The following is a 54,677-nucleotide window of genomic DNA, read 5'->3' on the forward strand; positions in this document are numbered from 1 at the left end:
CCTGTGGTACGATCTCGTGCCCGTCGACGCGGTCAACCGGATCGAGAACCAGCCGCTCTGGCCGGATCGAGACACTGTCGGACCGGGCGACGAGACGACCGTCGAGATGAGCGACCGTCCAGACGCCGACGGCGTCGACGTGCGCTGGGGGCCGAAAGACGACCCCGGAATGCGACTGTTCAGCTACGTGCCCCAACGTACCGAGTGATTCTGGGGCGCTGTCTGCCCGTCATGCATCTCGTTGTCGCTGATGACACACTTCGTGATGGCCGTCTCGGCGAGTGACTGATCGATTCTGTATATAAATCCTTCGTCGATGTTTGCCAGTACGCGGTCGACGACCCGATATAAAGGTGACTGGCTGTCATCGAGGACATGCCACAATGGTTCCACCAGATGACGCCTCCCGGCCGACACGTCGCTCGTTTCTCAACGGCGGCGCGACGGCCGTCGCGATCGGTGTGTCTACTGCTCTGAGTGGTTGCACTGGCAACTTACCACCGCTCAGCAGCAAGCTCCGGTACGGAAACGTCGATGTTCCCGACGCCGGTCCACCGAAGTACCGTCGCTGGGTCCCAGCAGATCGGGGTAGCGAAACCGACGAGGGCTGGATCGTCACCTACGCCGAACCCGGTCCATTCGACGGCCCCGTTCCAGAGGAGTTCGTCGCCAGACGAGGGTTCCTCAAGATGGAACTGGACCACTTCGGGATCGGCTACGAGAACTACGACAGCCTCACGACTACGAACCTCGCCACGGTGATCGAGGCGGATTTCACGGCCGACGACGTGGCGTCGACGCTCGCGGACACCGGCTACGAGCCGGACGGCTCGTATCGCGGCTACGACGTGTACTCCCGTTCGGACGTGCGCAGACGGGCTGCGGTGCGGGACGGTGTCATCGTGTGGGCGAGTGCGTACAGACACGACGACCCCGACATCGAGGCGACGATCGACGCCGGACACGGCCACAGTCGCCAGTACCACGAAGCGAGTGAGGCGTTCGCGGCGGTCACCGACGCGGTCGGCGCGAGCCGACTGCTGTACATCGGCGGCTCCCATCCGGGACTCAACTCCGGCATTGCCGAACTCGGTGCCGACGCGTTTCGGATCGACGACGGTGTCGCCTACCAGCTGTTGATCGAATGGTACGAAAACGCCAGCGCAGGCTCCGAAGATCAGATGCAGCGTGCCCTCGAACAGCAGCAACACGAACTCACGAAGGAGGCAAAAACTATCGACATCAAGGACGACGGCCACTTCGCGACGGTCACTGCTCGGGTACCGACCCGGCCGGGTCGCGAGCGTGATCCGATGGACGACCTGCCTCAGATCACGTGGGGTGGACGCTTCGATGCCGCGACTCGAACCGTCTCCCTTCGTCACGAGGCCGGTGAGTCGGCCGATTCGGATCTGATCTGCTACGACATCGACACGCCCGAGGACAGGGGAGAGGTCGAGAAGAAACCGCTCTGGCCGGACCAGCACACCGTGAGTGCCGGTGACGAGACGACCGTCGACCTGAGCGACGAGCCCACCGCAGAGGGAATCAGCGTGGTGTACGGTCCGCAAGACGACGTTAGCTTCCGAATGCTATTCACGCTGCCACTGGAGGCCGACCGATGAGCGCCACGATCGCGCCTCGTCTCACACCCTCGCAAGCGGCACGCCCTCGGACAGCCGAGGACAAAATACTTGTTCCACGTATGTCAGACGATCCTGTGGACGAGGACCCAGACGTTGCCGATATCGTCGCCTTGCTCGACGACGAGCACGTTCGGTCGATCCTCGTCGCGACGAGTGGGGAACCGCTGTCGGCCAAGGAACTCGGCGAGCGCTGCGATCTCTCGGTGTCGTCGATCTATCGACGGGTCGACGAACTCTGTGACTGTGATCTGCTTATCGAGCGAACGCGACCGCGCCGCGACAGCCACCACGAGACGGTGTACGTCTCGACGCTCGATCGGTTCGAGCTGACGATCCGCGACGGCGAACTGGACTGGACGATCGACCGGGCAGAGAGCGATCCGGCCGACGAGCTCTCGCGTATGTGGGGGAAACTCTGAGATGGACCTCTTCAGCGCGCTCACCGACCTCTTCGGTATTGTCGGCCTCGCTGCCGGGGTGGCAGCGACCGGCTCTGCCCTCGTTGGCCTCTACATCGGCGGCCAGGCCTATCGCGGGCTCCGACGCAACGACGACCCCTCCATGCGGTACCTCTCGATCGGGATGATCCTGCTCTTCGGCGTGACGTACGTCCTGGCGGTGGCTGGACAGGGACTCTTCATGTTCCGCATCGCTCCGATCCGCTACCAGAACGTGTTCCGACTGATCGTCCGCCTCCTCCAGTTTGGCGGACTCCTCTTGATCGCCTACTCCCTGCGTATCGCGACCGACGATCGGTCGACGCCCCCATAGCCGCCCACAACCGCTGACGCCCCCCTCCACCACGTTCCGACCGATCCCTCCTCTGGGCCGCCGCTAACTCTCTGACTCGCTCGTCTTCGCAGGCCGCGACGAGAGTGGGACACTCCCGACGGTCGCGTGCTGTGCTAGTCGCTCGCGTCGGCCGCGGCGATTGCCTCGATCGCGATCTCGCATCCACCTTTTTCCGCTTCGGGTTCGCTCGCTCTGCTCCCGAACCACTCGCGCAAAAACGTGGGCGAAAAAGCAGCACGCTCCCGGTGGTCGCGTGCTGTGCTAGTCGCCCGCGTCGGCCGCGGCGATTGCCTCGATCGCGATTTCCATCTCGACGCCTTCGACGTCCCAGGTCTTGCGGTGGCCGTCGTCGACGGTCGCGAACTCGTCGGCACGAACCTCCTCGGCGATGAGCGTCTCGTGTTCCCGGACGAGGTCGTCGATGCGGTCGTCGGCCACCGCCAGATCCAGCCGGATCCGCTCTTCGAGGTCCAGTTCCAGGTCCTTGCGCATCTCCTGGACGCGGCGGATGACCTCGCGGGCGTACCCCTCGCTCTCGATGTCCTCGGTCAGCGTGGTGTCGACGTAGACGACGCCGTGGCCGCCCAGTGCCTCGAAGTCGGTGCTCGCGACGCCTTCCGGAGTCTCGCGGCGGAACGACACCATCTCGTCGGTGAGCTCGATCGACTCGCCGAGCGCGTCCGAGACGGCCGCTTCCAGCGTTTCGAGGCTGGCCTCGTCGACACGGGCCTCGTTGAGTGCGTTCATCACGCGGCCGGCGTCGTCGCCGAACGCCGGGCCGAGTTCGCTCATGTCGGCTTCCGCGGAGTAGGCCAGTTCGCCCCAGGCGTCGCCGCCGCCGACGATCTCGACGGTGCGGGCGTTGAGCCGGTCGGCGACGAGGTCGGTGTGGGCCTCGATGGCATCGGTAACGTCGTCGCTGTCGGTGTCGATCACGACGCGCGTGACCGGCCAGCGGAGCTTGCGTTCGGCCTGTTGGCGGGCGTTCGAGCCGGCCTCCTCGACGGCGCGGGCGACGGCGACCTCGTCTTCGAGGGTGGGATCTCGCAGGTCGTCGTCGGCCGTCGGCCAGTCGCACATGTGGACCGTCGGATGTTCCGTTTCGCCGGTGAGCGTGCCGTAGATCTCCTCGGCGACGAACGGCGTGAACGGTGCCAGCAGCGCGACGACCTCGCGGAGCACGCGGTACAGCGTCGCGTAGGCGGCTCGCTTGGACTCGCTGTCGTCCTCTTCCCACATGCGCTCGCGGACCAGCTGGACGTAGTAGCGGGACACGTCTTCGACGACGAACTCGAGGACGCCCTCGATGGCGTCGTCTTGCCGGAACTCCTCCATCGCCTCCGTCGCTTCGGCCTCGACCGTCTGGAGCCGCGAGAGCACCCACTCGTCGGCCAGGTCCAGCGTCACGTCGTCGACGGTCGTCGCTTCCGGGTCGAACCCGTCCATCCGCATGTACGGCAGCGGGAAGCGAAAGACGTTCCAGAGGATGTTGAGCCGTCGCTGCATCTCCTGGGTCCCGTCGTACGAGAAGTTCATGTCCTCTCCGCGGGCCGCGAGCGACAGGAGGAATGCTCGCATCGGGTCCGCGCCGTAGTCGTCGATGACCTCGCCGGGATCGACGCGGATGTCCTTGGACTTGCTCATCGCGCGCCCGTCGGGCATCAGCGCGTGGCCGTGCATCACGACGCGCTCGTAGGGACTCGCGCCGACCGCCGCCGTCCCCATCCCAAGCTGGGACCAGAACCACCCGCGGGTCTGGTCGTGGGCCTCGATGATGAGGTCGGCGGGCCACAGCTCGTCGAAGGCCTCGCTCTCGGAGGGGTAGTCGATCGTCCCCCACGTCGCGACGGCGGAGTCGAGCCACACGTCGAACACGTCCGGCACCCGCTCGTAGGTGATTCCCTCCTCGGTGATCGTCAGGTCGTCGACGGTGTCCTTGTGGAGGTCGACGGTCTCGGGGTCGATCTCCTGGTCGACGCGCTCGGCCAGCTGCTCGCGGTCGCCGACGACGATGGCGTCGTCCATGTCGCCGCTCCACTCGACGGGCTCGCCGTCGGCGTCCTCGCTGGGCAGCCAGATCGGGACGGGCGTCCCCCAGTAGCGCTGGCGGGAGACGTTCCAGTCGGGGGCCTCCTCGACGAAGTTCCGGAACCGGTTCTCGCGGGCCTCGTGGGGGTACCACTCCGAGTCGTCGATGTTGTCCAGCAGGTCGTCTTTGATGTCCGTGATCGTGATGAACCACTGGTCGGTGACGATCTGGACGATGCCCGTGTCACAGCGCCAGCAGTGGCCGTAGCTGTGTGTCGTCGTCTCGGCGGCCAGCATCCGATCGCGGGCTTCGAGGTCGTCGATGATCTGCTCGTCGGCGTCTTTGACGAACTGACCTTCGTACCTGCCGGCAGCCTCGTCGTAGACGCCGTCGGGACCGACCGGACAGAAGATCTCCAGCCCGAGTTCGCGCCCGCGCTCGAAGTCCTCCTCGCCGTGGCCAGGTGCGGAGTGGACCAGCCCGGTCCCCTCGCCCTCGGTGTCGACGTACGGGGCTTCGTACACCTGTCCCGCACCCTCGCCGTCGGGTGCGTCGGGCACTTCCTCGCGAAGCGGGTGGTCGTACTCCCAGCCGAGCAGGTCCTCGCCGCTCAGCTCCTCGACGATCTCGTAGTCGTCGTACCGACCCGCCCGGAGCACCTCGTCGACTTTCGGCTCGGCGACGTACAGCAGTTCGGTCTCGCCGTTCTGTGTCGCCTCGACGCCGACGTAGCTCCCCTCGCCGTCGACCGCGACGAAGGTGTTGGCCGGGATCGTCCACGGCGTCGTCGTCCAGACGACCAGGTTTCCCTCCCGGTCGGCGAGGTCGAACTTCACGTAGATCGACGGGTCCTCCACGTCCTCGTACTCGACCTCGTTGTTGGCGATGGCGGTCTCACAGCGGGGACACTGGGTGATCGAGCGCTGGCCCTGCTCGACGAGATCGCGCTCGTGGGCGCTGGCGAAGCCCCACCAGGCGGCTTCCATGTACTCGGGTTCGACTGTCCGGTATGGATCGTCCCAGTCCATCCAGACGCCGAACGACTTGAAGTCCTCTTGCAGGCCTTCGAGGCTGTTCTCGGCGAACTCCCGGCAGGCGTCGACGAAGTTCTCGACGCCGAACGCCTCGATGTCCTTCTTGTTCCGGAAGTCTTTCTCCTCCTCGACTTTGGTCTCGATGGGCAGGCCGTGCATGTCGTAGCCCGGCCGGTCGGTCACGTCGTAGCCACACATCCGCTTGTAGCGGATGTACACGTCCTTGAGGCTCTTGTTCCAGGCGTGGCCCATGTGGGCCGAGCCCGAGGTGTAGGGCGGTCCGTCGACGAAGAAGAAGTCCTCGCCGTCGGCCCGGTGCTCCACTGTCTTCTCGTAGGCGTCGACGTCGTCCCAGTACTCGAAGACCCGCTCCTCGACCGCGGCGGGGTCGTACTGGTCGTCGACGGGGGCGAAGCGTTCCATACCCGAGTACTGCGACGCCGGGACTAAAGGACAATCGGTTGTGTGTGACTCCTTTGGCGGGACACGCCGAGACGCCCGGCCGACCCGCTACACCTCGCGCTGGAGCAGGAGACTGACTGTCTCGCCGGTCTTGTCGGTGATCGGGGCGGCAACGTCCCACCCCTCCGCACCGAGTTCGTTCAGCTCTTCCATCGGCGGGCTGACGTCGCCGCCCAGGCCCGCGATCATCACCTCGCTGTTCACCTCGATCGTTCGGTACTCGTAGGAGGGCATACACCGACCAGCGGGGCCACCAGCGGCAAACCTCTTGTGGTCGGTCCGCCACCGCTTTGGCACCCAGGCCCCTGGCTCGTCGTGTGACCGCGTTCCCCGACGACGAGGACCGCCACGCACTCGCGTCCGACTGCCGGCGCTGTCCGGCGCTGATCGAGAGCCGGGAGTGCATCTCGTGGGGCAACGGCCCGCTGGACGCCGATCTGGTCGTCGTCGGTGAGGCACCCGGTGAGGGCGATCCCGACGCCGAGCGGTGGCGCGGCGGCAACTACACCGGGATGGCCTTGTGCTCATGATGACCATGACCACGTGGTGTTCGGTCCCCATTTGACTCGTGAATGATGCTCCGAGCGCTCTCGTTCACGGCGAGATTCTAACGAGGTCCATATGATGTCTGGAGATCCCAATATGCCCTCTCAGGGAGTGTCAGCGACTATGACGGCCTGTCCATCGTCGTCCCAGTAGTGAGACTTGACGTTTGTTGATATTGCGCCCAGCAGTCGCTGAATCAACCGGTTGCGGGTGGTCTGGTCATAATGAGCAACAGCGACCGAATTAGATGAGAAAGCCAGTAAAGACGGTCATCATACCGAGTAAAATGACTATTATCCCTTTGCCTTGCTGTACAAATCTTCCTCGGTCAGATAATTCAGAATCTGCAAATGAGTGGCCTGCCCCGAAATCAACCAGTTTCTGCGGATGTACGACGCTGTAACCTCCAGCCATGGATAACCCAAGCCCGAGGAGGACCACCGGAAGATTCACTATTATAACAGATGTGCTCAATCCAAATAAATACATGTATTATAAACGTGCTTTATAATGTAGCGGCCTTCCAATGATGGATTGACCACTTCACTCCACTTTTTCTTAGTCGGGGATCCTCGCCTCGCTCACGCTCACGCTCACTCCTCATACCCACTGGGTAGCTGTTCCAATCTGAGGGGGCTGAATGAAACCGTTGTCGTCCACATCATATGCCACCTCTCTGCGTACGGGTGCGAGGAGCCGACGACGCCGACACACGAGTCGTGCGCCGAGGAGGCGGAGGTGTCCGAACACGCCGTCTCGCCCGTCTTGTCGGTGATCGGAGCGGCCACGTCCCACCCCTCCGCACCGAGTTCGTTTAGCTCAAAATAAGAATAAGTAGATTATGTGACATTATTCCAAAACCTCCAGTGAATATCATTGCTTGACTAACGGCAAACTGGTCATCGTCCCCGAATTGATAGAGAATCACACCAAAGATAACCGCAGCTATCCCAATCGTTTTGAGATCGAAAAGAAATGCTCGGCGGATGATCCCAAGGGCCAGTCCCAAAAGGAGACCAACCTGAAGCGGCGGTTTAATTGACCCTCCGCCGAACGATCTGGATTCAGTCTTGCTCATGTTTTTCATGTAATTTCACAGTTGAATGAGCTTTTTGGCACTGTCTAGTTGAGGGATTGAGGGACGAGCAGGCCGTAGCGAGAACTGATCATGGAACTCGCAGACCTGCGCAGAGAAACGTTAGAAACGGACGATCAAGACGTTTGGAGAACGAGCGCGGTAGTGTTTAGTTTGGAGCATTGTGCCAGTTGACGAAGGCCCGGATCCAATTTTCGGCTGTTTCTGGTTTAAGTGGCTGAAGCAGTTCGAAAAGGACGAGATACGTCGCTTCAGTTCTCGGAAGATTCGTTCGTCAGCGTTCCGATTTTCGTGACGAGATCTCTGGAAATCGGGGTCCTGATCGTTGGAGTGGGGTTTGGAGGTGTTGAGCCTCGTCGACGAGGAAGATGGCAGCTTCGATGTCGTGTTTTTGCTGCAGTTCACGGAGAAAGATATCGGTGAGAACGGTGGTCGTCGTCGCAAAGAGGCGGACGTGAAGCAGTTCATTCGCTGCGGGATCGCCAGCGGCGTACAGCCAGAATTGCTGGTTGTTGATCCGAATCACTGTTTCGGCCAGCGCGACCTGATTCGGAGACCGACCAGAATCTGGCTGTCGATCGGCCTTCTGAACCCAGTCATAGATGACTTTCCGACTCCGTTGGACTCCCGGGGCGACGAGCAGATCGACGGTATTCGATAGTGGAGATCCTGCTCAGTGCAATTGAATACCCAGCGCCGTCGCCGGTTCAGGTGTCATCGCGCCCCACAAAACCCAAATCGATCTAGCCTTTACCACCGCTGAAGCGGCTGATTTCTGGCGTGGACACCAAGAAATCCGTCCGCCCCACTTTCCACGCTTAACTAAACACAACCCGGCTACCAGCGGCAAACGTCTTGTGGTGGTCCGTCACCGCGTTGTCGCCGACGGCTCCGTCCGCTGTGTGCTGCCCTTCCCGGAGACACGAGGACTACCTCGTCGCCATCGACGGGTAGCTCCGATCCTCGAACGGGAAAAATACGCGCCCGATACTGCCGGTTTGGTATCGCCTACTTAAGTCAGCCGGACGACACTGATACACACATGCCAGCAACCACCACCCTCTTGCAGGCCACACAGTCGGAGGCGGTCACGGCGATCGAGAACGACGTACTGTTGAGTTCGTCGCTGTGGGCGAACGTCGCCCTCGCCGGACTGGCGATCCTGCTGTTCGTGTACATGGGACGCAACGTCGAGGCCCCGCGGGCGAAGCTCATCTGGGGGGCGACGCTGCTGATCCCGCTGGTGTCGATCTCCAGTTACCTCGGCCTGCTCTCCGGGCTCACCGTCGGCTTCATCGAGATGCCGGCGGGACACGCACTGGCCGGCGAGGAGGTCATGAGCCAGTGGGGCAGATACCTCACGTGGGCGCTGTCGACGCCGATGATCCTGCTGGCGCTGGGGCTCCTGGCGGACGTCGACATCGGTGACCTGTTCGTCGTGATCGCGGCCGACATCGGTATGTGCGTGACCGGGCTGGCCGCGGCGCTGATCACGTCCTCGTACGGGCTCCGGTGGGCGTTCTACCTCGTCAGCTGTGCCTTCTTCCTCGTCGTGCTGTACGCCATCCTGGTCGAGTGGCCACAGAGCGCGACGGCGGCGGGCACCGACGAGATCTTCGGAACGCTGCGGGCGCTGACGGTGGTCCTGTGGCTCGGCTACCCGATCATCTGGGCCGTCGGTATCGAAGGGCTGGCGCTGGTCCAGTCGGTCGGGCTCACGTCGTGGGGGTACTCCGCGCTGGACATCGGCGCGAAGTACCTCTTCGCCTTCCTGCTGTTGCGCTGGGTCGCTGCGAACCAGGACGTCGTCGGACAGCCGACCCTCGGCACCCACTCCGAGGAGACGGCCCCGGCCGACGACTAACCTGTCGGCCGGCACCGCTACAACTATTCGTCACGGACAGACAGCCGACGCGAGACGGCCCGTCGCGACCGTCTCGCGCACTCGCGACTACTCGGCGAAGTAGCTGGTGAAAAAGCCCGAGAGGAACGACGAGATGGCGACTGCCAGCGCCATGTCGCCCAGTCCCCACGGTCCGTCGTCGTCGTCGGCCAATGCGACCGTGACGCCGACGCTGACGACCAGTGAGACGATTCCGTTGACGAGGTGCTTTCCGAAACCCATACGCCTCCTTCGTCGGCCAGTGTCTCCACTCTTTCGCCGCTCGTCGGGAACCGTTCGCGGCTCCGAGTACGCGACACTCGTGCCAGACGACGGCCAGGGGGCTCCCACGCCACGGTCGGCGGTCGTCTCGCTGTCGTCTCTTGCGAGGAGTGGACCGGAGATTTAAACCCGATCAGGGACCAACCTCGCGCCGATGGGACCAGTTCCCAACCTCGACGACGCTGCGACCGCGTGCGCCCAGCGCCTCTGTCGCGCGGACCGCGTACTATTGGCGTCACACATCGACGCCGACGGCCTGACCAGTGCCGCCGTCGCCTCGCTGGCACTGGAGCGGGCGGGGATCCCCTTCGAGGTCGTGTTCAAGAAGCAACTCGACGAGACCGAAATCGCCTCGATCGCCGCCCGCGAGTACGACACCGTCCTCTTTACCGACTTCGGCAGCGGGCAACTCGACGTGATCAGCGAGCACGAGCGAGCGGGCGACTTCGAGCCCGTGATCGCCGACCACCACCAGCCGGCCGTCGTCGACCGGCAAAGCCCGTCTGCCAGTGGGACGGAGTCCCGCGCTGCCGAGACGGAGTTTCACCTGAACCCGCTGCTCGTCGGCCTCGACGGGGCCTCGGAGCTGTCGGGTGCGGGCGCGAGCTACGTCCTCGCGCGGGCGCTGGCCGAGGTCGGCGAGACCGAGCCACCCGACGGGAACCGGGATCTGGCCGGTCTGGCCGTCGTCGGCGCTGTCGGCGACATGCAGGCCGTCGACGGCGAACTCGTCGGCGCGAACACCGGCATCGTCGAGGAGGGCGTCGCGGCCGGCGTCCTCGAAGAGGGGACCGATCTGACGCTGTACGGCAAGCAGACCCGGCCGCTGCCGAAGCTACTGGAGTACGCCACGGAGGTCCCGATCCCCGGCATCTCCAACGACGAGGCCGGCGCGATCCGGTTTCTCGAATCGCTCGGGCTCGACCTGAAGCGGTCCGGCGAGTGGCGCACGTGGGCGGACCTCACCGACGACGAACGCCAGACCGTCGCCAGCGCGCTGGTCCAGCGGGCCGTCGAGCGGGGCGTGCCCGCCGACGACATCCAGACGCTGATCGGGACGACGTACACGCTGACCGAGGAGCCGACGGGGACGGAGCTGCGCGACGCCAGCGAGTTCTCGACGCTGCTGAACGCGACCGCCCGCTACGAGCGTGCCGACGTGGGCCTGGCGGTGTGTCGTGGCGACCGCGAGGCCGCGCTCGACCGCGCCCAGACGCTGCTCTCGAACCACCGGCGGAATCTCTCGGAGGGACTGACGCTGATCCAGGAGCGGGGCGTGACCCACGAGGACAACGTCCAGTGGTTCGACGCGGGCTCGGCGATCCGCGAGACGATCGTCGGTATCGTCGCCGGCATGGCGCTTGGGACGGCCGACGTGGACGCCGACAAGCCGATCCTCGCGTTCGCCAGCAAGGACGACGACGAGACGAAAGTCTCCTCGCGCGGCACCGGCCCGCTCGTAGGTCGCGGCCTGGACCTCTCTGCGGTGATGCGCGAGGCGGCCCGTTCGGTCGGCGGCGACGGCGGCGGCCACGACATCGCGGCCGGTGCGACCGTCCCGGCGGGCAAAGAGCAGGCTTTCGTCGACGCCGCCGACGAGATCGTGGCCGACCAGCTCGGCAACAAGAGCTAACTACCTGCCTCACCGAATGCGGGTGATGGACGAACGGGACGTCTTCGACCTGCTACTCGTCGTCGGGGTGTCGCTGGCCGCGTACGTCCACGTCTACGGGCTCGCCGATCCGCTCGCGACCGCCGACGAGATCGCGGCCCTGCTGCTCGCGCTGGACGTACGGATCTACCTCGTGCTCGGCAGTGTCACGGGCGTGTTCTTCGTCGCCTACCTCGTGGTGTATCTCCCACAGAAAGACACCAACCGTTCGGTCCGGCGCTCCTAAGAGCGTCAGCGATCGAGAAAGTCCGGCAGATCGAGCGCCTCGGTGCTGTCGACGTCTTGCCGATCGAGGAGTTCGGTCGGATCGAGCGCCGAGGGGAGCCCGTCGCGACCGCCGGTCGGGCGCTCGTCGGGGTCGACGAGGATCGTCTCGCCCTTGACGAGGTCGGCCCAGACCGCGTCGCCGTCGGCGTCCGTCGACTCGGCGGCCGCACGGGCCTCCTGGCGGCCCTCTCGGTAGGCGAGTTCGACCATGCTCCGGTTGTAGTTGGTCCCCATCTCGTCGTAGATGGCCTCCAGTTCCTCGCGGTTGTACTCGCCGAGTCGCTCTGCGACGCCGATCGCGTAGGCCCGCTCGGTGGCCTCGTCCTTGTCGAGGGCGTCCCACTCGTCGTACTCGGCGTGGTACAGGCTCATGATTCCACTTTCTCGCTCGGGTGGACCCGGAGACCGGTGTCGGAGAAGCTGATCCGGCGGATGTCACAGTCGATGGCGGTGCCTCGCATCTTGATGACCTGGAGCCCGCGGGTCATGCTCCCGCCGTCGAGGAAGTTGTGGAAGAAGACGACGCCGTGAGCGAGGTAGTGCTCGTCGGAGTACGACGTGGGGTCGGTCATCTCGGAGATGAGCAAGACGGTCGCGTCGGTCTGTTTCAGCGCCGAGAGAAAGCCAGTGATCTCCTCGGAGACGTCCGTCAGAAAGTGCTGGAGCAACATCGTCGAGTCGACGACGACCCGTTCGACGTTGTTCTGCTCGATGAAGGCGACGAGGCGGCTCGTCAGTCCGCCCTCGGAACCGAACTGGGTGATCGTCCGCTTGCCGCTCTCGGTGACGAGGTTGAGAAACTGGATCGCGTCGGACTGCATCGCCCGGTCGAAGCCGAAGTCGTAGCCGGCCATGTCCTGCATCAACTCTTCTTTGGTCTCGTGCATCGTCACGTAGAGGCAGTCCTCGCCCCGCTTGGCTCCCTGTGTGATGAACTGTGCGCTGAACGTCGTCTTGCCGCTCCCGGGCGGACCGCTGATCACGTAGAGCCGGTTCTCCAGCAACCCACCTTCCACGAGTTCGTCGAATCCCGGCACACCACTCTCGAGTCGCATACCGCTAGTCACAGCGAATCACGTAATAGGTGTTTTCGCTCCGTTTTCACGCCTGATAACTCACAGACGTGAACCGAACGAAGGCGCGGGCGTCGACGGTCACGTCGGCCGGAGCGACGGTGGCCGACCTCGTCGGTCACTGGAGACGGGCCCCACACTGCCGGCAGTAGACGAACGCCGAGTCGTCCTCGTTGTGCGTGCCACACTCGCGACAGCGACCGCCGCCGGCAGCGGGGTCGACAGACGCCGGGGCGGCGGTGTCCACTCGGCTCGGCGTCGTGTCGGGCGCGGGATCGTCACGCTGGAAGTACCGGTAGAGCAGCAACTGCACCAGCCCGAACCCGAGGACGTACGCGACGAGCCAGAACACCACGTCCATACCGTGTGATTCGGTACCGAGGAACTTGGCTGTTTCGCCGGGTTCTCGGGAGTGATATTTCGACGGATCCCGTCGAACGGATTCCTCACCGATCGGGCGGGGACAGATCGCGACCGAACTCGTCGAACTGCGTGACGTCGTCGGGGACCGTCGTGTCGAGTTTGCGCTGGTCGCGCCGATCGACGTTGGCACCGTCGAGCGAGTCGGCGACGGACTCCCAGCCGTCCTTGATGGCGACGCTCTCCGCGGGGGTGCCGGCCGCGATGTGGTGGGCGGGCACGTCGCGACTGACCGACGACTTGGCCGCGAGAATCGAGTTCTCGCCCAGTCGGACGCCGGCCCGGACCATCGAGTCGTAGGTGACCCGAGCGTCGTCTTCGACGATCGTGTGGTAGTTGTCGACGTGGGTTTGGTCGACCGAATCGTGGTCGTGGGTGTAGACGTGGGCGTCGTCGGAGATGGAGACGCGGTCACCGATCGTCAACTTTCCGCGGTCGTCCAGGTGTACGTCGTCGTGGATCACGACGTTGTCACCGACGGTGATGTTGTGGCCGTAGGTGAACGTGATCCCCTTGAAAAATCGACAGCCGTCGCCGACTTCCTCGAAGAGGTGCTCAGCGATCATCCGGCGAAAGCGTAGCGCGAACTCGACGTTGTCGGCCATCGGCGTCGCGTCGAACTGCCGCCAGAGCCACTGGAGGTACTTCGACTCGGTGAACGCGTCCTCGTCTTTCTCCGCGTAGTACTCGCTCTCCAGGGTCGCGTTACAGGGGTCGTACCCCTGGAGACGGACCCGCTCGGCTGGCGACACGTCCTCGCCTGACTGCCATCGCTCGTAGGCCTCCCGGTCGCCGTGGAGGTCGATGAGCACGTCCTCGACGACGTCGCAGGTGTCCTCGTCGCTCGCGAGGCGCTCGTCGACCTCGGAGATGAACGCGCGCAGGCCCTCCTCGGCCAGCGGCGGCAGCGAGACGTGGCGCTTCGTCATACTGCGAGGATGGCGATGCCCGCTGATATGGGTTTCCGTTGCGTCGCCGTTACCGCCGAGTAACCCGGCGACGTAGCCGTAACGTGGCGATTGGGCCCTACAAATGTGGGGTTCCGAGAAGGGGAGCTACTTTGCCCTCGCCGCCCGCACCGTCGGCCAATGGCGCGATCGGATCTCATCATGGACGTACGCCGCGTGCTCGTGAACCCGCAGGAACGACGCCTGCGAGCGGGGTGGCGATTGCTCGTCGGACTACCGGTGCTCCTGTTCGTGCTGGCGGTCGCGGGCGTCGGTCAGCGGGCGTTACAGGCCGCACCGCTCACGGTGCCAGTGCTCGCGGGCGGGGCCGTCCTGGCGGGGGCGCTGTTGTCCTACGGTGCCGGGACGGGCACGCTGATCGGGCTCTCGTGGTGGCTCGGCGGGCGGACCCTCGCGGGACTGGGACTGGGCGGCGACGGCTGGTGGCGCAACCTCGGGTTCGGACTCCTCGTCGGGGTCGCGATGACGACGACGATCTTCCTCGTCGAGTTGAGCCTGGGGCTGATCGCCGTCGACGGCGTGCTCGTCGCGAGACAACCGAACCAGCTCGGCGTCGCCCTGCCGGCGCTGGTCGCCGTTCCCGTCACGCTCCTCTTTTTCGTCGGCGTCGGCGTCTTCGAGGAGGTGCTGACGCGTGGCTACCTGCTGCACAACGTCGCCGAGGGGCTGAGCGGTGTCGGACCGATCGGCAAGCGGGGCGCGATCGCGGCCGCGGCAGCCCTGACCAGCGCCGTCTTCGGCCTGTTGCACCTGACAAACCCCAGCACGACGCTGTTCTCGACGCTCAACATCACCGTCGTCGGCCTGTTTTTCGCCGCGACCTACGTCGTCACCGACGATCTGGGCATCCCGATCGGGATCCACATCACGTGGAACTTCTCGCTGTCCTCGCTGTATGGCTTTCCCGTCAGCGGACTCGCGATGCCGGGGACCGTCCTCTCGGTCCGTCAGACCGGCCCGACGCTGGTGACCGGCGGCACGTTCGGCCCGGAGGGCGGTCTGGTCTTCTATCTCGGGCTCGCGGTCGGGATCGCGCTCACCTGGTGGTGGGTCCGCCGAGTTGACGGCCCGGTGCGTTTCCGGACCGACATCGCCGACCCCGATCTGCGCGATCCGCCCCGGCCCGAGTGATACTGCCGGCTGTCACTGTTTCACGAGATTCGCGACCACGGGGTCGCAACATTCGTGACAGACGTACCGTCGGCAGTATGAGACCCGAGCAGCGCCGGTGTCCTCGGGTGTGCCGGGACCAAGAGGGCTAAGTACGCGCATCCGTAACGTCGGAACATGAACGAGCGGGAACTCGGAACGTCGGGCGTCGAAGTTTCGGAGATCGGTTTCGGGGCCTGGGTCGTCGGCACCGACTGGTGGGGCGACCGCAGCCGCGACCAGGCCATCGAGATGGTCCAGCACGCCATCGACCAGGGCGTCACTTACTTCGACACCGGCGACGTGTACGGCCACGGGGCGAGTGAGGAACTGATCGGCGAGGCGCTGTCCCAGCACCGCGAGGACGTGACGGTCTCGACGAAGGTCGGCTACGACTTCTACAACAACCCACAGGCCGGCCACGGCGAACTCCCCAAACGGATCGACGGCGAGTGGATCCGCGAGGCACTGGACAACTCTCTGGAGCGACTCGACATGGACTACGTCGACGTGCTCATGTTGCACAACGCCAACGCCGACGAGGTCGACGCGGACGTGCTGGCGACGCTCGACGAACTCCGAGAGGAGGGCAAAGTCGAGGCGATCGGCTGGGCGCTGGGCCCCTCGATCGGCTGGCTGGCCGACGGCGACGCCGCCGTGCACGAGGAGTTCGACGCCCTCCAGACGGTCTTCAACATGTTCGAGCAGGTGCCGGGCCAGCACTTCCTCGACACCATCCGGGAACTGGACGCCGACACCTCCGTCATCGCCCGCGTGCCCCACTCCTCGGGACTGCTCAACGAGCAGGTCACGCCCGACACCGAACTCGGCGAGGGCGACCACCGCTCTCACCGCCCGACCGAGTGGTACGAGACCGGCTGGGAGAAGGTCGACAGCGTCCGGTTCCTCGAAGCGCCGGACCACGCCGACGGCCAGCGAACGATGGCCCAGGCCGCCCTCCAGTGGCTGCTGTACCACGACGAAGTCGCGAGCGTCACGCCGACGTTCCGGACCGCCGCCGACATCGACGAGTGGGCTGGCGCGCCGGCCACCCCGGCGCTGTCCGACGCGGAGTACGAGCGCGTCCAGGACCTGTACGCCGACAACTTCGGCATCGACCGCGACGACGGGATGGACCAGCTTCGCTCCTCCGTCGGCGGCGAGGACTTGGACGAGACGGGAACGGCTCCGGCCGACGACTGATCGGCGGCACTTCTCCCCCGCGATTCGGACCCACGGGACGTTTCGAAATTCGACACGCGTTTATCCACGCTCACCCAGAACCAGAGCATGCGCGTGACGTTTCTCGGGACGAGCGGAGCGGTGCCGACGACGGAGCGCAACCCCAGCGCGCTCTTCGTCAACAGAGACGGCGACAGGCTCCTGTTCGACTGCGGCGAGGGGACCCAGCGCCAGATGATGCGCTTCGGGACCGGCTTCGCCGTCGACCACGTCTTCGTCACGCACACCCACGGCGACCACGTGCTGGGGATCCCCGGCCTCCTCCAGACGTTCGACTTCAACGACCGCGAGGAGCCCCTGGCGATCCACGCACCGTCCGGAACGCGAGGCACCATCGAAGACCTCGTCTCGGTCACCGGCGACACGCCCTCGTTCCCGGTCCGGATCACGCAGGTCTCGGCGGGCGACACCGTGCTCGACGGCGACGGCTACGACGTGCGGGCGATCCGCACCCAGCACCGCTGTCAGTCGGTCGGCTACGCCGTCGTCGAAGCGGACCGCAAGGGCCGGTTCGACCGCGAGAAAGCCGAGGAGCAACTCGGGATCGAGCCCGGCCCGAAGTACTCGAAGCTCCACCGCGGCGAGCCGGTCGAACACGAGGGCCGGACCGTCCAGCCCGAGGAGGTCGTCGGTCCGGACCGACCCGGCCGGACGCTGGTCTACACCGGTGACACTCGCCCCACCGACGCCGTCGTCGAAGCCAGCGAGGACGCCGACCTGCTGGTCCACGACGCCACCTTCGCCGACGACTGGGCGGAGCGAGCGCGCACGACGGCACACGCGACCGGCCGCGAGGCCGGCGAGGTCGCACAGGAGGCCGGCGCGAAGCGACTCGCGCTCACCCACATCTCGACGCGCTACGGCGGCAACCCCCGGCCGATCCTCGACGACGCCCGCGAGGCCTTCGACGGCGAGGTCTTCGTCCCCGACGACGGCCGCCGGATCGACGTGCCCTTCCCCGACGAGTGAGGGGGTGGGCCCAACAGTTACGGTAGCCTGGCACACAGTAGAACCATGCACGTTCTGGTCACCGGTGCGACCGGCTTCGTCGGCGGGAACCTCGTGCCCGCGTTGCTGGAGCGGGGCCACGAGGTCAGGGCACTCGTTCGTGATCCGACGGGGTACGACGGCCCCGACGGGGTCGAGGTCGCCGTCGGCGACCTGCTGGAACCGGGCAGTTTCGACGACGCGCTCGACGGGATCGACGCCGCGTACTACCTCGTCCACTCGATGCGGGCCGGCGAAGACTTCGAGGAGCGCGACCGGACCGCGGCGCGGAACTTCGCCGACGCGGCCAGCGAGGCGGGCGTCGACCGCGTCGTCTACCTCGGCGGCCTCGGCGAGGAGACGACGAAGCTGTCCTCACACCTCGAATCGCGACGGGAGGTCGAACGGCTGTTGCGAGACGGCGACTACGACCTGACGACGCTGCGGGCGGCGATCATCATCGGCGACGGCTCGGCGAGCTTCGAGATGGTGCGCCAGATGGACCGCCGGCTGCCGGTGATGACGACGCCACAGTGGGTCGAGACGCCCAGTCACCCCATCGCCATCGACGACGTGATCGCTTACCTCGTCGGGGTACTGGACGTGCTCGAGACCGCGGGCGAGACATACGACATTGGCGGGCCGGAGGTGCTTTCCTACGCGGAGATCCTCAAGCGGACCGGCAAGGTGATGGGCACCGGCGAGCCCTACATCATCCCGATTCCCGTCCTCTCGCCGCGGCTGTCCTCGTACTGGATCGGCTTCGTCACCGACGTGCCCACCAGCGTCGCACGGCCGCTGATCGAAGGGTTGAAAAATCCCGTCGTCGCCAACGACGAGCCGATCCGCGAACTGCTGCCCGTCGAGCTGACGCCGTTCGAGACCGCGGTCGAGCGGGCACTGGGCCAGCGCGAGGCCCGCCTGGCCGTCGAGCAGCTCCCGGCGGAGGTCCGGTCCCGGTGAGCGAGGACCCGCGACCGCTCCGGTACGGAGAGACGTGGGTCTACGAGAGCATCGTCGGGGCGCTACCGGGGATCAGCCTGCCAGCGTGGGCCGCCGTCGCCATCCAGTTGCTCGTCTTCGAACTCGGCGTGCTCGTCCTGGCGGCGTACTACGACCTCTGGGCGGCCGCGGTCGCCGGCACGGCCGCGGTCGTCGTCGCCGCGATCGGCAGCGTCGAGATGCTGCGGATCGGGACGCTGGTCCGCCGGATCGACGTTCCCGGCGACTACCGCGACCTCCTCTTTAGCTCGAACGTCGAGGTCGTCCTCTCGGTGCTCGCCTACATCGCGCTGGTGACCCACCTGTTCGTCTTCGATCCCCAGCAGGGCGGGGAGACGCTGGTCGGGCGACTGTTCGGCCCCGACCAGCCGATACTGGTCGTCTACCTGATGTTGCTGGTGCTGTGGGACGTGTGTTACCGGATCGGCACCGGCTGGTGGGCCGCGATCACGTCGCTGTGGCGGTCGGCACGCTACCGGTTCGACCCGGAGACCGCCACCGTGTTGCGCCGGGCGGACCTGGAGATCCTCGGGTTCGGACTGCTCCAGCTCGTGTTGGTCCCGTTCGTCCTGGAGTTTCGGGTGCTGCTCGCGGCCGTCGTGGCACACGTCGTCGCGGTGACGGTCGTGATGTCACTGTCGGTGTTTCTGCTCGGCCGACAGACGACGGCGTAGCTACGAGGACTTGATCTGCTCGAACTGATCGAGCAGTTCTTCGGTCGAATCGCTGGAGTCGTACTCGACTTCGCCGTGGTACGCTGTCCGGTCGTCGTCTTCGCTCAGATCGACGTCGCTGTTCTTGCGCTCGCGGCGTTCGTGTTCGTCTTCGTCATATGCGCCCATCGACATTGCTTACCACACTCAAAGTAACATGGTAGTAGTTATCAATGTAACGGTCGTATGAAATACGACTGACAGTTGCGCCCATGCAGAACCCTCAAACGGGCTGGGCGTGTACGGTGATCCGTGGCAGGCCCGATTCGATTCCGACACTCGTCCGAACGCTGGAACGCGGGACGAGTACACGACGCCCTCTACCAGCCCCTCGACGCGAAGTTCGGCGCGACCACGGCCGATCCGTGGTACCGCCCGCCCGACGGCTACGAAGCGCGCCGCATCGCGATGGACAACGGCGACCTCGCGCTGTTCTGTTGGTCCGACGCCGACGCCTACTGGCTGGGCAACACCGAGACGCCGAAGACGCTGTGGCGGACGAACAAGTGTACTTTCGAGGAAGCACCACACGGGGTCGCCCGCTGGGGGAAGCGCGAACTGCTCGCCCAGCTCGAACAGGAGGACCCGTGGCTGGCCGAATACGACCACCTGGCGTGGTTCTTCCTGCCGGTCTTCTTCTCGAAGGACGGCCGGGAGTCGACGCGAGCGTTCTTCCGGGACCACGCCGGTGGGTTCCCCGACGCCGACCGCGAGGCGGCGCTGTCTTTCTACGAGGAGCTGCTCTCGACGGGGTTGCTCGACGACCACCGCTACACGATGGCGAGCAAGCTCGGGACCAGCGATGGCGTCGACCTGACCAGAATGCAGGCGACGATGGGCGAGTTCAACGCCGCCAAACTGCTCGCCGACGCGGGCCACGACTTCGAGCCCGAGGTCGAACTGGGGTCGGGCCACGCGCTGGACTTCCAGGTCGACGACATCCTCGTCGAGGTGACCCGTCCCCAGCCGACGAACCGCCGCAAGATCGACTCGCCGATCCACGCGGTCAAGGCCAGCGGCGACGCCAAGACCCGCGACCAGATCGCGATCCACGGCAACGCCGCGCTGTTCGTCGACTGCTCGTCGTTCCCCGACGACGACTGGCGACGCATTCTCGGGGAACGCCCGGACGTGGGCCACGAACCCGCCGTCGTCTTCCGGATGCGTCCGGACGGCACGACCGAGGGGTACGCGAAGGGGACCTTGCACCTGGACGTGGCCGGCGAACTCGAACAGCCGGCCTAGCGGCGTCAGGACAGTCGCGACTGGAGCGTCGCCGCGGTCGCTTCGCCGACGCCCTCGACGGCCAGCAGTTCCGCCGTCGAAGCGGTTCTGACGTTGTCGACGCTCCCGAAACGCCTGAGCAGTCGCTTGCGCGTCTCGGGACCGACGCCGGGAACGTCGTCGAGCGCCGTCGCGACCTCGTCGCGGACCGTCTGGTGGTACTGGACGGCAAAGCGGTGGGCCTCGTCGCGCACTCGCTGACAGAGGTGGAGCGTCGGGTCGTCGTCGTCCCAGTCGTGGGTGCCGGTGGGAGTCACGACCAGCTCCTCGTCCTTGGCGAGTGCGACGGCCGGCACGTCCCAGCCGGTCTCGGCCAGCGCGTCCCGCGCCGCGCCGAGCTGGCCGTCGCCGCCGTCGATCAGGAGGAGGTCGGGATCGGAGCGGTCGTCCCGACCCTCGATCGCTCGCTCGGCCCGCCAGCGAACCAGCTCCCGCATGTTGGCGTAGTCGTCGTTGCGCTCCGTGAGCTTCTTGCGGCGGTAGTCGCGCTTGGCGGCGTCGCCGTCGACGAAGGTGACGTTCGACCCGACGACGGCCCGCCCCTGTGCGTGGCTCACGTCGAACCCCTCGATACGGTCGGCGGCGTCGATCGAGAGCGCGTCGGCCAGCGCGGCGGTGTCGTCGCGTGCCGGGCCGCCACGGCGGGCGTTCTTCAGCGCGAGGTCGACCAGCGTCGCCTCGCGTCCCGCACCGGGGACGCGCACGTCGACGCCCTCGCCAGCGAGCCACTCGACGACGTCCTCGCTGGGGCGCTCCGAACACAGCACCGCCTCCGGAAACTCGCGTTCGGCGTAGTACTGGGTGATAAACGCCGAGAGGACCTCGCCGACGCCGTCGCCGTCGGGCGCGTCGAGCCCGTGGCGCTCGCGATCGACCAGCTGGCCGTCGGCGGCGTGCAGGCGGGCGACGGTCGCGCGTTCGCCCTCGCGGACGGCTCCCAGCACGTCGACGGCCCGTTCGTCGCGGGTCGTCTGGACCGCGTCGTCGGCGTCGCCGTGGAACGCCTCGACGGCTTCGAGCTTGTCTCGACAGTTGGCCGCGCGCTCGAACTCCTGGGCCTCCGACGCGGCGGCCATCTCCCGGCGGAGCGGATCGGCCAGCACGCCGGTCTCGCCGCCGAAAAACCGCTCGACGCTCGCCACGTCTTCGGCGTAGTCGGCGGGACCGATCTCGCCGGTACAGGGCGCGGTACAGAGCCCCATCTCGTAGTCCAGACACGGCCGGTCGCGGCCCTCGTACTTGTGGTCGGAACACCCCCGCAGGCCGTAGGTCTCCCGCAGGGCCTTGACGACGGTCTCGACCCGGCCTTTGTCGGTGAACGGGCCGTAGACGGTCGCGCCCTCGTCGGGGTCGCGGGTAACCTCGATCCGGGGCACCGGGTGGTCGGTGAGCTGGACGAGCGGATACGACTTGTCGTCTTTGAGCCGGACGTTGTACGGCGGCTGGTGGCGCTTTATCAGGTTCGCCTCCAGCAAGAGCGCCTGCGTCTCCGTGTCGGTGACGCTGAACTCGATCGACTCGGCGCGCTCGACCATCTGTGCGATCCGTGCGGATCGCGGGTCGGCGTAGGAGCGGACCCGATCGCGCAGGTCGACGGCCTTGCCGACGTACAGCACGCGGTCGGCGACGAAGTGGTAGACGCCGGGCTCTCGGGGCAGGGTGTCGGCGGCCTCGCGGACCCCTGTCGCGTCCATCGCGCTGCTGTTGGCACTGAGCGGCTTTGAACGTCACGCACCGGGACCAGCTTTATCAGCCATCTGAGAGACAGTTCACGCATGGGCGAGTCTGGTCCCGGAGACGAGGCGAGCGGTGTGAACGTCGACGGGGAGTCACCGACGGCACCACCGGAGCGAGTGACCGACGAGACGACGGTCCACGACGACACCGAACTGGAGCGGACGATCGGGCTGGTCGGCGGACTCGCCATCGGGATCGGGACCATGATCGGGGCGGGGATCTTCGTCTTTCCCGGACTCGCCGCCCAGAACGCCGGGCTGGCGGCCACGCTCTCTTTCGCCATCGGCGGCGTCGTCGCGCTACTGGTGGCGTTGCCGACCTCGGAACTGGCCACGGCGATGCCCCGCAGCGGTGGGGGCTACTACTTCATCTCTCGGGGGCTGGGGACGGCCTACGGTTCGGTCGTCGGGCTGGGGCTGTGGCTCGGGCTGGTGTTTGCCTCGGCGTTTTACCTCGTCGGTCTGGGCCACTACGCGACCGCCGTGCTCGCTGAGGTCGGTGTCGTCCTCTCGGTGAACCCGGTCATCGCCGTCGGGCTGGTGTTCGGCGTCGCGCTGACTGCGCTGAGCATCGGCGGGACCGAGAACACGGCGACGCTGCAAAACGCCGTGGTCGGCATCTTGCTCGTCGTGTTGACCGTCTTTCTCACCTACGGCGTCCTCGACGCGGTCGGCGTCTTCGGCAGGGAGAGCGCCCCGGAGCAGTTCTTCTCACAGGGGATCTTCCCGGCGGTGTTCTCGACGGCCGCCCTCGTGTTTACGTCCTACCTCGGGTTCGCACAGGTCGCGACCGTCGCGGGCGAGATCAAGGACCCGGAGCGAAACCTCCCGCTCGCGATGGTCGGCTCGGTCGTGATCGTCACCGTCTTCTACGTGGTGACGATCTTCGTCGCGACGAGCGCGTTCGGAGCCGAGCAGCTCGGTCGGTTCGGCGAGACGGCGATGGTGGAGGTCGCTCGGGACTTCCTGGGCGTGCCCGGTGCGATCGCGATCCTCTTTGCCGGCCTGCTGGCGACGTTTTCGAGCGCGAACGCTTCGATCCTCAGTGCGTCACGGGCCGTGTACGCACTGAGCCGGGACGCCCTGTTGCCCCGCAAGGCCAGCGAGATCAACCTCCGGTACGGAACGCCCCACGTGGCGCTGCTGGCCGCCGGTGGCCCCATTCTCGTGCTCGTCGCCACCGGGCAGGTAGAGCTACTGGCGGAGGTCGCCTCGTTCCTCCATCTCGTCATGTACGCGTTGCTGTGTGTCGCGTTACTCGTGTTGCGACGGCGAGATCCTCCCTGGTACACGCCCAGCTACACGGTCCCCGGCTACCCGGTCGTGCCGGCACTGGGCGCGCTCGCGAGTGTCGCACTGATCGCGTTCATGCAACCGGCCTCGATCGTGATCGGGGTCGCGATCATGGTCGTCTCGTACGGCTGGTACCGGTACTACGCCGGTGACGTATCCCTCAAAGGAGCTGTCTAACATGACCAGACCACCGATACTCGTCCCGATCCGCGTACTGGAAGGCGAACCGATTCCCGACGGCGTGCCCGAACTGCTGGCGAACGCCCACGTCGTGTTGCTGGGGTATCACGTCGTGCCCGAACAGACCGCCCCCGGTCAGGCCCGGATGCAGTTCGAGGACCGGGCGACCGAGCGCCTCGACGAGTTCGAGTCGCTGTTCGAGAGCGTCGGCGCGACCACCGAGCGACGCCTCGTCTTCACCCACGACGGCCAGCAGACGATCGACCGAACGATCGAGGAACACGACTGTCTGGCCGTCCTCGTCCCGAACTCGACGCAGCCGCCCGACGATATCCTCGTGGCGGTCCGGGGCACGGTCGGCGTCGACCGCCTCGTCCGCGTCGTCGCCGGGCTGTTCGCGGAGAGCGAGGTCGGCGTGACGCTGTATCACGTCGCGGCCGACGGGGAGACCGACGAGGACAGCCAGACGCTTCTGGACGGACTCACCGACCGGCTGGCAGAGCAGGGCGTCGAGCCGTCGCGCCTCGAAACGGCGGTCGACCGCGACGTGTCGCCACTGGATGCGATCGTCGAGACGGCCGCCGAGTTCGACGCCGTCGTCATGGGCGAGTCCGACCCGTCGCTCTCGACGTTCGTCTTCGGGCTACCGACCGACCAGGTCGCCGAGCGATTCCTCGGCCCGGTCCTCGTCGTCCAGCGCAGCCCCGAGACGGACGACCAGTGACGCCCGCTCACGACTCGCCCTGCGGGAGGATCACGGACTCCAGTCGCGCGGCGACCGCGGCGGCGTCGTCCGGCGCTGGCAGCCGCAGGTCCTCCTCGTCGCCGGCCACGGAGACGACGAGTTCGGCTTCGCGCGACCAGGCGTAGACGCCCAGCACGATCGCCCCGAACAGCAGTGCCAGCGCACCGAAAAGCGTCAGCAACTCGTCTAGCTGGGCCATCAGCGAGAGGAACGTCTGGAGCAGTCCCAGCATCCCGCCCATCCCGACCTGTCCCGCGCTGACCCCGATCTCGATGCCCTCGACCATCGAGTCGAGGCTCACCGTCTGGCCCGCGACCAGCAACACGCCACCGGCGACCAGCGCCTTGATCGCCCGCTCCAGAAACGCCCACTCGCCGCTGGTCGCTGCGGCGACGCCGACGACGTTCGGGCGATCCACGTCCCGAAAGTTCGCCCCGTCGCCGCCGGGCGTAAACACCAGTACGCGGTGGGACGTGACCACGACGCCCCCCTCCCCGATCCGGACCCGCTCGATGGACTCTTCCCCGTCGTACAGGAGTTCGTCGGCCCGGTCGAGCCAGCCAGTCATTGTCGGCCGTTTGCGAGCGGCCGGTATGAATCTGCTGGCGGGAGTACCAGAATCGAGAACGGGCGTGGTGATCCATCGACCACTGTCACCGAACCCCACCTGTCCGTACAGGAGACAGGTCACCGTCTCGACTGGGCAGTCTTTAAATAGCTCGCCGCACAGATGCGTCGTATGATCAATCCGGACCGGCCTGTAGCCGACGCCGACAGCGCCGGAGCGTGCGAAACTACCGGATCAGCCGACGTGGGTACGTTCGAAAGCGAAGGACATATCAAACATAGCGCAATAGGTCAGGACAATGCTGAGTAGTGCCGGTGACGACACTCGCCCGTCGAAACGACAGGGGGACGACGGGAACGACGCGGTCGACGACGAGTTCGAGTCACAGTACGAAGCGATGGACGGCGACGAATTCTTCCAGTTTTTGACCGAAGAGACGGCCAAGAGCGCCGGAATCGAGGCCGAGGAACTCGCCGAGATGCCGATCCACGAGTTCGAGGAGCGATCCGACATCGAGATCACGAAACCACACCACCCCAACGGTGCCAGAGAGGGGTACAAGGACACCGACCGGCTTGACGTGGTCGACAAGTCCGAGTACCAGTCGCGTCGAGAGCGAATCAAGCAACGGCTGGGACTCTAGCTCCGTCAGCGCATGGAGGACCGCCAGTCACCACTCGACAGGAGCGATCTCGACGATCTGCGCAACAGCGTCGTCGACGACCCCGAGACTGAAGCGGAGATCCTGACCGAACTCGAACGCCTCCTCGGAGAGCCCTACGAGCGGGCAAAGCGGACACACATCTGGGCCGAAGAGGAGCGCGGCGAGCACAACTGGGTCGCGATGACGAACTTTCGGGACGCACTGGACCACATGAGCAAGATCTTCAACGATCTGGAACAGGACGACATCGACGGGGCCAGAGAGAACCTCGGCGAGATGGAAGCACACATCCAGCGTGCCGCGTTCGACAGCGCACAGTCCGTGCCCGACAAGAAGCTCGACCAGTACTTCAACGAGCGAGTGCCACCGACCCTGTACACGATCACCCGACTGGACGCCCCGAGCAAGGCAGAGAGCGAGCGACGCCTCCAGACCATCCGAGAGCAGATGGTCAAAGGGCGCGAGAAGAAGGCCAAGTCGATGGAAGAGAGCGTGAAAGCGTTCAAAGTCGCCGACGACCACATCTCGAAGCTACTGCAAGAACTCCCCTCGCGCCGCGAGGTGCAGTACCGGCTCATCATCCTCGGCGGCGTCTTCGTGTCGGTCGTCGCGTTGCTGTTGACGATCGCCTCGTTCAACGTCGGCGTCCTGTGAGGCCGCCGGACCCACAGGCCCTAAACCGTCGGCGGCGAAGGGGGAGTAATGACCGAGACCGTGCAGTGCTGGCTGGTCGAACGGGACTACTGGGACAAGAACCTCGTGACGCTGGTGTACGCGACGCCGGACGGCGAGCGAGCACAGACGAGCCAGCGGTCGACGACGATGTTGCGCCAGCAGCCACCGACCGCGGCCACGGAGGTCCCGGTCGAGGACCTAGAGCCCGTCGCGGACGACGACGAACGCGAGCGGTACGCTCGCGAGGTCGAGCGGGTTCGTGAGCAGTTCGCTCCCGACGACGAGATCTAGGGTCCCCGAGCGGCGCGACGAGTGCAGACGCCTGCCGGGACGCGACGAGTCAGTTCCACGAAGATTTTACGTCACCGGGGTAAATTCGGCGCGTATGGCTGCAATAGAACTGGACGGAGTAACGAAGCGGTTCGACGGCGTGACCGCGCTACAGGAGGTGGATCTCACCGTCGAAGAGGGTGAGATCTTCGGCTTCCTCGGCCCCAACGGCGCTGGGAAGTCGACGAGCATCAACATCCTGCTGGACTTCGTCCGGCCCACGGAGGGTCGTGCGGAGGTACTGGGATACGACTCCTACGAGGACTCCACGCGGATCCGCGAACGGACCGGCGTCCTGCCGGAGGGGTACGACGTGTACGACCGCCTGACCGGGCTCCAGCACCTGGAGTTCGCGATCGAGTCGAAAGACGCCGACGACGACCCGCACGCACTTCTGGATCGGGTCGGCCTCAGCGAGGAAGATGCAAAGCGCAAGGCGGGGGGGTACTCCAAGGGGATGTCCCAGCGGCTCGTGCTGGCGATGGCGCTGGTCGGCGAGCCCGACCTGTTGATCCTCGACGAGCCCTCCTCTGGACTCGACCCCAACGGCGCGCGGATGATGCAGGAGATCGTCCGCGAGGAGAACGAACGCGGCGCGACCGTCTTCTTCTCCTCGCACATCCTCGGGCAGGTCGAGGCCGTCTGTGACACCGTCGGGATCCTCAGAGAGGGCGAACTGGTCGCCAAAGACACCATCGAGGGGCTGCGCGAGGCCTACGACACCGGCCTCACGCTGACGGTCACCGTCGGCGGGACCGCGAGCCAGATCGACGACGGTGTGGCTGCCGTCCGGGCACTGGACGCCGTCTCCGACGTGCGTGCCGACAGCGACGCCATCACGGTCACCTGCGAGGGCGACCAGAAGATGGCGGTCCTGAACGCGCTGGAAGACGCCGAGGTCAGCGTCGAGGACTTCGAGACCGAGGAGGCGTCGCTCGACGACGTGTTCAGCTCCTACACCGAGCGCCAGGAGGCCGAAGCATGAGCTGGCAGGCCGTCGCGCGCAAGGACTTCCAGGACGCCTCCCGATCCTATCTCTTGTGGGGGCTGACGATCGGGTTCATCGCGCTGGTCTCGCTGGCTGCCGCGGTGCTCGGGTGGGTCCAGCGGGATCCCACCTCCACGGACATCCTGGGGCTCCTCCACATGCTGTTCCAGTACATCGTCCCGCTGATCGCGATCGCGATCTCGTTCGGGGCGATCGTCAACGAACGCGACTCCGGGTCGCTGAAGATTCTGTTGTCGCTGCCTCACTCCCGGACGGACGTGATCCTGGGGAAGGCGCTGGGCCGGACAGCCGCGTTCGTCGTCCCGCTCGTGCTGGGGATGCTCGTGCCAGCGGTGGCGCTGCTGGTCGTCGGCGTCGAGTTCGAGGCCGCGAAGTACTTCGGCTACCTCCTACTGGCGACGCTGTTCGGCGTCGCGTTCGTCTCCGTCGCGACGGGGATGTCCGCGACCTTCGAGTCTCGCTTCCGCATACTGCTCTCGGTCTTTGGCTTCTACTTCCTGTTCAACATCCTCTGGCGGGCGATCAACACTGCGTCGTTCGTCATCGTCCTCAGACTTAGCGGCCAGTGGCCCAGCTGGATGCCCCTGACAGTCCAGGAGACCCTGCGTGTGTTCCAGTTGCTCAGCCCGACCGGCGACTTCCAGATCCTCCGACAGGCACTGATGAACGACGTGCTGTTCGCCTCCGAGGTCGGCGAGGGGCTCCCGGACTTCCGGCTCCAGCTGGGCGCGATGGCGATGTTGCTCGTCTGGATCACGCTGCCGATCCTGATCGGTATCCTCCGGTTCGAAGACGCCGACCTGTAGCCCTCTCGGGACTGCGCTCTCAGTTCTCGATGCCGCGATCGGCGAGCAGGTCCGCGAACGCCTCTTCGTCGATCGTCTCGACGCCTTCCGCCGCGGCGTCGTCACGCTTTGACTGGCCGGGGTTGTCGCCGACGACGAGATAGTCGGTGTTGCCCGAGACGCTGCTGGTCGCAGCGCCGCCGTGGGTCTCGACCAGTTCCTGTGCCTCGCTGCGGGTGTAGCCGTCGAGCGAGCCCGTGAACACGAACGTCAGCCCGTCGAGCGCGTCGCCGGTCTCCGTGTCGGCCGGCTGGGGGTCGACGTGGTCGAGCAGGTCGTCGAGTACCGCCTCGTTGCGCTCGCCACCGAAGAACTCGCAGATGCTCTCTGCGACGATCGGCCCCACGTCGTCGACGGCCTCGAACGCGTCCGTGTCGCCGGCCTCGCCGGCCTCGCGGATCGCCTCGAAGCTCCCGAACTCGCGGGCGAGGTTCCGGGCCGTGACCGTCCCCACCTCGTGGATGCCGAGCGCGACGAGGAAGTTCGCCAGCGGCGGCTCGCGGGTCGCGTCGACCTCCGCGACGAGGTTCTCGGCGCTGCGCTGGCCCCACCCTTCGAGGGCGGCCAGTTCGTCGACGGTCAGATCGTAGAGGTCGGCCGGGCTCTCGACGAGCCCCGCGTCCAGGAGCGTCGCGACGGCCTTCTCGCCCACCCCCTCGATGTCCAGCGCGTCGCGGCTGGCGTAGTGTTCGATCGCGCGTTCGCGCTGGGCGGGACAAGCCAGGCCGCCGGTACAGAAGGCCATCGGCCCGTCGCGCTCGACTGGACTCTCACAGACCGGACAGCGCTCGGGGAAGGCAAACGTCGCTTCGCCGCTCGACTCGACGACTTCGACCACGTCCGGGATCACGTCGCCGGCTCGCTTGATCCGGACCGTGTCACCGGCGTCGACGCCGAGCGACTCGATCTGTGCGGGGTTGTGCAGCGACGCCCGCGAGACCGTGACGCCGCCGACCTCGACGGGATCGAGGAGCGCGACGGGCGTCAGCCGGCCGGTCCGACCCACTTGGACGGCAACGTCACGCAGCGTCGTCCGTTCCTTGCGCGCCGGGAACTTGTAGGCGAAGGCCCAGCGGGGGGCGCGACTCGTCGACCCCAGCAGGTCACAGGCGGCGCGGTCGTCGACCTTGATGACGACGCCGTCGATCTCGTAGTCCAGATCGTCCCTCGCGTCGAGTTGTCGGTCCCGGTAGTCGATGGCGGCGTCGATATCGTCGACCACGGCGGTCCGGTCACACACTCGCAGCCCCCACTCGGGAAACCGTTCGTGGAGCGCGCCGTGGGAGTCGAAACCGACCGACGCGTCGAGCACGCCGAAGAAGAAGATCGAGAGCGGTCGCTCGGCCGTGATCGACGGGTCGAGCTGGCGCAGCGTCCCCGCCGCGGCGTTGCGGGGGTTGGCGAAGGGGTCCTCGCCGCGTTCGATGCGCTCGCTGTTGTACTCGGTGAAGGCGTCGCGCGGCATGTACACCTCGCCTCGCACGGCGAGATAGTCGGGGTAGTCACCGCGCAGGCGCTGGGGGACGCTGGCGATCGTGCGGACGTTCTCGGTCACGTCCTCGCCGACCTCGCCGTCGCCGCGGGTGGCGGCCCGCTGGTACCGGCCGTCCTCGTAGACGATCTCGACGGAGAGCCCGTCGAACTTCGGCTCACAGAAGTAGTCGATCTCGTCCTCGTAGCCGGCGTCTGCCAGTCGATCCCGGACCCGGCGGTCGAACTCGCGGACCTCGTCGGCCTCGCCGCCCTGGTCGATCGATCCCATCGGCGCGACGTGTTCGACGGACTGGAGTTCGTCCAGCGGCTCGCCCCCGACGCGCTGGGTGGGGCTGTCCGCGCGGTCGAGATCGAAGGCGTCTTCGAGGGCTTCGAGCCGCGAAAAGAGGGCGTCGTAGGCCCGATCCCCGATCACCGGATCGGCCAGCACGTAGTAGCGGTAGTCGTGGTACCGGATCGCCTCGCGGAGCGCCGCGGCCTGCTCGCGGGCCGCGTCGTCGGTCAGGCCGTCGATGGGATCGAACTCGGTCGGCGGGTCCTCGACGTAGCGGTTGTCCGGTGGTGGTGTCGGCTCCGTCTCCGAACTCATACGGTGTGGGTGTGGCCGTCGGGGGTTAAAAGGAGCCATCCCGAACAGCGGCGGTGAGGGCGGGCGGCGGGCGACGGGTCAGCGGGGCGTGTGGGCAAGCGATGGACGCGTTACACCGTCGACGGCAGTAGGACGGCCTTACCGGGGGCATCCCACGTCCGGGTCGGGCTCGTCGCTACCGTAGTGGTTGGCCTCGTACTCGACGTTCGCCCAGTCGCTCGTGTGGACCTGCGTGATCGCGCTGCCGTCCCAGTCGGCGGGGGTCGACTTCGGCTCGTCGGGGTTGTAGAACCAGTTGTGATGAATCGCGGCCACGTCGTCGGGCGTGCCCCGGATCGCGACCGCTTCCGGTTCCCCGCCGTCCTGGACGTGAGAGACGGCCTCGACGGTGTTGTGGTGGATCTCCATGGTCGTCCCGCCGGGCTCGTGCTGGTCGATGACGTGATCGACCGTCTCCGGTCCGAAGTGGTTGTACCGGGCGGTGTAGCCGCAGTTGCCGCTGCCGGCGACGCTGTGGCGGTTGTAGTTGAAGTAGTTGTACTCGATCAGGGGCTCGCCCCGGGTGACGCTGACGCCGTAGCCCAGGCCGTCCATCGGGTTGTGGTGGACGTCGTTGTGGTGGACGTGGGTGTCGTCGAAGGGCCGGATGGCGGCGTGAGAGAAGCCGAAGACTTCGTTGTTGTCGATCTCGACGCCGCTCTCGGCGACCTGTAGCCCGATACTGACCGGTCCGTCGGTAAGGTCGACGTACTCGTCGTACTGGCCGCTGACGCGCAGGCCGGTCACGCGAGCGTTCGCGCGGACGACGAACATCGGCCACGGGAGATCGGTCGTCTGGAGGTGGCCGCCGGGAGCGCCGTCGATCCCGCGGTCCGAGGCCAGCGTGACGCCCTCGGGGATCGACCACTCCGCACCGCCCATGTCGATGGTCGCGTCCCCAGCGACGTACACCACGTCCCCACTGGACGCGTTGCCCAGCGCGTCCTGGAGTTCGCTCCGCGTACCGACGGTAACGTCTGCCTGATCCGGTTCGACGGTGTTCTCGTATCCGGTGCCGCCGCCGACGACCGGAGCCTCGTCCGTGTCGCTCTCGCCAGCCGGTTCCGACGCGCGGCCGGTCACGTCGTCGTCGGCCGCCGCGGCCGACTCGGCATCGCGTGCGCTGGCAGCGCCGACGCCAGCGCCACTCATGAGCATCAGTCCGGTCAGTTCCAGACAGCGGCGTCGGCTGACGGGGAGCTCTGTCGTCGGTGCAGTACGGTTCCGGTCGCCGTTAGGTTCCGGCATAGTCGAGTACAGTGATCTTACCGTTAAAGGGGATTTTTACGGGGTGGCAACCGGGTTGTCACACCCACAGCCCAGCGACGGTCGGACGCTCGGCAGTTGCTTGCCAGTTCGGTGCGAACTGGCCGGGACGAGAACGTCTCGCTTACCTCGCCACAGGTTCGGGTTATCGAGAGTAAGCAGTGATTACGGGCCAGAGAGCGGTTCTCGTCGCCACCCCGCTGGCAGTGACAGCGCGGTGCGCGCGAGCGACGGTGTCCCGTCAGTCGACAGTATCATACGGATTATCGTAGATCTTTACCGGATCGACCGCACGACAGTGTGCGGTCGACCGGGCAAACGGCTACAATAATCCGTATCAGTCGGCCGGCGTCGCCCCGGACGCGGTCGAGGGACGCAACGACGCGGCTCCGATCGCGTCGAGGTTCGCCAGCAGGAACCCGGCAAAGCCCACGCGGATGAGGACGGCCATGTACTGCTGGATCACCAGTGCGACGAAGGCGTCGAAGACGCCGAACAGCGAGATGACGGCGTAGACGATCAACATTCCGATGAGGAACAACACCAGATTCCGAGCCTTCCAGTGGAGGAGGCGGCGCTGCTCGGGTACTGCCTGTGCCTGCGTCCAGATCGGTCCCAGGAGGTAGGCGGCGATCGCGAGGTGCCCGCCGACGACGGTCACCAGACCGAGCAGGGCGACGATCCCGCCCGAGACCGCCGCGACCTCGAAGGCGATGCGCTGGACGACCGGCGTGAGCACGATGATCCCGAGTGCGCGACCCTCCACGTCGGCGAGTCGTGCCATCACGGCGTACAGCACCGCGTACGCGATCATCGACTCGACGAGCGACGGGAGGACGATTTCGCTCCCGTTGACCGTGAGCGTCCCGACGCCGGCAGCGACGAGTGCCGACGACACTCCGGCGATCCCGACGACCAGCACGATGGGGGTACAGAACCGACGGTGTTCCGCCGAGACCCGGCGGAGCCACCCCAGCAAGACGACGAGCGCGACTGCGTAGACCACGGCGGTGAGACCGTGGACGGTCGTCGCCTCAATCATCGTCGTCACCCGCCGTTGCGCTCGCGGTCTGCACTGTCCCGGTAGTGTCCGTCTCTCTGGTCTCGAACGAGTCCAGCAGTGCCATCAGGTCGGCCGTCTGGTCGCTCAGCTCGTCGGCGCGCTTTCGAACGCCACGCATCGTCGACGCCGTCTGCTCGGCCGTGTCGGCCAGCTCGTTCGAGCGAGTCGCCACCTGCTGGGCGGAGTCGGCGACCTGGTCGAGCGCCGCCGAGACCTCCTCTGTGGCGGCCGCGCCGTCGTCGGTCGCACGGGCGATCTCCGCCATCGCGTCGTCCACGTCGTCGACGGTCTCGGTCAGCGTGCCCAGCGTCTCTCCGGCTTCGGTCACCGTCTCGACGCCGTCGTCGATCCGGCGGCGCGTCAGCGCCATCTCCTCGGTCACGTCGTCCACGTCGTCGCGGGCACCGTCGACGATCGACTCGATCTCGTCGATGGCGTCCTGAGTCTGCTCGGCCAGCCCCTTCACCTCGTCGGCGACGACGGCGAACCCGTCGCCACCGCTCCCGGCGTGGGAGGCCTCGATGTTGGCGTTGAGCGCGAGCATGTCGGTCTGCTGGGCGATCTCGTCGATGAGTCCCGTCGTCTCCGCGACCTCGTCCATCCGGTCGTCGAGGGCGGTGACGAGCCGGTCGAGTTCGTCGACGGCGTCGGCGACGTGTTCGATCGTCTCGACCGCCTCCTCGGTGCGCTCTGCGCCGACCTCACCGACCTCGGCGGCTTCGGTCGCCCGTCCTGCGACCTCGTCGGTCGTCGAAGCGACTTCCTCGATCGTCGCCGAGAGGTCGTTCGTCTCGGCGACCGCGCTCTGGAGGCGTTCGGCCTGTCCGGACACGTCACTGGCGAGTTCACGGATGTCGGTCGCCAGCGACTCGTTGAGGCGCTCGACCTCGGCGGCGTCCTCGGCGACGGCCCCGCTGGTCTCTTCGACCGTCGTCGCGAAGGCCCGAATCTCGCCGACGGTCTCGGAGAGGTCGACGGTCATCTCCTCGTAGGCGTCGGCGATCCGCTCGATCGCGTCGACCTCGCTGTCGGCCGTCAGCCGCGTGGTGAAGTCGCCGTCGGCGGCGGCCGCCATCGCGTCCCCGATCGTCTCGGCCTGGTCGACCAGCTGGTCGTTGAACTCTTCGGCCTCGGCGCGGGCCGTTTCGGCCTCCGACTTTGCCTGTTCGGCCTCTTTGCGAGCGGCCTCCGACTCGTCGAAGGCCGACGTGAGCGAGTCGCGCATGCTGTCGAACGCGTCGGCGAGCCGCCCGAACTCGTCGGCCCGATCGACCTCGGGGGTGGCGTCGAGGTCGCCGTCCTCGATCGCGGCGGCCGCGTCGGTGAGCTGTCTGAGCTCGACCGCGACGTTGCCGGCCAACACGATGCCGAGCAAGCCGAGGTTGAGCGTGAGGACGAAGATCGTCCCCGCGAGTCCGGCGAGGCCGGCCTCCGGCGAGGTGGCGACGTGGCCAGCGAAGACCGCGCCGAAGCCGACTGTCACTCCCAACGTGATCGCCAGCGCCGTGCCGATACGGCGGCTGTACTGCGAGGCGAGCCACGTGACTGTCCGTGATTGCATCTTACTGGAAACAAACTCGATACGACTCTTGAAGCTGTGGCTCCAGATTCCACAATTGATAACGTAGCGAGATTGCCTCGCTCACAGAGACGCCCGACAGCGTGCGACGGGAGCGTTACAGGTCAGCGACGTCCTCGATGGCGTCGGTCAGCGTCTGGATCGACTCGACGTCGTGTTCGCCCATGTGGCCGATCCGGAACGTCTCCTCGCCCAGCGCGGAGCCGTAGCCGTTCGAGAACACCATGTCGTACTTCTCGGAGACTTCCTCGATGGTGGCGGCCACGTCGATGCCCTGCGTGTTCTCGATACACGAGACCGTCTGGGACTCGTACCTCTCCTCGGGGAACATGTCGAAGTGATCGCGCGCCCACTCGCGGGTGTACTCGGCCATCTCGCGGTGGCGCTGGTCGCGGCCCTGGTGGCCCTCGTCGAGCATGTGTTTCATCTGCTTGCGGTAGGCCAGCATGATCGGGATGGCGGGCGTCGAGTGGGTCTGTCCCTTCCGGTCGTAGTAGTCCAGACAGCGCTGGAAGCCGCCGTACCACGAGGCGGACTCTTTCTCGATCTCGCGGTCGTAGGCGTCGTCGCTGACGACACAGACGGTCAGTCCCGGCGGCATGGCGAAGGCCTTCTGGGTGGAGGCGAAGATCACGTCGACGTTGTGCCGGTCGATGTCGACGTAGTCACCGCCGAGCGAGGAGACGGCGTCGACGACGAAGTAGGTGTCCGGGTACTCGGCGACCACGTCGCCGATCTCCTCGATCGGGTTGCGGACGCCGGTCGAACTCTCGTTCATCACCGTCGCGACCACGTCGTAGTGCTTGTCGCTGGCCTCCAGTTCCGCGCGGATGTCCTCGGGCTTGATCGCCTGTCCCCACTCGTATTCGAGTCGGTCCACGTCCTTGCCGAGACGCTCGGCGACGTTGGCGTGGCGCTCGCTGAAGCTGCCACAGGTCGGCACGAGGATGTTCTCGTCGACGAGGTTCAGCGTCGACGCCTCCCAGAACTCCGTCCCCGAGCCCGTGAGGATGATCACGTCGTTGTCGGTGCCGAGGAACGTCTTCGTGTCCTCGACGATGGTCGTGTAGAGGTCGGTCATCCGGTCCATCCGGTGGCCGAACATCGGCTGGGCCATCGCCTGGATCACGTCGTCGCGGACCTCGGTCGGGCCGGGAATGTACAGCGTCTTGTCGGGATAGTCGTCCGTGTATTCGCTTTTTTTCGTCACTGAAGCCACCTCTAAGTGTTGTGAACGCTCGTCGCCGAGCGGTATGGTAGTTGTGATACCGTCCGCACGACTCCGGGGTAACCTCGCCTTATCTCCGCTGGCGTCGTCGCCCCGTCGATACGGTTCGCTTTCCGGGTCCCGCGGAGGGATCGTGCCGGCAAACAAGCGGTCGTTATCGAGCGAGCGCGGAACAAACGACCGGCTTACTCCAGAGCGCCGTGGCGGGCACGGGACAGCGGCGCTGGCGGGCGAGCGCTTGCTCTCGCATAACAAAGGGGGAGAGGGTGGATGACTCCACTGCATGCCAGACAACACACGCAGTACCGCACTCGTATTGGTCCTCTCGGTCGCGCTCGTGGCGAGCGCGGCCTTCGTTGGGGTCGGCTTCGGCCAGCAGGCCGAGGACGACGCCGACGACACAGAGTTGAGCACACAGAACACGTCGTACCTGCGCATCGCCCACGCCGCGCCCGGTGCAGCGTCGGTCGACGTCTCCGTCGACAACGAGACCGTCGCCGAGGGCGTCGCGTTCGACACGTTCAGCGACTACATCGCCCTGGAGTCGGGCAACCACACGATAACGGTCTCCGTCGTCGACACGCCCGACGAGGTCGTGTTCAACGAGACCGTCGACCTCGAACCGCGGTCGGTGACGACCGTGACCGCGGCGATCGCCGCAAACGACAGCGAGGGTGGGGTCGTCCCCGTGGCCTACGACGATAGCGCCGCGACCCCGGCAGACGACGAGGCTGCACTCCGGATCGCTCACCTCTCGCCGAACGCGCCGGCAGTCGATATCGTCGCCGTCGAGAGCGGCGACGACAACGCCACCGAGGAGACGGCGACCGAGACGGAGGCAAACGAGACCGCAACTGAGGAGGAAGAAGCGACTGACGAAGCAGCGACCGGCGAGACGGTCCTCGCGGAGAACGTCTCGTACACCGAGGCGACCGAGTACGCGAACGTCCCGGCCGGTGACTACACCGTCGAGGTCAGAGTCGCGGCCGAGGACAACGACGGATCGGTCGTCGCCAGTACGGACCTCTCCCTGGAGAGCGGCGTCGCCCACACCGCGTGGGCGCTCGGGAACGTCCCCGAAGACGGCGAGGAGATGCCACCGACCTTCCGCGTCGTAACGACCCAGGACGCAAGCAGGATGATCGACTTCCCGGGCGCGGAAAACGAGACTGAAGGGACGGACACCGAAACGGAATCCGAGGAAGAAGAGACGACTGAGGAAGAGACCACCGAGGAAGAGACGACCGAGGAAGAAGAGACAACCGAGGAAGAAACGACTGAGGAAGAAGAGACAACCGAGGACGAAACCACGGACGAAGAGACGACCACCGACGAGGAAGCGACGGAGACCGAAGCCGCGACGTAGGGCTTCAGCGCGTCTTTTTTTACGATCCGTCGACCGCCGGCCCCCGTTTGCCGACCCAGTAGCCGAATGCGGCGACCGGTGCGGCGACGAGGACGGCCCCCAGTTCGAGGCGCGCGAACACGCGAAGCTGGTCGGCGAGCGAGGGTGTGTACTCGAACGAGACCCCGACGACCGGGAGACAGAGGACCAGCACCGCCGTCGAGTAACACCCGAGACGGGTCGCCTCGTAGACGCTGCCGCGAGTGAGGAGCAGGGCCCCGGAGCCGACGAGAACGACGAACGGGAACACCAGTCCCCAGGCGCTACCGACGACGGCCATCCCAATCGGGAAGGCGAGGAGTCCGTTGACGAGCGCGACGAGTGCGCCGACGACGACGGTCGGCGTGTCGAGTTCGGTGTCGGACGAAATGAGAGCGACGTCGGCCATCACGTCACCTGTCGAACCCATCCCACTTCATACGGATGGTCGTCTGGTAGTGGCGGTTCGACCAGACTTATGCCGCCGCTGGCCGAGCACTCGCGTATGGATCACGAGACCGCCGGCCGGGCCTGCGCCGAGATTCTCGACGCCGTCGGGAGCGCGGTGATCGCCGAGGACGCCTTCCTGGAGGGCGTGTTGACCGGCATCCTCGCACGGGGCCACGTCCTGTTGGAGGACGTGCCCGGCACCGGCAAGACGCTGACCGCCCGGAGCTTCGCGAACGCGCTCGACCTCTCGTTCAACCGCATCCAGTTCACGCCGGACCTATTGCCGGCCGACATCACCGGGTCCAACGTCTACAACGAGGGGACGGGGAGCTTCGAGTTCGCGCCGGGGCCGATCTTCGCCAACGTCGTGCTGGCCGACGAGATCAACCGCGCCCCGCCCAAGACACAGGCCGCGCTGCTGGAGGCGATGGGCGAGGGCCAGGTCACCGTCGACGGCGAGACCCACGCGCTGCCCGAGCCGTTCTTCGTCATCGCGACGCAGAACCCCGTCGAGCAGGAGGGGACCTTCGGGCTACCCGAGGCCCAGCGAGACCGATTCGTCGTCAAGACCGCGATGGGCTACCCCGACTTCGACGGCGAGCGAGCGCTGATCGACCGGCGGGCCGACCGCACCGCACAGGCACCGAGCGTCACCGCCATCGTCGACGCCGAGCGGATCCCCGACCTCCAGCGCGTCGCCGAGACCGTCACCGTCGACGGGAAACTCAGGGACTACGTGGTGGAACTCGGGCGGGCGACCCGCGCCGACGAGCGCGTCGACGTGGGCGTCTCCCCGCGCGGAATCCAGCGACTGTTCGAGGCCGCGCGCGCTCGCGCCGTCATCGAAGGGCGGGACTACGTCGTCCCCGAGGACGTACAGCGAGTCGTCCGCGACGTGTTCGCTCACCGACTGGTGCTGACCGCCGACGCGAGCGTCCGCGAGGTGGATCCCGACGAGGTCGTTCGAGACGTACTCGACCGGATCGAGGTGCCGGCCGTCTCGCCGACCTGAGACGGATTGTCGCCGGTCTGTACCGGATCGACCGCACGACAGCGCGCGGTCGACCGGGCAAACGGCGACAACAATCCGTCTGATGGGGCCGACCTCGCCGTTCTCCACTGTCCGTCAGCGCAGTGCGACCAGCAACGCCAACAGCCCAGCGACGGCGACGACCAGGCCCGCGACGACGGCCCCGTCGGCGACGGTGACCGCGCCGACGGCGGCGTCGGTCACGGCCACGGCGACGGCGACGCCGACCCCGCCGACGGCCAGCGTTCCGGTCGTGTGGACCAGTTCTGCCCGGCGGGTGTCGGCCCGCTGTCCGATCTCTTCTCCCAGCGTCGTCCCGAACTCGCCCACGTCCCAGACGAGGACGGCGGCGACGAGGCTTCCAAACAGCAGCGCCGTCGGCACGCCGACGACGCCCGCGAACGCCGCGACTTCGAAGAGTGCGGCGCTGGCGATCCCGACGCCGGCAGTGCGGTCGTCGAGGTACTTCGTGAGCAAGACGAGCCACAGACACATCGCCACGACCGCGGCGACCAGCAACACGAAGCCGACGCCGGTCAGGACGATCGGGACCGGGCCGTAGAAGTCGACGACGGAGCCGGACAGCTCGCGAAACTGCGGGCCGAACTCGCCGGGCAGCGTCGCCGCGACCCAGCCGCGAGCCGCCGACAGGACCGGGCCGGCGACGAGGGCGGCCGCGACGAGCACCCCGCTCCCGGCCGCGAAGGGCGCGACCGCGGCCCCGATCCGGTCGGCGGAGGTCTGGGCGGTCCGCCGGAGCAACGCGACGGCGACCAGCGTCGCGACACAGACGACGATCACGCGCCACGCGAGCCTGCGAGCCGGCGGCGCGGTCGTCACTGCGACCAACAGGTCGAACACCGGCGGCGTCACCACCGACTGGAGTCGCTCGGGCGGGAACACGTAGTCGGTGAAGAACCCGACAGGGACGCCGAACCCGGCGAGGACGGCCGCCCGGAGCAGCCACGACCGGGCGCTCGCGACGGCGCGCTCGACTGCCGGGTCGGTCGTGAGTTCGGTCAGCGGCAGGGCACCGACGGTCCGTCGGACGACGAGGAACGTGGCCGCGACGAGCAACAGGAACGTCGTCACGCTGGGTCGGACCGCCGGGGGCTCGAAGACGATCGTCGTGGTCGTCCGGAGCACGTCGCCGAGGACGGCCCCGACACCCGGTGCGTCGCGGGTGGCTTCGAGATACCGGAGGGCCTCGCTGGCGACGAGGACCAGTCCCACACCGAGCGGCGGTATCGTCGTCTTCAGCGACGCCTCGGCGGTCCGCCTGGCCGTGTCCCGATCGAGGACGTGTCCGATCGCCACGCTCGCGCCGAAGACGGCCGCGGCTGCCCCGACGACGACCATCGCGCGGGCCGACAGATCGACGACGGTCGCCGGCAGCCGGGACAGCGACTCGACGGGGAAGAAAACGCCCGCCAGGACGATGACGGTCCCGACCGTCGCAGCGACGACGCCGAGCCCGATCGGGAGCGCGAGCAGGCTGGTCAGGACGGTCCCCAGCGTCCGGTGGCGTTCCCAGCCGGCGGTCCAGACCGCCAGTGCGAGCGCGACCGCGCCGGCCCCGCCGAGCGCGGCTGGCACCGCGACGCCGATCGCTCGCACGAGCACCGTCGCTGTCAGCAGCGTGACGAACACGACCAGCCCCGTGCTCGCCGTCGTCGGCCGCCAGTCCGTTCGATCGTCGATCATCGGTTGAACAGCTCCGCGAGCGAGGCCCGCATGGCGATGTCGATCGGTTCGTCGAGGTCCCAGTCGATCAGCGTCGCCCCGCTCAGCTCCACCGACTGGAGGCGCAGCCGGCGTTCGAGCGCGACGACGGTCTGGGCCGGTCCCTCGCCGCGAGTGACGTCGGGACTGACGACGGTCGTCGGGTAGCTCCGCGCCCGGAGGCTCGTGATCAGTTCCGTCGGCCAGTCGTCGAGCAGCGGCGAGAAGACGACGACCTGGGCCGTTGGCGGGAGGCGAGCGAGCAGGGTCTCCACGTCGGGGACGGTCCGATCCGTCGCGGTCTCGGCCCCCGCCTGCTCGCCGCCGTCGGGGGCGACGCTGTCGCGCGTGGCCGCCGACTGGACGCCGTCGAACAGACGACTCGCCTGCGGGCTCTCGACGCCGCCGTCGGGGTCGGCCCAGGCCAGTCCGTCCGGACCGAGCCCGCCCACGAGGTCCTCGTCGGCGAGCCCGACGGCAGTGATGCTGGCGACGACACTCGATCTGGACAGGGCATCGAGCAGGCGCTCGGCGGCGTAGGCAGACAGCTCGGCACCCGTCGGATATCCCGCTTCCGGCGTCACCCGCGTCGGGGGGCGTGCGTCGACGACGAGCACGGTGCGGACGGCCTGCTCCTCGCGGTACTCGACGGTCGTCAGTTCGCCGGTCTTGGCGAAGCGCCGCCAGTCGATCCGCGCGACTGGATCGCCCGACTGGTAGTCGCGGGTCGCGTGAAACTCCAGCCCGCTCCCGCCGCTGTCGGTCGGGAGCGTGCCGGCGCGGGGCAGCGTCGCGTCGGCAAGCGGTGCCTCGGCGACCACGTTGGCACAGGTCAGGGCGGTGTCGCCGGCCGCGGCGACCGTCGCCGTCGCGATCTCTGTGGCCGCCAGCGGCCGGATCCGAACGACGGGATCGTCGAAGGCGTAGGTCCCCCGCTTCGAGCGGACGGCGTACTCGACGGTCGTCGACTCGCCGGGCCGCAGCGAGCGACAGGCCCGCGGCGAGCCCGAGACGACGGTCAGTTCGGCGGGGACGCCGTCGACGATCCGCACGTCGGTCAGGGTCCGCCGGCCGGTGTTCTCGACGGTCAGGGTCACGTCGACCGGATCGCCCGGCGTCGGTGCCGCGGCGGCCACGGTCCGGTCGGCGTCGAGGTTGGCTCCCGACGGGACGCGCGAGAGCGCCCCGACCAGCACGTAGGCGAGGGGGATCGCCGCCCCCGCGAAGAGGGCCGGTTCGGCGGCCAGGAGACCGACGCTCAGTAGCGTCACCGTCCCCGCGAGCGGGACGCCCCAGCGTCGGACCCGGTCGGTCACGGCCACCCCTCCGTGAGTCCGCGCGTGGCGCTGACCGTGCGGTGCAGTCGGCGTCGGCGCTCGGCCGCCGGATCGAGCCAGAGTCTGAGACGCGACCACAGCGAGTGCGACGGGCCGTCGTCGCCCGAGAGGACGGCCGCGGCGGTCCGGTCGTCGGTCCAGTCACCGCGCTCGACCGCTCGCCGGGCGGCCTCGGGGCCACAGCCGGCCGTCTGTGCGTAGGCCGCCGTCGCCGTCTCGCGAAACCGCTCGCGGACGGCGTCGAGCGCCTCGTCCTCGCCCGCGATGGCGTCGTCGATCGTCGCCGCCAGCGCCGCGCCGGTCCGACGCTGGCGTGCCGTCGTGACGGCCTCGGGCGGTTCCGCGGTCGCAGCGTCGAACGCGTCTCCGCCCTCGCCATCGCGGCTCGGCAGCGTCGCCGACCGGGCGGCGACGAGCAGGTAGAGCCCGGCGAGGAGGCTGCCCCCCAGCAACAGCTGGCGCGCGTTCGCCGCCTCGCCGAGGGTCACGAGCGGAGCGACGGGCGCGACCGACAGCAGCGTCTCGGGAGCGAACAACAGTCCGGCGGCCAACAGCGTCGCGACCGTCCCGACGACTCCGAACAGGACGACTCGGACCCGCATCAGTCGGCCACCTCCGGCTGTCCCTCGGGCGCGTCGCCGTCGGCGTCGTCGGCGCGCTCGACGGCGTCGTCGATCGCCGCCAGGGCCGCGTCCACGGCCGGCACCCGTTCGGTGGGTTCGCGCTGGCCGTACTCGACGGCCCGGAAGGCGTCGACGATCGTCCAGACCGCGTCAGCCGGGAGGTCGTCGACCTCGACGGCGTGGGCCGCGATCGCCTCGGGCGTCCGGCGCTCCGGCCGGGCCACGGAGACGTGCCCGAGGAACTGCGACCACCCCTCTCTGATCGTCGCGTGGGCGTCGTCGGACCCGGCGTCACCGTCGCCGGCTGGAGCCAGCGACTCGAAGCGGGCGGTCACCGTCGACTGGACGCCGCCCGACCGGTCCGCGAGCCAGCGCCGGAGCGCAACCAGCAGCGCAGTCGGCGAGACGCGACCGGCGACGAGCGCGCGCAGGTGGTCGACGGTCAGCGCCGCCCGTCGGTAGAGCCGCCGGATCGCGCGATCGAGCAGCGAGCCGATCCCCACCAGCGCGACGACGACCAACTGTCCGCTCCGGGCGAGCGCCGCCCCGATCCGTCGGGGCGTGACTCCGTAGCGGCGAGCCAGCGCGACCGCGGCGACGACGGCGACGAGGAGGGCGGTCACGACCGCCGCCAGGTTTGCGTACAGTCCCTCCAGGGCGGTCCGGCGAGACTGGCCGTACTGCGAGACCGCGACGGTCGCGCTGTCTGCCAGCGGCAGCGAGACCGTCGTCGTCCCGTCGACGCCGGTCGTCCCGATCCGTTCGCCGTCCAGCGCGACGGTCGCGCCGGCCGTCGGTTCGCCCGCCACGGTCGCGTTGACCCGGGCGTCGGTCAGCGGGAGCGCCAGCGGTGCCGTCGGCTCGACGCTCACGTTCAGCCGCCCGAGCGTGAGCGTCCGAGTGCCCTCGACGGCACCGCGACGCACTGCCAGGGTCGTCTCGCCGGGCTCGTCCGGCAGGCGCACGGTCGCCCGGCCCCGGTCGTCGGTCGTCGCGACCTGCTCGCCCCCCAGTGTCACCGCCGCCCGCTGGAGCGCCTCGCCGTCGACGAGCGCGACCACCGACACCTCGCTGCCGGTGGTGAGATCGCCGCTCACGGCGATCGCCGCGGTCGTGTTCAGATCGAAGGTCTCGGTGTCGTGGGTCGCGGGACCGGCCGGCCGGAAGAGCCGCCCGTTCTCGCGGCTCGGCGCGCCGTAGACGACCACCCGCTCGTCGGCGGTGCCGGCGATCGTCACGTTGAGCGTCGCAGCGTAGGGGACGGTGGCGGTCACGTTCCCGTCCGTGGCGGTGGCACCGACCGGCTCCCCGTTGAACAGGACCTGCGCGCCCATCACCGGAACGCCGTCTTCGGTGACGGTCACGGTCACCGGCACGCCGGGGACGGCCGTCCGGTTCAGCGACACGTCGTAGCCGCCGTCTGCGGTGTCGTCCTGCTCGGTCGGCGTGGCTGTCGCCGTGTCCGTCGGCGTCGGCGTGTCGGTCGGGGACTGGTCCGTCGGAGCCGGTGTCGGTGTCGCCGTGGCCGGCTCGTCCAGCGCGGCCTGCTCCTGCTGGCGGCGCTCGTCGCCCGGCGTGGCGTCGAAGCGGACCCAGCCCACGTCGGGGAAGTACACCTCCGTCCAGGCGTGGGCGTTCATCCCTCGGACGGTGTAGCTGTTCTCGCCGACCTGCTCGCCGGTGGAGTAGCCGACGACGTAGCGGGCGGGAATGTCCTGACTGCGCAGCATCGCGACCATCGACGTGGCGAAGTACTCGCAGTATCCCGACTCCATGTCGAAGACGAACTGCGTCGCGACGCCGGCCTCCCGTTCGGGATCGTGGCTGGCGTTCAGCGAATAGGCCTTGTTCGATTCGAGCCACCGCTCGATCGTGCGAGCGGTCTCGTAGGGATCGTCGGCGTCGGCCGTCAGCTCGTCGGTGAACGCTCCGAGGCGGGCCTCGCTGTCGGCCGGGAGCTGGGTGTACCGGTCCTCGATCGCCGCCGGATACTCCCGGCCGGCCTGGCTCAGTACGGCCGGATCGTCGGCCGGGCGCTGACTGACACCGGTGTAGGTGGTCCCCTGCGGGACGGCCCCGTCGGCCGTGATCGCACCGTTCTCGGTGACCGAGACGCCCGGCCGAGAGATCTGGGTCGGCCGCCAGACGGTCGGGAGCGACGCGGCGCTCCGTTCGAGGGTCACCTCGTAGGTGACGCGGCCGTCGCGAGCGCCCTCGACGGGCAGTTCGCCCTCGACCGGCGTCGTCCCGCCGCGTCGCTCCCAGCCCGCGCCCGTGTACTCGCCGTAGGCACCCGTCCGCCAGTAGCTTGCCTGCGTGCTCTGGACCCGGAAGTGGACTTCGTCGCTCTGTGATCGCAGGGCCGACTCGCCGCCAAGCGACCCGCCAACGTCGGTGCTGTCGCCGGGACTCAGCGCGCCGAGCCCGCCGCCACCGCCAGAGCCGCTGCCTCCCGACCCACCCCGGACCTCCTCGGGGATCGGGACCAGCGACGAGGCTGGCGTGTCGGTACCTGCCGGCGACAGCGCCGGCACCGCGGTCGTCGCCACCACGAGCGCGAGCAGCGTGACTACCACGAGCGCGACCCGCGAGTAGTCGCGCGTGCCGCCGACCTCGAAGAGAGAGTCGTCATCTGCCATGGCTCGTCGATGTGGGACGACCGGCCGGAACGTGACTGAAGATGGACGTACGTCAGTCGTGACGCGATATAAGCTTTGACCAGACGAGACGGTCGCTGGATGGGCGGTCGACCGCCGACAGCGACCTGCCAGCGGGCGACGCACCTGCGAGTTTTGCCGTAACTGGTGGTTATAGATGGCTAGAGCAATATGCGTGTTGTACATGACTGACGACACCCAGGGGTTCGGGACGCGCTGTGTCCACGCCGGCCAGGAGGAGCCCGATCCGGCGACGGGCGCGCGTGCGCCACCGATCTACCAGACCACGTCGTACGTGTTCGAGGACGCCGACACCGCCGCCCAGCGGTACGCTCTCGACGACACCGGCAACGTCTACTCGCGGTTCGACAACCCGACGGTGTCGATGCTGGAGCGGCGCATCGCCTCGCTGGAGAACGGCACTGCGGCGGTGGCCACGGGCTCGGGGATGGCCGCGCTGGACGCCGGTACGTCGATCCTCGCGAGCGCGGGCGACAACGTCGTCACGGCCGCCTCGATCTACGGGGGGACTCACTCCTATCTGGCCAACATGGGACCGCGCCGCGGCATCGAGACGCGCTTCGTCGACACGCTGGACCCACAGGCCTACGCCGACGCCATCGACGACGACACCGCCTACGTCCACTTCGAGACCATCGGGAACCCCTCGCTCGTGACGCCACCGATGGAAGAGATCGCCGAGGTCGCTCACGACCGTGGCGTCCCCGTCTTCGTCGACAACACCTTCGGCACGCCGTACCTCTGTAACCCGCTGGATCACGGCGTCGACCTCGTCTGGGAGTCGACGACCAAGTGGATCCACGGCTCGGGGACGACCGTCGGCGGCGTGCTGGTCGACGGCGGCTCGTTCCCGTGGGCGGAGTACCCCGAGAAGTTCCCGGAGCTCGGGGCTCCCAATCCGGCCTTCGACGGGATCACCTTCGCCGAGCGCTTCGAGGGCGAGGCGTTCGCACACGCGGTCCGCCAGCGCGCCGTTCGCTCGCTGGGCGACGGCCAGAAGCCCTTCGACGCCTGGGCTACCCTCCAGGGGTGTGAGACGCTCAAGCTCCGGATGCAACAGCACTGCGAGTCGGCGATGGCCGTCGCCGAACACCTCCGAGACCACCCCGAGGTGGCGTGGGTCACCTACCCCGGACTCGAAGATCACGAGACCCACGACAACGCGAGCCGGTACCTCGACGGCGGCTACGGCGGCATCGTCACCTTCGGCCTGGAGGGGGGCTACGACGCCGGCCGCGAGGTGTGCGAGCGGACCGATCTCGCGCAGTTCCTCGCCAACATCGGCGACGCCAAGACGCTCGTGATCCATCCCGCGAGTACGACCCACGCACAGCTCAGCGAGGACGAGCAGCGGGCCAGCGGCGTCACGCCGGACCTGATCCGCTGTAGCGTCGGCATCGAGGACACCGAGGACGTCGTCGCCGACCTCGACCGGGCCATCGCGGAGGCGAGCTAAATGGTTCGAGACCAACGAGAAGACCGTCTACGGCACAGCACCACGGCAATCGGGTCCCCGTTTCGAACGACGACAGTGAGGGCCACAGCATGGACGTAGACCACCAGACCCTCTCGCTGGGCGAGTTCGAGTTCGCCTGTGGCGAGACGATCCCCGAACTCGAAGTCGCGTACGAGACCTACGGCGAGTTCGACGGCGACAACGCGGTCCTCGTCTGTCACGCGCTCACCGGCAGCGCACACGTCGCCGGCCGCGGTCGCTTCGAAGACTCCGATCAGGCCTTCGCCTGGTGGGACAACATCGTCGGTCCGGGCAAAGCCATCGACACGACCGAGTACTACGTGGTCTGCGTGAACGACCCCGGCTCCTGTTACGGCACGTCCGGGCCGGCCTCGACGAACCCCGAGACCGGCGAGCCCTACGGGACGGCGTTCCCGCCGGTGACCGTCGGCGACTGGACGGAGGCCCAGCGGGCCGTGCTGGACGAACTCGGGGTGCCCCACCTCCACGCGGTCGTCGGCGGCAGCGTCGGCGGCATGAACGCGCTGGACTGGGTCAAGCGCCACCCCGACCACGTCGAGCGCGTCGTCGCCATCGCCACCGCCGCGCGACTCGACCCGCAGTGTCTCGCGCTGGACGGGATCGCACGCCGGGCGATCACGACCGACGACGACTGGAACGGTGGAGACTACTACGGCGACGACCGCCCGGACCCAGACGAGGGGCTGGCGCTGGCCCGCGAACTCGGCCACGTGATGTACCTCTCGAAGGCGACGATGGAGCAGCGCTTCGGCCGGCGGGCCGCCACGAGAGAGTACGAGCGGGCCTTCCCGACGGATCCGGCGGGCCGGTTCTTCCCCTACCGGGACGTGGAGTCGTACCTCGATCACAACGCCACGAAGTTCGTCGACCGCTTCGACGCGAACAGCTACCTCTACCTGACCCGAGCGATGGACAACTACGACCTCTCGTCGGGCTTCGAGTCCGACGCGGACGCCGTCGCCGCCTTCGACGGCGAGGCGTTGCTGATGTCCTTTACCGGCGACTGGCACTTCACCACAGAACAGTCCGAAGAGCTGGCCGACGCGTTCCGCGAGACCGACACTGCGACCGCACACCACGTGGTCGACTCCGACTACGGCCACGACGCCTTCCTCGTCGAGCCCGACCGCGTCGGCCCGCCCGTCGCCGACTTCCTCGCCGACGGCGTCGGCGGCAGCGCCGTCTCCGACACCACCGACGACGACGACGGCGACGACGGTCCCGACCACGCCCCGGTCCACACCAGCCTCTTTTCCTGATACGGCCGCCGTCGGCGGTGCGTTACGCGTCCTCGTCGGTACCCGCCCCGGCGAGCAAGGCGAAGACGATCACGAGCGGCGCGACGACCGACGCGACCAGCATCGGGAGGTAGTCGGTGATCGGTTCTCCAGTGATCACAGACTTGAGGACGTACCCGAGCGCGAACGCCGCGATCAGGAGCAACACGAGGGCGACGCCCCGTCGCTCTCTGTCGGCGGAGAGCCTGTCGACAGATGTCGAGAGATCGTTCTCGATCTCCATATCGACCGCATGCTCCCAGCAGGGTATAAATTCCCGCGTGTTTCTCTCGACGAAGCCACCGAGCACGGTAGCGTTCGACCACCTGTTTTCCCAGTGACCTTTATTGCCGTGTGGTGTGAACTGTGTTACACAATGCCAGAGATGCCAGACGCGGCCAGCGACATGGGACTGGGCTTCGGAGAGACCGTCTACGACGAGGACGGCCAGCGACTCGGGACGATCCGCGGGTTCGACGAGCGGGGGTTCTACGTCACGCTCGAAGGCGGCATGGCCGCCATGTCGATCGAACACGTCCGCGCGGGTGAGTCCGGAGAGGCCGAACTGATGTGGCGGTGCTGGGCGTGTGGCGCGATGGGCGAGATCGAGGACATCCCCGAGGAGTGCCCCGACTGCGGTGCGCCAAAGGAGGACATCTACTACTGGACTGAGGACTGATTTGCCCAGCGAGCGCGGCCGTGCGCGAGCAGCGAATCAGTCCGAGTGATACTGCTGGCTGTCACTGTTGCAAGATATGTGCGACCACGGGGTCGCAACATTCGTGACAGACGGACAGCCGGCAGTATGAGGGCGAGCGAGATTCGGAGCGAGCGAAGCGAGTGAGAATCTCGGGGCAGACGAACGGCGACCACGGGGAGCCAGCGCCCGGCCGACGGCGGCCTGTCCTCCGCTACGAGACGACTTCGAGTCGCTCTCGCAGCGACGACGGCAGCGACGACTCGACGGCCTCGATCGCCTCGTCGGGCACGGCGAACGTGAACCGTTCGTCGCGTCGCGTGACGAGCGCGAGTCCGTCGTCGTCCCGAACCACCAGCGTCCGGATCTCCGGAGACACGTCTGCGAGCGCGTCGAACGTGCCATCGGTCAGCGGCACCGTCCCGCTGGTCTCCTCGTGGCCGACCGCCACGTCGGAGTGGGCGGCCAGATCGGCCAGCGCGTGACGGATGTGGTCGCGGTCGTCCCGCCGACCGGTCCCCACGCGGACGGTGGCCGTGGCCGGTGATCGCGGACTCTCGTCGAGTACCGTCGCCAGCACGTCCAGCGGGGCGTCGTCGTCCGTCGCGGGCGTCTGGAGACGGTACTGCGGCGTCTCGGCCGGCCACTCGGCGTCGGCGAGGGGATCGTCTGAAGCGGATCCGTCGGTCATACTCGTCGTTGGCGACGGCGCGGCAAGTGGGTGGTGATCCCCGTCGCGTTTTTCAGCACCCGCGACGGAGTGGGCGCATGGACGTCGTCGTCTTCGGCGCGGGGAGCCTCGGCAGCCTGATCGGCGGGCTGCTGGCACGCAGCCACGACGTGACCCTGGTCGGGCGCGAGCCACACGTCGGAGCGGTCGAGCGATCGGGGCTGACGATCGAGGGCGCGATCGAAGCGCACGTGGGACCGGCCGCGGGGGCGACGCCGCCCGCCGCGGCAGACCTCGCCGTCGTGACGGTCACGGCCGGTGACACCGACGCGGCCGCCGCGGCGCTTTCTGATACGGCACTCGACGCCTGTCTCTCGCTGCAGAACGGCATGGGCAACGAGGCGACGCTCGCCCAGCGACTGGACTGTCCCGTCCTCGCGGGCACCTGTACCTACGGCGCACGCCTGACCGAGCCCGGCGTGGCCGCGTGTACCGGCGTCGGCGAGGTCGTGCTGGGGCCCCGCGAGGGCGGCCACTCCGCGCCGGCCGACCGCGTTGGGGCGGCGTTTACCGACGCCGGTGTCGAGACCACCGTCGCCGACGACATGCCGCGACGGCTCTGGGAGAAGCTGGCGGTCAACGCCGGGATCAACGCCACGACGGCGCTGGCCCGCGTCCCCAACGGCGCGCTCGTCGACGGCCCGGCCCGGCGCGTCGCCGAGCGCGCTGCACGGGAAACGGCGGCCGTGGCGCGCGAACACGGCGTCGATCTGTCGGACGACCGGGCCGCCGAGACGATGGCGCAGGTGGCCACGGGCACCGCCGCGAACCACTCCTCGATGTTGCAGGACGTGGCGGACGGACGACAGACCGAAATCGACGCGATCAACGGCTACGTCGTGGCGCAGTCCAGGGACGTGACGGTGCCGGTCAACGAGACGCTGACCGCACTCGTGCGAGCGTGGGAATCGGGCTAGTCCCGGTCGCGAGGCAGCGCCGAGCGACCGGCTTTTTCGCCCACGTTTTTGCAAGGGGGTCCCCGCAGCGCCGCGAGGATACCCCCGCAGGAAAAAGGTGGATCGACGCGATCAACGGCTACGTTGTGGCGCAGTCCAGGGACGCGGCGGTGCCGGTCAACGAGACGCTGACCGCACTCGTCCGAGCGTGGGAATCGGGCTAGTCCCGGTCGCGAGGCAGTGGCGAGCGAGGGATCTGGGGGCACATCGCGGTGGTGGCGCACGGCCCTAGCTCCGCCGGAGCACGAACACCGCCGCCGCGCCGCCCACGAGGAGCGCGAAGACGTAGCTCGCGACCCGGTAGAGAATCGAGATGGCGGTCGCCCCGTCGCTGGCGATCGGCGTGAGCGCGACGATCAGCACCACCAGGAACGCCTCGACCGCGCCCGAGCCTCCCGGCGAGGGCGCGAGCCCGCCCAGCGTGCTCGCGGGGACGATGAAGAAGACGAGCAAGAGCGGGATCGCAGCGTCGCCGACGGCCATCCCGACGAAGTACAGCGGGAGCGCGAAGAAGATCCAGCCGACGTACGAGTAGCCAAGCGCCCGCACGAGCGCTCTCCGATCCGTCGCGATCCGCTGGAAGGCCTCGTCCAGTTCCGCGAGGCGGCTCTGGAGCCCGTCGACGGTCAGGCGCGGCAGGAGTCGGACGATCGGTACCACGACTCTGGCACCGACTCGTCCCAGCGACAGCCGGTAGCGCCAGCCGACCGCCGCGAGCACCGGGACCCCGAGTGCGATGGCGAACAGCGCCACAGCGAGTGGTTCCAGCACTGCCGGCAGCGACGACTGGTAGAGCAGGGCCGCGAACCCCACCCCGGAGAAGGTGACGAACGGAAAGAGGTTCAGCAGGTCCGCGGTGACGACCGAGGCCAGCGCGTCCTCGTAGCTGGCGTCCGTGTCTCGCGAGAGCACGTAGGCGATGAAGGGCTCGCCGCCGGCCTGGCCCAGCGGCGTCACGTAGTTGGCGAACGTCGCGGCGTAGTAGGTCACGACCAGTCGGCGAAACGACTCGCGGACGCCGGCCACGTCCAGGACGATCTGCCAGGCTTTCCCCCAGAACGTGAGACAGAGCAGCGTCGAGAGACAGCCCATCGCCAGCCAGCGCAGGTCCGCCGTCGCCAGCCGATCGAGGACGTTTCGCGTCCCGACGAAGTCGACCAGTACGAAGAGGACGAGCCCGGCGACGGCGAATCCCAGGACGGTCTGGACGACTGTCCGACGGTCGAACAGGCCACCGATCCCGCCTGCGTCGTCGCTCACGATCAGTCGATGTAGCCCAGGTCTTTCAGGCGATCCTTCGCGTCGTCGTCCATCGAGTCCAGCACCTCGCCGTCGGTGCCGTCGGCCTCGTCGGGCCAGTCGGCGTCGACGCGGTCGACGAAGTCGCGCAGTTCCGCTTCGAGGTCGGCCAGCAGTTCGTCGTCGTCGCCCACGCGGTCCTCGGTCTCGCCGGGGTCGCTGTCGATCCGGTAGGCCTCGTCCGGGATGCGCGTACAGTGGATGTACTTGCCCTCTGGCGAACGGGCCGCCCCCATCCGAGAGTAGAACCGCGACGCTGTCTCCAGGGAGATGCCGGCCGCGCTGGCTTTCCCCTCCAGCTGGCGGAGCTCGACGACCGGCTGGTGGTACTCGACGAAGCCCACGTCACCGCGGGGGCCGTGTGCGCCCGCACCGCTCGGGGCCTCCCCGGCGAACTCGCGATACTCCGTCGAGAGCAGGGAGCGAGCGGAATCGAGCGAGACGCCGTCGCCAGCGACGCCGGTCGCGTCCAGCACGGCGTGATACAGGTCGACGAGTTCGACGACCGTCTCGTCGTCGCGTTCGGGCTCAATCTCGGGGTGTTTGACCATGCAGGGGACGTTCACCAGCGGATCGTAGATGCAGAACTCGTGGCCGTAGAGGTCGTGCTCGCCGTGGAGTTCGCCGTGGTCGGCCACTACGACGACCATCGTCTCTTCCCACTGATCGGTCTCCTTGAGGTGGGTAAAGAGCCGGTCGAGCTGGTCGTCGATGTGGCGGATCTCGGCGTCGTACAGCCCCTCGATGTCGTCCCACTCCGCGTCGTCGATGTCGCGAGCGCCGCAGTTGAACTCCTTGGAGTTCTGGCACACTTCGGTGGAGTCGACGCCGGGAGCGAACTGCTCGACGTACTCCTCGGGCGGGTGGTAGGGGAGGTGGGCGTCCATCAGGTTGATGAACGTGAAGAAGTTCTCCGAGTCGTCGATAAAGTCCATCGTCTTGTCGATCACGGCGGGGGTCTTCGTGTCGCCCCCGCCCTCGGAGGCGAAGTACTCGTGGAACTTGTTGCCCAGCTGAACCATCCGATCGGCGACCCCCCGCAGGGTGTCGCTGTCGTTCATCGTCTTCCAGATCCGGGCCAGCGGTCCCGAGAGCAGTTCGCTGGGCATGATCTGGAAGAAGTTGTCGTGGTCGTCGAACCCCGCAGTGAGGTTCGTGTAGGGCGTGATCCAGGCGTTCGAGGAGTAACAGGCCGTGTCGTAGCCGGCCGAAGATAGCGACTCGGCCAGCGTAGTCGCCCCGTCGAGATAGGGGTCCTCCTGTGTGGCCTCGTGTTCGGAGGGGTACAGCCCCGTAAACAGGGAGGCGTGGACCGGCAGAGTCCAGGGGGCCGGCGCGACGGCGTGTTCGAAGACCGCCGCTTCCTCGGCGAACGCCTCCAGGGTCGGGGTCGTCGGCTCGTCGTACCCGTACGCCGAGAGGTGGTCCTTGCGGACCGTATCGAGCACGACGAAGAGCACGTTCGTCCCGTCCGCACCAGTCATACTGAGTACGGCATCGTCCACGAGTTTAAAGACCGCGTTTCGCGGCTCTGGGTGGGTTCCCAGCGATCCGGTCGCCCGACCCTCTGCTCGTCCCGTTTACTGTAACGTCACAGCCGACAGTGTCACTCGTGGTGACTCGGCGCGGCCGCCTCGACCGCCGTCGTCGCCAGCGTCTCGAAGTCTGCGGTGTCGGGGACGACGTCGACGTCGATGCCCGCGTCCGTGGCCGTCTCACGGGTCGGTTCGCCGATCGCGCCGACGACGGCGTCGTTCAGTCCCTCGATCGCTTCCCCTCGGAGTCCCCGCTCGTCGGCGGCCGCGAGGAAGTGCCGGACGGTCAACGAGGAGGTGAACAGCGCGGCGTCGAGGTCGCCGGCCGCCGCACGCTCTGTCGACGCTCCGGCCCCCTCGGGCCGGACGAGCCGGTAGAGAACCGTCTCGTGGACGTACGCGCCGGCCGCTTCCAGTCCGTCGGTCAGGACCGCCGAGCCGTGATCCGAGCGCGCTACCTCGACGCGTGCGCCGTCGACATCGTCTTTCAGCGCGGCGACCAGGCCACTCGATGAGTACTCCTCGGGCACCAGATCGACCGCGTAGCCGGCGTCTTCGAGTACGTCTGCGGTGGGCCGGCCGATCGCACAGACGGTCGCGTCGCCGGGGTCCCACCCGGCCTCTGTGGCCAGCTCGACGCCGGTCTTGCTCGTGAGGACGACGTAGTCCGCGTCGGATCGGGGCCGCGCCCCGGTCGCCTCGACGGCGAGCATCGGGTCCGGGACCGGGTCCGCACCGAGCGACTCCAGCAACGCGACGGCCTGGGTGGTCCGCTCGTCGTCGGGGCGGAACACGGCGACGCTGAGCCGTGGCTCCTCACGCATCGTCGGCACCTCCGTCGCCCGCCGAGTCGTCCGCTGTTCCGACGAGGAACTCAAGCACCGCCGCCCGCGTCGCCGCCACGTCGCCGATGACGGTGATCGCTGGCGGCTCGATACCGGCCGCGTCGCGGGCGTCGACGATACTGTCGAGGGTGCCCGTCGCGACCTGCTGGCCGGGCCAGGTCGCCCGTTCGATCAACGCGACCGGGGTCTCGGGGTCCATGCCGGCCTCACGGAGCGCGGCCGTGTACTCTGGCAGCTTGCCGACGCCCATCAGGACGACGATGGTGCCGCCGGTCGCGGCGAGTGCCTCCCAGTCGACGGCCGACTCCGACTTCGTGGGGTCTTCGTGGCCGGTGACGAACGACACCGACGACGCGTGATCGCGGTGGGTGACGGGGATGCCGGCGGCCGCCGGACCGGCGACGGCCGACGTGATGCCGGGGACGATCTCGACCGGAACGCCGTGCTGTGCGAGGTGGACGAGCTCCTCGCCGCCGCGGCCAAACACCGTGGGATCGCCGCCCTTGAGCCGCACCACGTCCTTGCCCTCGCGGGCCAGCTCCACGAGGCGACGGTTCGTGTACTCCTGGGGCGTCCACTCGCCGCCCGCGCGCTTGCCCACGTCCTCGCGTTTCGCCTCGGGGATCATGCCGATGATCTCCGGGCCGGGGAGCTTGTCGTGTAGCACCACGTCGGCCGCTTCGAGCAGCCGCTTTGCCTTCACCGTCAGCAGCTCCGGATCGCCGGGACCAGAGCCGACGAGATAGACCGTGCCGGTCGCCTCGTCG

At 67.6% G+C, this 54,677-nt stretch carries 53 protein-coding genes and 2 pseudogenes (2 of these 55 running past the window's edge); 27 read left to right on the forward strand and 28 right to left on the reverse strand.

Annotated features, from left to right (window positions below; all coding sequences use genetic code 11):
- The 4 genes from AC5FRZ_RS02370 to AC5FRZ_RS02385 all read left to right on the forward strand — a co-directional run.
- On the forward strand, positions 1-208 hold the 3' portion of the coding sequence (locus tag AC5FRZ_RS02370) for a hypothetical protein (RefSeq protein WP_493563756.1). 1,025 nt of this gene lie to the left of the window's left edge; 208 of the gene's 1,233 nt are visible here — the last part of the coding sequence; its start codon lies beyond the left edge, outside the window; it ends in the stop codon at positions 206-208.
- Between the two features lie 175 nt (positions 209-383).
- Positions 384-1,625, forward strand: a complete 1,242-nt coding sequence (locus tag AC5FRZ_RS02375) for a hypothetical protein (protein WP_493563757.1) — start codon at positions 384-386, stop codon at positions 1,623-1,625.
- An 80-nt stretch (positions 1,626-1,705) separates the two neighbouring features.
- On the forward strand, positions 1,706-2,065 hold the full coding sequence (locus tag AC5FRZ_RS02380; protein WP_493563758.1) for a helix-turn-helix domain-containing protein: 360 nt from the start codon (positions 1,706-1,708) through the stop codon (positions 2,063-2,065).
- Between the two features lies 1 nt (position 2,066).
- On the forward strand, positions 2,067-2,417 hold the full coding sequence (locus AC5FRZ_RS02385; protein WP_004061491.1) for a DUF7521 family protein: 351 nt from the start codon (positions 2,067-2,069) through the stop codon (positions 2,415-2,417).
- Positions 2,418-2,699: 282 nt separating this feature from the next.
- On the opposite strand, the gene ileS is transcribed toward AC5FRZ_RS02385, so the two are convergent.
- On the reverse strand, positions 2,700-5,924 hold the full coding sequence (gene ileS, locus AC5FRZ_RS02390) for an isoleucine--tRNA ligase (RefSeq protein ID WP_493563759.1): 3,225 nt from the start codon (positions 5,922-5,924) through the stop codon (positions 2,700-2,702).
- 87 nt (positions 5,925-6,011) lie between these two features.
- Complete coding sequence (locus tag AC5FRZ_RS02395) at positions 6,012-6,197, reverse strand: DUF4177 domain-containing protein (protein ID WP_170093261.1); 186 nt, start codon at positions 6,195-6,197, stop codon at positions 6,012-6,014.
- An 83-nt stretch (positions 6,198-6,280) separates the two neighbouring features.
- Here AC5FRZ_RS02395 and AC5FRZ_RS02400 point away from each other — a divergent pair.
- Positions 6,281-6,490 (forward strand): annotated as a pseudogene (locus AC5FRZ_RS02400) (uracil-DNA glycosylase); the annotation flags it as partial.
- 833 nt (positions 6,491-7,323) lie between these two features.
- Here the strand turns inward: AC5FRZ_RS02400 and AC5FRZ_RS02405 are convergent.
- Positions 7,324-7,587, reverse strand: a complete 264-nt coding sequence (locus AC5FRZ_RS02405) for a hypothetical protein (protein WP_170093262.1) — start codon at positions 7,585-7,587, stop codon at positions 7,324-7,326.
- 166 nt (positions 7,588-7,753) lie between these two features.
- A pseudogene (locus tag AC5FRZ_RS02410) lies at positions 7,754-8,348 on the reverse strand (IS6 family transposase).
- Positions 8,349-8,647: 299 nt separating this feature from the next.
- On the opposite strand from AC5FRZ_RS02410, the gene AC5FRZ_RS02415 reads away from it, so the two are divergent.
- Positions 8,648-9,469 (forward strand): bacteriorhodopsin, encoded by an 822-nt coding sequence (locus AC5FRZ_RS02415; RefSeq protein WP_493563760.1) that lies wholly within the window; start codon positions 8,648-8,650, stop codon positions 9,467-9,469.
- 87 nt (positions 9,470-9,556) lie between these two features.
- Here the strand turns inward: AC5FRZ_RS02415 and AC5FRZ_RS02420 are convergent, their stop codons facing one another.
- Positions 9,557-9,730: a hypothetical protein gene (locus AC5FRZ_RS02420; protein ID WP_170093264.1), complete on the reverse strand. Its 174-nt coding sequence runs from the start codon at positions 9,728-9,730 to the stop codon at positions 9,557-9,559.
- A gap of 193 nt (positions 9,731-9,923) precedes the next feature.
- Between AC5FRZ_RS02420 and recJ the strand changes: the two genes are divergently transcribed.
- Positions 9,924-11,402 carry a RecJ family nuclease gene (recJ, locus tag AC5FRZ_RS02425; protein WP_493563761.1) on the forward strand — a complete coding sequence of 493 codons (1,479 nt, stop codon included), beginning with the start codon at positions 9,924-9,926 and terminating at the stop codon, positions 11,400-11,402.
- A gap of 25 nt (positions 11,403-11,427) precedes the next feature.
- The gene (locus AC5FRZ_RS02430; RefSeq protein ID WP_153552145.1) at positions 11,428-11,667 is read left to right on the forward strand and encodes a hypothetical protein; all 240 of its coding nucleotides are present in this window, start codon (positions 11,428-11,430) and stop codon (positions 11,665-11,667) included.
- A 5-nt stretch (positions 11,668-11,672) separates the two neighbouring features.
- Here the strand turns inward: AC5FRZ_RS02430 and AC5FRZ_RS02435 are convergent, their stop codons facing one another.
- The 4 genes from AC5FRZ_RS02435 to AC5FRZ_RS02450 form a co-directional block, all read right to left on the reverse strand.
- A complete protein-coding gene (locus tag AC5FRZ_RS02435; protein ID WP_372479797.1) occupies positions 11,673-12,080 on the reverse strand; it encodes a DUF8057 family protein in 408 nt (135 codons plus the stop codon).
- Positions 12,077-12,763: an RAD55 family ATPase gene (locus tag AC5FRZ_RS02440; RefSeq protein ID WP_372479796.1), complete on the reverse strand. Its 687-nt coding sequence runs from the start codon at positions 12,761-12,763 to the stop codon at positions 12,077-12,079. Before AC5FRZ_RS02440 ends, AC5FRZ_RS02435 begins: the two co-directional genes overlap by 4 nt.
- Positions 12,764-12,899: 136 nt before the next feature.
- The gene (locus AC5FRZ_RS02445) at positions 12,900-13,142 is read right to left on the reverse strand and encodes a DUF7577 domain-containing protein (protein WP_372479795.1); all 243 of its coding nucleotides are present in this window, start codon (positions 13,140-13,142) and stop codon (positions 12,900-12,902) included.
- Positions 13,143-13,227: 85 nt separating this feature from the next.
- Entirely contained in the window at positions 13,228-14,130 is a 903-nt protein-coding gene (locus AC5FRZ_RS02450; protein ID WP_372479794.1) for an acyltransferase, read from the reverse strand.
- A 159-nt stretch (positions 14,131-14,289) separates the two neighbouring features.
- Between AC5FRZ_RS02450 and AC5FRZ_RS02455 the strand changes: the two genes are divergently transcribed.
- The 5 genes from AC5FRZ_RS02455 (at position 14,290) to AC5FRZ_RS02475 (ending at position 19,223) form a co-directional block, all read left to right on the forward strand.
- Positions 14,290-15,300 carry a CPBP family intramembrane glutamic endopeptidase gene (locus AC5FRZ_RS02455; RefSeq protein WP_493563762.1) on the forward strand — a complete coding sequence of 337 codons (1,011 nt, stop codon included), beginning with the start codon at positions 14,290-14,292 and terminating at the stop codon, positions 15,298-15,300.
- A 156-nt stretch (positions 15,301-15,456) separates the two neighbouring features.
- Positions 15,457-16,521 carry an aldo/keto reductase gene (locus AC5FRZ_RS02460; protein WP_493563763.1) on the forward strand — a complete coding sequence of 355 codons (1,065 nt, stop codon included), beginning with the start codon at positions 15,457-15,459 and terminating at the stop codon, positions 16,519-16,521.
- 87 nt (positions 16,522-16,608) lie between these two features.
- Positions 16,609-17,529 (forward strand): ribonuclease Z, encoded by a 921-nt coding sequence (rnz, locus tag AC5FRZ_RS02465; protein WP_493563764.1) that lies wholly within the window; start codon positions 16,609-16,611, stop codon positions 17,527-17,529.
- 45 nt (positions 17,530-17,574) lie between these two features.
- The gene (locus AC5FRZ_RS02470) at positions 17,575-18,510 is read left to right on the forward strand and encodes an NAD(P)H-binding protein (RefSeq protein WP_493563765.1); all 936 of its coding nucleotides are present in this window, start codon (positions 17,575-17,577) and stop codon (positions 18,508-18,510) included.
- A complete protein-coding gene (locus tag AC5FRZ_RS02475) occupies positions 18,507-19,223 on the forward strand; it encodes a DUF7530 family protein (protein ID WP_493563766.1) in 717 nt (238 codons plus the stop codon). The genes AC5FRZ_RS02470 and AC5FRZ_RS02475 overlap by 4 nt, the downstream gene beginning before the upstream one ends.
- Here the strand turns inward: AC5FRZ_RS02475 and AC5FRZ_RS02480 are convergent, their stop codons facing one another.
- Entirely contained in the window at positions 19,224-19,397 is a 174-nt protein-coding gene (locus AC5FRZ_RS02480) for a DUF5786 family protein (protein WP_015762043.1), read from the reverse strand.
- A 117-nt stretch (positions 19,398-19,514) separates the two neighbouring features.
- Here AC5FRZ_RS02480 and AC5FRZ_RS02485 point away from each other — a divergent pair, with 117 nt between their 5' ends.
- The gene (locus tag AC5FRZ_RS02485; RefSeq protein WP_372479790.1) at positions 19,515-20,507 is read left to right on the forward strand and encodes a DUF5784 family protein; all 993 of its coding nucleotides are present in this window, start codon (positions 19,515-19,517) and stop codon (positions 20,505-20,507) included.
- Positions 20,508-20,512: 5 nt separating this feature from the next.
- Here AC5FRZ_RS02485 and AC5FRZ_RS02490 read toward each other — a convergent pair whose 3' ends face one another.
- Positions 20,513-22,240 carry an excinuclease ABC subunit C gene (locus tag AC5FRZ_RS02490; protein WP_493563767.1) on the reverse strand — a complete coding sequence of 576 codons (1,728 nt, stop codon included), beginning with the start codon at positions 22,238-22,240 and terminating at the stop codon, positions 20,513-20,515.
- 81 nt (positions 22,241-22,321) lie between these two features.
- Between AC5FRZ_RS02490 and AC5FRZ_RS02495 the strand changes: the two genes are divergently transcribed.
- Together AC5FRZ_RS02495 and AC5FRZ_RS02500 are read left to right on the forward strand one after the other, a co-directional pair.
- On the forward strand, positions 22,322-23,752 hold the full coding sequence (locus AC5FRZ_RS02495) for an APC family permease (RefSeq protein WP_493563768.1): 1,431 nt from the start codon (positions 22,322-22,324) through the stop codon (positions 23,750-23,752).
- A gap of 1 nt (position 23,753) precedes the next feature.
- The gene (locus AC5FRZ_RS02500) at positions 23,754-24,479 is read left to right on the forward strand and encodes a universal stress protein (RefSeq protein WP_493563769.1); all 726 of its coding nucleotides are present in this window, start codon (positions 23,754-23,756) and stop codon (positions 24,477-24,479) included.
- A gap of 7 nt (positions 24,480-24,486) precedes the next feature.
- On the opposite strand, the gene AC5FRZ_RS02505 is transcribed toward AC5FRZ_RS02500, so the two are convergent.
- A complete protein-coding gene (locus AC5FRZ_RS02505; RefSeq protein WP_493563770.1) occupies positions 24,487-25,068 on the reverse strand; it encodes a hypothetical protein in 582 nt (193 codons plus the stop codon).
- 298 nt (positions 25,069-25,366) lie between these two features.
- On the opposite strand from AC5FRZ_RS02505, the gene AC5FRZ_RS02510 reads away from it, so the two are divergent.
- The 5 genes from AC5FRZ_RS02510 (at position 25,367) to AC5FRZ_RS02530 (ending at position 28,552) form a co-directional block, all read left to right on the forward strand.
- A complete protein-coding gene (locus AC5FRZ_RS02510; RefSeq protein ID WP_170093278.1) occupies positions 25,367-25,711 on the forward strand; it encodes a hypothetical protein in 345 nt (114 codons plus the stop codon).
- Positions 25,712-25,723: 12 nt separating this feature from the next.
- The gene (locus AC5FRZ_RS02515; RefSeq protein ID WP_493563771.1) at positions 25,724-26,386 is read left to right on the forward strand and encodes a hypothetical protein; all 663 of its coding nucleotides are present in this window, start codon (positions 25,724-25,726) and stop codon (positions 26,384-26,386) included.
- A gap of 48 nt (positions 26,387-26,434) precedes the next feature.
- Positions 26,435-26,698 (forward strand): DUF7967 family protein, encoded by a 264-nt coding sequence (locus AC5FRZ_RS02520; protein ID WP_493563772.1) that lies wholly within the window; start codon positions 26,435-26,437, stop codon positions 26,696-26,698.
- Positions 26,699-26,792: 94 nt separating this feature from the next.
- The gene (locus tag AC5FRZ_RS02525; protein WP_153552128.1) at positions 26,793-27,722 is read left to right on the forward strand and encodes an ABC transporter ATP-binding protein; all 930 of its coding nucleotides are present in this window, start codon (positions 26,793-26,795) and stop codon (positions 27,720-27,722) included.
- Positions 27,719-28,552 carry an ABC transporter permease gene (locus tag AC5FRZ_RS02530; protein WP_153552127.1) on the forward strand — a complete coding sequence of 278 codons (834 nt, stop codon included), beginning with the start codon at positions 27,719-27,721 and terminating at the stop codon, positions 28,550-28,552. Before AC5FRZ_RS02525 ends, AC5FRZ_RS02530 begins: the two co-directional genes overlap by 4 nt.
- A 19-nt stretch (positions 28,553-28,571) precedes the next feature.
- Here the strand turns inward: AC5FRZ_RS02530 and ligA are convergent, their stop codons facing one another.
- The 5 genes from ligA to AC5FRZ_RS02555 all read right to left on the reverse strand — a co-directional run bounded on the left by ligA (position 28,572) and on the right by AC5FRZ_RS02555 (position 35,831).
- Complete coding sequence (gene ligA, locus AC5FRZ_RS02535; protein WP_493563773.1) at positions 28,572-30,674, reverse strand: NAD-dependent DNA ligase LigA; 2,103 nt, start codon at positions 30,672-30,674, stop codon at positions 28,572-28,574.
- Positions 30,675-30,812: 138 nt separating this feature from the next.
- The gene (locus AC5FRZ_RS02540) at positions 30,813-31,961 is read right to left on the reverse strand and encodes a hypothetical protein (RefSeq protein ID WP_372479782.1); all 1,149 of its coding nucleotides are present in this window, start codon (positions 31,959-31,961) and stop codon (positions 30,813-30,815) included.
- Positions 31,962-32,316: 355 nt separating this feature from the next.
- Positions 32,317-33,021, reverse strand: coding sequence for a rhodopsin (locus tag AC5FRZ_RS02545; protein WP_493563774.1), 705 nt, complete (start codon positions 33,019-33,021; stop codon positions 32,317-32,319).
- Positions 33,014-34,603: a methyl-accepting chemotaxis protein gene (locus AC5FRZ_RS02550; protein WP_493563775.1), complete on the reverse strand. Its 1,590-nt coding sequence runs from the start codon at positions 34,601-34,603 to the stop codon at positions 33,014-33,016. The genes AC5FRZ_RS02545 and AC5FRZ_RS02550 overlap by 8 nt, the downstream gene beginning before the upstream one ends.
- A gap of 115 nt (positions 34,604-34,718) precedes the next feature.
- On the reverse strand, positions 34,719-35,831 hold the full coding sequence (locus AC5FRZ_RS02555; protein WP_493563776.1) for a pyridoxal-phosphate-dependent aminotransferase family protein: 1,113 nt from the start codon (positions 35,829-35,831) through the stop codon (positions 34,719-34,721).
- A gap of 301 nt (positions 35,832-36,132) precedes the next feature.
- Here AC5FRZ_RS02555 and AC5FRZ_RS02560 point away from each other — a divergent pair, with 301 nt between their 5' ends.
- Positions 36,133-37,215 (forward strand): DUF4397 domain-containing protein, encoded by a 1,083-nt coding sequence (locus AC5FRZ_RS02560; protein ID WP_493563777.1) that lies wholly within the window; start codon positions 36,133-36,135, stop codon positions 37,213-37,215.
- 19 nt (positions 37,216-37,234) lie between these two features.
- Here AC5FRZ_RS02560 and AC5FRZ_RS02565 read toward each other — a convergent pair whose 3' ends face one another.
- On the reverse strand, positions 37,235-37,642 hold the full coding sequence (locus tag AC5FRZ_RS02565; RefSeq protein WP_493563778.1) for a hypothetical protein: 408 nt from the start codon (positions 37,640-37,642) through the stop codon (positions 37,235-37,237).
- A gap of 96 nt (positions 37,643-37,738) precedes the next feature.
- On the opposite strand from AC5FRZ_RS02565, the gene AC5FRZ_RS02570 reads away from it, so the two are divergent.
- A complete protein-coding gene (locus AC5FRZ_RS02570) occupies positions 37,739-38,695 on the forward strand; it encodes an AAA family ATPase (protein ID WP_153552120.1) in 957 nt (318 codons plus the stop codon).
- A 114-nt stretch (positions 38,696-38,809) separates the two neighbouring features.
- Here AC5FRZ_RS02570 and AC5FRZ_RS02575 read toward each other — a convergent pair whose 3' ends face one another.
- From AC5FRZ_RS02575 to AC5FRZ_RS02590, 4 genes are read right to left on the reverse strand one after another with little or no spacing between them, the layout of a single operon-like run.
- Positions 38,810-40,417 (reverse strand): DUF7519 family protein, encoded by a 1,608-nt coding sequence (locus AC5FRZ_RS02575; RefSeq protein ID WP_493563779.1) that lies wholly within the window; start codon positions 40,415-40,417, stop codon positions 38,810-38,812.
- Positions 40,414-41,751, reverse strand: a complete 1,338-nt coding sequence (locus AC5FRZ_RS02580) for a DUF58 domain-containing protein (RefSeq protein WP_493563780.1) — start codon at positions 41,749-41,751, stop codon at positions 40,414-40,416. The genes AC5FRZ_RS02575 and AC5FRZ_RS02580 overlap by 4 nt, the downstream gene beginning before the upstream one ends.
- Positions 41,748-42,374, reverse strand: a complete 627-nt coding sequence (locus tag AC5FRZ_RS02585) for a DUF7269 family protein (RefSeq protein WP_372479772.1) — start codon at positions 42,372-42,374, stop codon at positions 41,748-41,750. Before AC5FRZ_RS02585 ends, AC5FRZ_RS02580 begins: the two co-directional genes overlap by 4 nt.
- Entirely contained in the window at positions 42,374-45,034 is a 2,661-nt protein-coding gene (locus AC5FRZ_RS02590; RefSeq protein WP_493563781.1) for a transglutaminase TgpA family protein, read from the reverse strand. Before AC5FRZ_RS02590 ends, AC5FRZ_RS02585 begins: the two co-directional genes overlap by 1 nt.
- Before the next feature lie 202 nt (positions 45,035-45,236).
- Between AC5FRZ_RS02590 and AC5FRZ_RS02595 the strand changes: the two genes are divergently transcribed.
- Both AC5FRZ_RS02595 and metX read left to right on the forward strand, forming a co-directional pair.
- Positions 45,237-46,529, forward strand: a complete 1,293-nt coding sequence (locus tag AC5FRZ_RS02595; protein WP_170093292.1) for an O-acetylhomoserine aminocarboxypropyltransferase/cysteine synthase family protein — start codon at positions 45,237-45,239, stop codon at positions 46,527-46,529.
- Between the two features lie 89 nt (positions 46,530-46,618).
- Positions 46,619-47,830, forward strand: a complete 1,212-nt coding sequence (metX, locus tag AC5FRZ_RS02600) for a homoserine O-acetyltransferase MetX (RefSeq protein ID WP_372479770.1) — start codon at positions 46,619-46,621, stop codon at positions 47,828-47,830.
- Between the two features lie 22 nt (positions 47,831-47,852).
- On the opposite strand, the gene AC5FRZ_RS02605 is transcribed toward metX, so the two are convergent.
- Complete coding sequence (locus AC5FRZ_RS02605) at positions 47,853-48,092, reverse strand: hypothetical protein (RefSeq protein WP_170093294.1); 240 nt, start codon at positions 48,090-48,092, stop codon at positions 47,853-47,855.
- Positions 48,093-48,224: 132 nt separating this feature from the next.
- On the opposite strand from AC5FRZ_RS02605, the gene AC5FRZ_RS02610 reads away from it, so the two are divergent.
- On the forward strand, positions 48,225-48,527 hold the full coding sequence (locus tag AC5FRZ_RS02610) for a DUF7130 family rubredoxin-like protein (RefSeq protein ID WP_493563782.1): 303 nt from the start codon (positions 48,225-48,227) through the stop codon (positions 48,525-48,527).
- Between the two features lie 232 nt (positions 48,528-48,759).
- Here AC5FRZ_RS02610 and AC5FRZ_RS02615 read toward each other — a convergent pair whose 3' ends face one another.
- Entirely contained in the window at positions 48,760-49,236 is a 477-nt protein-coding gene (locus tag AC5FRZ_RS02615; RefSeq protein ID WP_493563783.1) for a hypothetical protein, read from the reverse strand.
- A 77-nt stretch (positions 49,237-49,313) separates the two neighbouring features.
- Here AC5FRZ_RS02615 and AC5FRZ_RS02620 point away from each other — a divergent pair, with 77 nt between their 5' ends.
- Positions 49,314-50,192, forward strand: a complete 879-nt coding sequence (locus AC5FRZ_RS02620) for a ketopantoate reductase family protein (protein ID WP_493563784.1) — start codon at positions 49,314-49,316, stop codon at positions 50,190-50,192.
- 267 nt (positions 50,193-50,459) lie between these two features.
- Here AC5FRZ_RS02620 and AC5FRZ_RS02625 read toward each other — a convergent pair whose 3' ends face one another.
- From AC5FRZ_RS02625 to cobA, 4 genes are all read right to left on the reverse strand, one after another.
- Positions 50,460-51,491, reverse strand: coding sequence for a lysylphosphatidylglycerol synthase transmembrane domain-containing protein (locus tag AC5FRZ_RS02625; RefSeq protein WP_493563785.1), 1,032 nt, complete (start codon positions 51,489-51,491; stop codon positions 50,460-50,462).
- Positions 51,492-51,493: 2 nt separating this feature from the next.
- Complete coding sequence (locus tag AC5FRZ_RS02630; RefSeq protein WP_493563786.1) at positions 51,494-53,014, reverse strand: sulfatase; 1,521 nt, start codon at positions 53,012-53,014, stop codon at positions 51,494-51,496.
- Positions 53,015-53,136: 122 nt separating this feature from the next.
- The gene (locus AC5FRZ_RS02635) at positions 53,137-53,889 is read right to left on the reverse strand and encodes a uroporphyrinogen-III synthase (protein WP_493563787.1); all 753 of its coding nucleotides are present in this window, start codon (positions 53,887-53,889) and stop codon (positions 53,137-53,139) included.
- Positions 53,882-54,677 carry the 3' portion of a uroporphyrinogen-III C-methyltransferase gene (gene cobA / locus AC5FRZ_RS02640; protein ID WP_372479761.1) on the reverse strand. 20 nt of this gene lie beyond the right edge of the window, so only the last 796 of its 816 coding nucleotides appear in the window; the start codon falls outside the window, past its right edge; its stop codon occupies positions 53,882-53,884. Before cobA ends, AC5FRZ_RS02635 begins: the two co-directional genes overlap by 8 nt.

Source organism: Halomicrobium sp. HArcht1-1 (genome assembly GCF_058933285.1).

What these genes read in the sequence shown, in the direction of transcription:
- AC5FRZ_RS02610 (WP_493563782.1), top strand. Translation starts at nt 48,225, where the DNA reads ATGCCAGAGATGCCAGACGCGGCCAGCGACATGGGACTGGGCTTCGGA.
- metX (WP_372479770.1), top strand. Translation starts at nt 46,619, where the DNA reads ATGGACGTAGACCACCAGACCCTCTCGCTGGGCGAGTTCGAGTTCGCC.
- AC5FRZ_RS02520 (WP_493563772.1), top strand. Translation starts at nt 26,435, where the DNA reads ATGACCGAGACCGTGCAGTGCTGGCTGGTCGAACGGGACTACTGGGAC.
- AC5FRZ_RS02615 (WP_493563783.1), bottom strand. Translation starts at nt 49,236, where the DNA reads ATGACCGACGGATCCGCTTCAGACGATCCCCTCGCCGACGCCGAGTGG.
- rnz (WP_493563764.1), top strand. Translation starts at nt 16,609, where the DNA reads ATGCGCGTGACGTTTCTCGGGACGAGCGGAGCGGTGCCGACGACGGAG.
- AC5FRZ_RS02470 (WP_493563765.1), top strand. Translation starts at nt 17,575, where the DNA reads ATGCACGTTCTGGTCACCGGTGCGACCGGCTTCGTCGGCGGGAACCTC.
- AC5FRZ_RS02540 (WP_372479782.1), bottom strand. Translation starts at nt 31,961, where the DNA reads ATGCCGGAACCTAACGGCGACCGGAACCGTACTGCACCGACGACAGAG.
- AC5FRZ_RS02415 (WP_493563760.1), top strand. Translation starts at nt 8,648, where the DNA reads ATGCCAGCAACCACCACCCTCTTGCAGGCCACACAGTCGGAGGCGGTC.
- AC5FRZ_RS02635 (WP_493563787.1), bottom strand. Translation starts at nt 53,889, where the DNA reads ATGCGTGAGGAGCCACGGCTCAGCGTCGCCGTGTTCCGCCCCGACGAC.
- AC5FRZ_RS02560 (WP_493563777.1), top strand. Translation starts at nt 36,133, where the DNA reads ATGCCAGACAACACACGCAGTACCGCACTCGTATTGGTCCTCTCGGTC.
- AC5FRZ_RS02500 (WP_493563769.1), top strand. Translation starts at nt 23,754, where the DNA reads ATGACCAGACCACCGATACTCGTCCCGATCCGCGTACTGGAAGGCGAA.
- AC5FRZ_RS02455 (WP_493563762.1), top strand. Translation starts at nt 14,290, where the DNA reads ATGGCGCGATCGGATCTCATCATGGACGTACGCCGCGTGCTCGTGAAC.
- AC5FRZ_RS02620 (WP_493563784.1), top strand. Translation starts at nt 49,314, where the DNA reads ATGGACGTCGTCGTCTTCGGCGCGGGGAGCCTCGGCAGCCTGATCGGC.
- AC5FRZ_RS02530 (WP_153552127.1), top strand. Translation starts at nt 27,719, where the DNA reads ATGAGCTGGCAGGCCGTCGCGCGCAAGGACTTCCAGGACGCCTCCCGA.
- AC5FRZ_RS02385 (WP_004061491.1), top strand. Translation starts at nt 2,067, where the DNA reads ATGGACCTCTTCAGCGCGCTCACCGACCTCTTCGGTATTGTCGGCCTC.
- AC5FRZ_RS02590 (WP_493563781.1), bottom strand. Translation starts at nt 45,034, where the DNA reads ATGGCAGATGACGACTCTCTCTTCGAGGTCGGCGGCACGCGCGACTAC.
- AC5FRZ_RS02420 (WP_170093264.1), bottom strand. Translation starts at nt 9,730, where the DNA reads ATGGGTTTCGGAAAGCACCTCGTCAACGGAATCGTCTCACTGGTCGTC.
- AC5FRZ_RS02395 (WP_170093261.1), bottom strand. Translation starts at nt 6,197, where the DNA reads ATGCCCTCCTACGAGTACCGAACGATCGAGGTGAACAGCGAGGTGATG.
- AC5FRZ_RS02430 (WP_153552145.1), top strand. Translation starts at nt 11,428, where the DNA reads ATGGACGAACGGGACGTCTTCGACCTGCTACTCGTCGTCGGGGTGTCG.
- AC5FRZ_RS02595 (WP_170093292.1), top strand. Translation starts at nt 45,237, where the DNA reads ATGACTGACGACACCCAGGGGTTCGGGACGCGCTGTGTCCACGCCGGC.
- AC5FRZ_RS02515 (WP_493563771.1), top strand. Translation starts at nt 25,724, where the DNA reads ATGGAGGACCGCCAGTCACCACTCGACAGGAGCGATCTCGACGATCTG.
- AC5FRZ_RS02440 (WP_372479796.1), bottom strand. Translation starts at nt 12,763, where the DNA reads ATGCGACTCGAGAGTGGTGTGCCGGGATTCGACGAACTCGTGGAAGGT.
- AC5FRZ_RS02525 (WP_153552128.1), top strand. Translation starts at nt 26,793, where the DNA reads ATGGCTGCAATAGAACTGGACGGAGTAACGAAGCGGTTCGACGGCGTG.
- AC5FRZ_RS02505 (WP_493563770.1), bottom strand. Translation starts at nt 25,068, where the DNA reads ATGACTGGCTGGCTCGACCGGGCCGACGAACTCCTGTACGACGGGGAA.
- AC5FRZ_RS02550 (WP_493563775.1), bottom strand. Translation starts at nt 34,603, where the DNA reads ATGCAATCACGGACAGTCACGTGGCTCGCCTCGCAGTACAGCCGCCGT.
- AC5FRZ_RS02405 (WP_170093262.1), bottom strand. Translation starts at nt 7,587, where the DNA reads ATGAGCAAGACTGAATCCAGATCGTTCGGCGGAGGGTCAATTAAACCG.
- AC5FRZ_RS02575 (WP_493563779.1), bottom strand. Translation starts at nt 40,417, where the DNA reads ATGATCGACGATCGAACGGACTGGCGGCCGACGACGGCGAGCACGGGG.
- AC5FRZ_RS02490 (WP_493563767.1), bottom strand. Translation starts at nt 22,240, where the DNA reads ATGGACGCGACAGGGGTCCGCGAGGCCGCCGACACCCTGCCCCGAGAG.
- AC5FRZ_RS02570 (WP_153552120.1), top strand. Translation starts at nt 37,739, where the DNA reads ATGGATCACGAGACCGCCGGCCGGGCCTGCGCCGAGATTCTCGACGCC.
- AC5FRZ_RS02460 (WP_493563763.1), top strand. Translation starts at nt 15,457, where the DNA reads ATGAACGAGCGGGAACTCGGAACGTCGGGCGTCGAAGTTTCGGAGATC.
- AC5FRZ_RS02445 (WP_372479795.1), bottom strand. Translation starts at nt 13,142, where the DNA reads ATGGACGTGGTGTTCTGGCTCGTCGCGTACGTCCTCGGGTTCGGGCTG.
- recJ (WP_493563761.1), top strand. Translation starts at nt 9,924, where the DNA reads ATGGGACCAGTTCCCAACCTCGACGACGCTGCGACCGCGTGCGCCCAG.
- AC5FRZ_RS02510 (WP_170093278.1), top strand. Translation starts at nt 25,367, where the DNA reads ATGCTGAGTAGTGCCGGTGACGACACTCGCCCGTCGAAACGACAGGGG.
- AC5FRZ_RS02630 (WP_493563786.1), bottom strand. Translation starts at nt 53,014, where the DNA reads ATGACTGGTGCGGACGGGACGAACGTGCTCTTCGTCGTGCTCGATACG.
- AC5FRZ_RS02585 (WP_372479772.1), bottom strand. Translation starts at nt 42,374, where the DNA reads ATGCGGGTCCGAGTCGTCCTGTTCGGAGTCGTCGGGACGGTCGCGACG.
- AC5FRZ_RS02450 (WP_372479794.1), bottom strand. Translation starts at nt 14,130, where the DNA reads ATGACGAAGCGCCACGTCTCGCTGCCGCCGCTGGCCGAGGAGGGCCTG.
- ileS (WP_493563759.1), bottom strand. Translation starts at nt 5,924, where the DNA reads ATGGAACGCTTCGCCCCCGTCGACGACCAGTACGACCCCGCCGCGGTC.
- AC5FRZ_RS02480 (WP_015762043.1), bottom strand. Translation starts at nt 19,397, where the DNA reads ATGTCGATGGGCGCATATGACGAAGACGAACACGAACGCCGCGAGCGC.
- AC5FRZ_RS02605 (WP_170093294.1), bottom strand. Translation starts at nt 48,092, where the DNA reads ATGGAGATCGAGAACGATCTCTCGACATCTGTCGACAGGCTCTCCGCC.
- AC5FRZ_RS02435 (WP_372479797.1), bottom strand. Translation starts at nt 12,080, where the DNA reads ATGAGCCTGTACCACGCCGAGTACGACGAGTGGGACGCCCTCGACAAG.
- AC5FRZ_RS02545 (WP_493563774.1), bottom strand. Translation starts at nt 33,021, where the DNA reads ATGATTGAGGCGACGACCGTCCACGGTCTCACCGCCGTGGTCTACGCA.
- ligA (WP_493563773.1), bottom strand. Translation starts at nt 30,674, where the DNA reads ATGAGTTCGGAGACGGAGCCGACACCACCACCGGACAACCGCTACGTC.
- AC5FRZ_RS02495 (WP_493563768.1), top strand. Translation starts at nt 22,322, where the DNA reads ATGGGCGAGTCTGGTCCCGGAGACGAGGCGAGCGGTGTGAACGTCGAC.
- AC5FRZ_RS02375 (WP_493563757.1), top strand. Translation starts at nt 384, where the DNA reads ATGGTTCCACCAGATGACGCCTCCCGGCCGACACGTCGCTCGTTTCTC.
- AC5FRZ_RS02565 (WP_493563778.1), bottom strand. Translation starts at nt 37,642, where the DNA reads ATGGCCGACGTCGCTCTCATTTCGTCCGACACCGAACTCGACACGCCG.
- AC5FRZ_RS02380 (WP_493563758.1), top strand. Translation starts at nt 1,706, where the DNA reads ATGTCAGACGATCCTGTGGACGAGGACCCAGACGTTGCCGATATCGTC.